Origin of the sequence: Leptolyngbya sp. Heron Island J, from assembly GCF_000482245.1 — a bacterium.
GTDB lineage: Bacteria > Cyanobacteriota > Cyanobacteriia > Phormidesmidales > Phormidesmidaceae > Leptothoe.
The window spans coordinates 1-54,700 of record NZ_AWNH01000030.1; the positions used below are offsets into that span (position 1 = coordinate 1).

At 45.1% G+C, this 54,700-nt stretch carries 39 protein-coding genes and 2 pseudogenes; 23 read left to right on the top strand and 18 right to left on the bottom strand.

From position 1 onward, the window contains the following. Positions 1 to 29 precede the first annotated feature (29 nt). From N836_RS48460 to N836_RS73110, 3 genes are all read right to left on the bottom strand, one after another. Entirely contained in the window at positions 30 to 1,007 is a 978-nt protein-coding gene (locus tag N836_RS48460; RefSeq protein WP_023070498.1) for an IS110 family transposase, read from the bottom strand. Between the two features lie 341 nt (positions 1,008 to 1,348). Next, positions 1,349 to 5,161, bottom strand: coding sequence for an nSTAND1 domain-containing NTPase (locus N836_RS75715; RefSeq protein WP_023071955.1), 3,813 nt, complete (start codon positions 5,159 to 5,161; stop codon positions 1,349 to 1,351). A gap of 285 nt (positions 5,162 to 5,446) precedes the next feature. Beyond that, positions 5,447 to 9,328: an NACHT domain-containing protein gene (locus N836_RS73110; protein WP_023071956.1), complete on the bottom strand. Its 3,882-nt coding sequence runs from the start codon at positions 9,326 to 9,328 to the stop codon at positions 5,447 to 5,449. Positions 9,329 to 10,531: 1,203 nt separating this feature from the next. Between N836_RS73110 and N836_RS48465 the strand changes: the two genes are divergently transcribed. Then, the gene (locus N836_RS48465; RefSeq protein ID WP_023071958.1) at positions 10,532 to 10,978 is read left to right on the top strand and encodes an ABC transporter permease subunit; all 447 of its coding nucleotides are present in this window, start codon (positions 10,532 to 10,534) and stop codon (positions 10,976 to 10,978) included. Continuing rightward, positions 10,971 to 11,354, top strand: a complete 384-nt coding sequence (locus N836_RS48470) for an allophanate hydrolase-related protein (RefSeq protein ID WP_023071959.1) — start codon at positions 10,971 to 10,973, stop codon at positions 11,352 to 11,354. Before N836_RS48465 ends, N836_RS48470 begins: the two co-directional genes overlap by 8 nt. Positions 11,355 to 11,405: 51 nt before the next feature. Here the strand turns inward: N836_RS48470 and N836_RS0137590 are convergent, their stop codons facing one another. Then, positions 11,406 to 13,490, bottom strand: coding sequence for a tetratricopeptide repeat protein (locus N836_RS0137590; RefSeq protein ID WP_023071960.1), 2,085 nt, complete (start codon positions 13,488 to 13,490; stop codon positions 11,406 to 11,408). A gap of 485 nt (positions 13,491 to 13,975) precedes the next feature. Here N836_RS0137590 and N836_RS48475 point away from each other — a divergent pair, with 485 nt between their 5' ends. Then, positions 13,976 to 14,368 carry a 2TM domain-containing protein gene (locus N836_RS48475; RefSeq protein ID WP_023071961.1) on the top strand — a complete coding sequence of 131 codons (393 nt, stop codon included), beginning with the start codon at positions 13,976 to 13,978 and terminating at the stop codon, positions 14,366 to 14,368. A gap of 88 nt (positions 14,369 to 14,456) precedes the next feature. Here the strand turns inward: N836_RS48475 and N836_RS48480 are convergent, their stop codons facing one another. The 4 genes from N836_RS48480 to N836_RS48500 form a co-directional block, all read right to left on the bottom strand. After that, a complete protein-coding gene (locus N836_RS48480) occupies positions 14,457 to 16,091 on the bottom strand; it encodes a BamA/TamA family outer membrane protein (RefSeq protein WP_023071962.1) in 1,635 nt (544 codons plus the stop codon). Between the two features lie 225 nt (positions 16,092 to 16,316). Continuing rightward, the gene (locus N836_RS75240) at positions 16,317 to 18,395 is read right to left on the bottom strand and encodes a glycoside hydrolase family protein (protein ID WP_023071963.1); all 2,079 of its coding nucleotides are present in this window, start codon (positions 18,393 to 18,395) and stop codon (positions 16,317 to 16,319) included. Between the two features lie 410 nt (positions 18,396 to 18,805). Further along, a complete protein-coding gene (locus N836_RS48495) occupies positions 18,806 to 19,897 on the bottom strand; it encodes an EAL domain-containing protein (protein ID WP_161634950.1) in 1,092 nt (363 codons plus the stop codon). A gap of 667 nt (positions 19,898 to 20,564) precedes the next feature. Beyond that, positions 20,565 to 20,921 carry a slr1659 superfamily regulator gene (locus N836_RS48500; protein ID WP_023071965.1) on the bottom strand — a complete coding sequence of 119 codons (357 nt, stop codon included), beginning with the start codon at positions 20,919 to 20,921 and terminating at the stop codon, positions 20,565 to 20,567. 258 nt (positions 20,922 to 21,179) lie between these two features. Here N836_RS48500 and N836_RS48505 point away from each other — a divergent pair, with 258 nt between their 5' ends. Then, complete coding sequence (locus N836_RS48505; protein ID WP_023071966.1) at positions 21,180 to 21,788, top strand: PAS domain-containing protein; 609 nt, start codon at positions 21,180 to 21,182, stop codon at positions 21,786 to 21,788. A gap of 102 nt (positions 21,789 to 21,890) precedes the next feature. Here N836_RS48505 and N836_RS48510 read toward each other — a convergent pair whose 3' ends face one another. After that, the gene (locus N836_RS48510) at positions 21,891 to 22,148 is read right to left on the bottom strand and encodes a hypothetical protein (RefSeq protein WP_023071967.1); all 258 of its coding nucleotides are present in this window, start codon (positions 22,146 to 22,148) and stop codon (positions 21,891 to 21,893) included. A 315-nt stretch (positions 22,149 to 22,463) separates the two neighbouring features. On the opposite strand from N836_RS48510, the gene N836_RS0137605 reads away from it, so the two are divergent. After that, a complete protein-coding gene (locus tag N836_RS0137605) occupies positions 22,464 to 23,351 on the top strand; it encodes a response regulator transcription factor (protein ID WP_023071968.1) in 888 nt (295 codons plus the stop codon). Positions 23,352 to 23,360: 9 nt separating this feature from the next. On the opposite strand, the gene N836_RS48515 is transcribed toward N836_RS0137605, so the two are convergent. Both N836_RS48515 and N836_RS73115 read right to left on the bottom strand, forming a co-directional pair. After that, positions 23,361 to 24,344, bottom strand: a complete 984-nt coding sequence (locus N836_RS48515; protein ID WP_023071969.1) for a histidine kinase — start codon at positions 24,342 to 24,344, stop codon at positions 23,361 to 23,363. A gap of 301 nt (positions 24,345 to 24,645) precedes the next feature. Then, positions 24,646 to 25,419 carry a pre-peptidase C-terminal domain-containing protein gene (locus N836_RS73115; RefSeq protein ID WP_023071970.1) on the bottom strand — a complete coding sequence of 258 codons (774 nt, stop codon included), beginning with the start codon at positions 25,417 to 25,419 and terminating at the stop codon, positions 24,646 to 24,648. Positions 25,420 to 25,497: 78 nt separating this feature from the next. Between N836_RS73115 and N836_RS77000 the strand changes: the two genes are divergently transcribed. After that, on the top strand, positions 25,498 to 25,908 hold the full coding sequence (locus N836_RS77000) for a hypothetical protein (RefSeq protein ID WP_152532102.1): 411 nt from the start codon (positions 25,498 to 25,500) through the stop codon (positions 25,906 to 25,908). A gap of 265 nt (positions 25,909 to 26,173) precedes the next feature. Then, the gene (gene glgB / locus N836_RS48520; protein ID WP_023071972.1) at positions 26,174 to 28,477 is read left to right on the top strand and encodes a 1,4-alpha-glucan branching enzyme; all 2,304 of its coding nucleotides are present in this window, start codon (positions 26,174 to 26,176) and stop codon (positions 28,475 to 28,477) included. A gap of 50 nt (positions 28,478 to 28,527) precedes the next feature. Here glgB and N836_RS48525 read toward each other — a convergent pair whose 3' ends face one another. Both N836_RS48525 and N836_RS48530 read right to left on the bottom strand, forming a co-directional pair. Beyond that, complete coding sequence (locus tag N836_RS48525; RefSeq protein ID WP_023071973.1) at positions 28,528 to 28,788, bottom strand: hypothetical protein; 261 nt, start codon at positions 28,786 to 28,788, stop codon at positions 28,528 to 28,530. 124 nt (positions 28,789 to 28,912) lie between these two features. Then, the gene (locus N836_RS48530; RefSeq protein ID WP_023071974.1) at positions 28,913 to 30,079 is read right to left on the bottom strand and encodes a metallophosphoesterase family protein; all 1,167 of its coding nucleotides are present in this window, start codon (positions 30,077 to 30,079) and stop codon (positions 28,913 to 28,915) included. A 105-nt stretch (positions 30,080 to 30,184) separates the two neighbouring features. On the opposite strand from N836_RS48530, the pseudogene N836_RS78020 reads away from it, so the two are divergent. The 13 genes and pseudogenes from N836_RS78020 to N836_RS48575 form a co-directional block, all read left to right on the top strand. After that, positions 30,185 to 30,418: pseudogene (locus tag N836_RS78020) on the top strand (hypothetical protein); the annotation flags it as partial. Beyond that, entirely contained in the window at positions 30,419 to 31,798 is a 1,380-nt protein-coding gene (locus tag N836_RS48535; RefSeq protein ID WP_023071975.1) for an IctB family putative bicarbonate transporter, read from the top strand. 145 nt (positions 31,799 to 31,943) lie between these two features. Further along, complete coding sequence (locus tag N836_RS77865; protein ID WP_268744305.1) at positions 31,944 to 32,072, top strand: hypothetical protein; 129 nt, start codon at positions 31,944 to 31,946, stop codon at positions 32,070 to 32,072. Between the two features lie 1,204 nt (positions 32,073 to 33,276). After that, a complete protein-coding gene (locus N836_RS0137620) occupies positions 33,277 to 34,401 on the top strand; it encodes a glycosyltransferase family 4 protein (RefSeq protein WP_063624665.1) in 1,125 nt (374 codons plus the stop codon). A 352-nt stretch (positions 34,402 to 34,753) separates the two neighbouring features. Then, positions 34,754 to 36,946: a GumC family protein gene (locus tag N836_RS48540; RefSeq protein WP_023071977.1), complete on the top strand. Its 2,193-nt coding sequence runs from the start codon at positions 34,754 to 34,756 to the stop codon at positions 36,944 to 36,946. Positions 36,947 to 37,111: 165 nt separating this feature from the next. Then, on the top strand, positions 37,112 to 38,035 hold the full coding sequence (locus tag N836_RS48545; RefSeq protein ID WP_023071978.1) for a glycosyltransferase: 924 nt from the start codon (positions 37,112 to 37,114) through the stop codon (positions 38,033 to 38,035). Between the two features lie 9 nt (positions 38,036 to 38,044). Further along, complete coding sequence (locus N836_RS0137625) at positions 38,045 to 39,442, top strand: O-antigen ligase family protein (RefSeq protein ID WP_081716826.1); 1,398 nt, start codon at positions 38,045 to 38,047, stop codon at positions 39,440 to 39,442. Positions 39,443 to 39,471: 29 nt separating this feature from the next. Next, positions 39,472 to 40,563 carry a glycosyltransferase gene (locus N836_RS48550; RefSeq protein ID WP_023071982.1) on the top strand — a complete coding sequence of 364 codons (1,092 nt, stop codon included), beginning with the start codon at positions 39,472 to 39,474 and terminating at the stop codon, positions 40,561 to 40,563. 97 nt (positions 40,564 to 40,660) lie between these two features. Continuing rightward, positions 40,661 to 41,986: a flippase gene (locus tag N836_RS48555; protein ID WP_023071983.1), complete on the top strand. Its 1,326-nt coding sequence runs from the start codon at positions 40,661 to 40,663 to the stop codon at positions 41,984 to 41,986. A gap of 83 nt (positions 41,987 to 42,069) precedes the next feature. Then, positions 42,070 to 42,696, top strand: coding sequence for a serine O-acetyltransferase (locus N836_RS48560; RefSeq protein WP_200867403.1), 627 nt, complete (start codon positions 42,070 to 42,072; stop codon positions 42,694 to 42,696). 112 nt (positions 42,697 to 42,808) lie between these two features. Beyond that, positions 42,809 to 43,858: a glycosyltransferase family 2 protein gene (locus N836_RS48565; RefSeq protein ID WP_023071985.1), complete on the top strand. Its 1,050-nt coding sequence runs from the start codon at positions 42,809 to 42,811 to the stop codon at positions 43,856 to 43,858. 202 nt (positions 43,859 to 44,060) lie between these two features. Next, a complete protein-coding gene (locus N836_RS48570) occupies positions 44,061 to 45,242 on the top strand; it encodes a glycosyltransferase family 61 protein (protein WP_023071986.1) in 1,182 nt (393 codons plus the stop codon). 108 nt (positions 45,243 to 45,350) lie between these two features. Beyond that, on the top strand, positions 45,351 to 46,052 hold the full coding sequence (locus N836_RS48575; RefSeq protein WP_023071987.1) for a hypothetical protein: 702 nt from the start codon (positions 45,351 to 45,353) through the stop codon (positions 46,050 to 46,052). A gap of 451 nt (positions 46,053 to 46,503) precedes the next feature. On the opposite strand, the gene N836_RS48585 is transcribed toward N836_RS48575, so the two are convergent. Then, positions 46,504 to 47,172, bottom strand: a complete 669-nt coding sequence (locus tag N836_RS48585; protein ID WP_023071989.1) for a pentapeptide repeat-containing protein — start codon at positions 47,170 to 47,172, stop codon at positions 46,504 to 46,506. A 256-nt stretch (positions 47,173 to 47,428) separates the two neighbouring features. Between N836_RS48585 and N836_RS76430 the strand changes: the two genes are divergently transcribed. Further along, positions 47,429 to 47,569 carry a hypothetical protein gene (locus N836_RS76430; RefSeq protein ID WP_023071990.1) on the top strand — a complete coding sequence of 47 codons (141 nt, stop codon included), beginning with the start codon at positions 47,429 to 47,431 and terminating at the stop codon, positions 47,567 to 47,569. Between the two features lie 269 nt (positions 47,570 to 47,838). Here N836_RS76430 and N836_RS48590 read toward each other — a convergent pair whose 3' ends face one another. The 3 genes from N836_RS48590 to N836_RS48600 all read right to left on the bottom strand — a co-directional run bounded on the left by N836_RS48590 (position 47,839) and on the right by N836_RS48600 (position 51,867). Then, on the bottom strand, positions 47,839 to 49,080 hold the full coding sequence (locus tag N836_RS48590) for a dihydrolipoamide acetyltransferase family protein (protein ID WP_023071991.1): 1,242 nt from the start codon (positions 49,078 to 49,080) through the stop codon (positions 47,839 to 47,841). A 239-nt stretch (positions 49,081 to 49,319) separates the two neighbouring features. Then, positions 49,320 to 49,760 carry a YlqD family protein gene (locus N836_RS48595; RefSeq protein WP_023071992.1) on the bottom strand — a complete coding sequence of 147 codons (441 nt, stop codon included), beginning with the start codon at positions 49,758 to 49,760 and terminating at the stop codon, positions 49,320 to 49,322. A gap of 181 nt (positions 49,761 to 49,941) precedes the next feature. Further along, on the bottom strand, positions 49,942 to 51,867 hold the full coding sequence (locus tag N836_RS48600) for an AMP-dependent synthetase/ligase (protein ID WP_023071993.1): 1,926 nt from the start codon (positions 51,865 to 51,867) through the stop codon (positions 49,942 to 49,944). Positions 51,868 to 52,335: 468 nt separating this feature from the next. Here N836_RS48600 and N836_RS48605 point away from each other — a divergent pair, with 468 nt between their 5' ends. Beyond that, a complete protein-coding gene (locus tag N836_RS48605; protein WP_023071994.1) occupies positions 52,336 to 53,163 on the top strand; it encodes a metallophosphoesterase in 828 nt (275 codons plus the stop codon). 111 nt (positions 53,164 to 53,274) lie between these two features. Next, positions 53,275 to 54,189, top strand: coding sequence for a branched-chain amino acid transaminase (locus N836_RS48610; protein ID WP_023071995.1), 915 nt, complete (start codon positions 53,275 to 53,277; stop codon positions 54,187 to 54,189). 94 nt (positions 54,190 to 54,283) lie between these two features. Here the strand turns inward: N836_RS48610 and N836_RS77500 are convergent. Beyond that, positions 54,284 to 54,700 (bottom strand): annotated as a pseudogene (locus tag N836_RS77500) (IS701 family transposase); the annotation flags it as partial.

Consider the following 54,700-nt stretch of genomic DNA (forward strand, 5'->3'; position numbering starts at 1 on the left):
CTCGGAGATACTGTGTGCTCTTGTGAATGTCAAGCCTGAGCAGCGAGTGCTTTGTTGGCATCAAAAGGGTGCCCCGAGTGTAATACCCCAAAGACCCATCGAATCAATTTATGCATAATTGCACCGACCACCTGCATTTTGAGCTTTCCGGCTGCCAGTAAACGGTCCCGAAACTGAGCAATCACAAGATTGTGATTAATGGACGCTAACGCTGGCATATATAAGGCTTTTCGCAATCGCGCATTACCCATTTTTGAGAGTCTAGGTTTCTTGTGGATAGAGCTACCAGAATCATGGTTTTTGGGCGTTAAACCAGCATGAGCCGCCAGTTGTCGAGCACTTTTGAAGAACCGGATATCGCCAACCTCAGCCAGAATAATCGCCGCTGTTTTGTCGCCAATTCCGGGAATCGAGGTAATCAGATCGCGTTGTTTTTTTAGATGGTCGTGACGGTCAATGTGGTGTTTAATTTCTTCCAACAGCAATTTGTACTCGCCCTTAAGAAATTCCAGATGTCGCTTGATAGCCTCCACCAGCTCCTCAGGGGTGGTTTCCAATCGATTTCGTTCTTGACTCATGATCTTCTCAAGCACATCCAAACGACGAACAAGCGCTTGCAATGCGTCCACCTCAGGAGCCGGTGGTGTCCATGCTCGCGGCTTGCGTTCGAAGCAGAACTGCGCAATAAGGCTCGCATCCACCCGGTCCGTTTTTGTCCGCACCAATAGGCTCTCGCCATAGGCTTTGATTTGTTTAGGATTAGCGATGGTGACCACATGCCCCTGCTCGTGGAGAGTGCGAGCCACCGGATGAGCATAGGTACTGGTCGCTTCCACGCAGGCGTGAACACGCTCCACTTGATGGTATGCCAGCCAGTTTACTAACGCTTGGTGCCCTGAGGCATCATTACTCACAGTCTTTCGTTTCGGCTTCTTATCAGCTCTCAGCAGTAAGGCCGCATACAGTTTATGCTTGCCAACATCGATTCCTAAGCACGGAAGAGACATGAGATAGAGGCTCCTATCGGACAATCGTCAACTCCATCCACTATCGACTCTGTCCTTGTTAATTCAGGTTGCGTTGCACCGATGGCAACACCTTTGATACTGTCGAGGCTAGTCGTTGGATGGGGCAGGTAGCTCATCAGGCGCAATCCGCTGTTCTCCGACCGAGCTTGGTTAGCTCTAGGGACCCCCCAGTTTGGATTGCATGAAATGATGGCTATTACTAGCATCCCTGATGCGCTACCCAACATACAAGGGACCCCACGCAACCGGTTTTGCATCAAAACCAGTATCCCCAATATCTGAAGATACACTGTGGATATGGATATAAACTATCTCAAATTTCAAGACTCCTGACATGCATCCGCTTCAGGCAAAGGCTCTTGAGTTTCTAAGTGTTTGGCAAAGTTCTCAGAAATACGGATCGTATGAAAGCCGTCGTTGATGCTGCCCCGCATTGCCTGATCCGTGTAGCCTGATTTCTGAATCCAGCTCATTTCATTGCTAAGTGGATCACGAACTGAGAGATAGATACCAGAGAAGTGTGCTCGAATAATAATTTCTTCATCCGGCTGGATGTTCAGCCCCTGTATTGTATCTGCGAGGGGTTCTTGGACATTGTCGTTAAACCCGGTGAGGATACGACGACCATTCTCTTTCAACTCTCCTTCAAGGTTAGTAACTTCCCACCAATCTGTGCGTTGCTCACAACTTTTATCCGGAGTCTGAATAGTTGTCTTCACAGAGTATTGACCGGGCTGTTTGCCAGGTTGAGTATCAACCTTTAAAACGATCGGCCCTTCAATCAATTTTGGATTTTTCTCTTCTGCCAGAACTGTTATTATTTGGGTCAAACCAAAAGCTTTTCCGGTAGGTTCAGCTTTTCGTAAGGCGTTTACTGCTTTCCCCCACTGTTCTCGCTTTGCATAATAAGTAGCAATCGTCACCATGGGGCGATTAGCGTTTTCCTCTCTAGCAAAACGCAAGAGCTCTTCTAGTAAAGCTGTATCTACTGTTTCACTGAGTCTTGCTACAATGGCATGTAATATATCTGATTTAGATCCATTCTCCTGCACGTTCTTAGCGACAGCAACAGCGTTGAGTAAAACTTGCTTAGCCGTCTGCTTATCTCCTAAACCGCTGTATATATCTGAGATCTCGATCAAGGCTATTGATTTAGACTCATTGTCCTGAATGTCTTGGGCAGCAGCAATGGCATCAAGCAAAACATTCTGGGCCATCTGCTTGTCTCCCAAACTACTGTAGGTATTTGAGATAGCACTTAACGCATACGTTCTAGACCAGTCGCCTTGAATGTTTTGTACAGTAGTAATGACATCGCGTAAGACCTCATTCGCTATTTGCTCGTTCGCTAGCTTACCAGTGACATTGATAATCTCACGCAGCGTCCTCGATTTATACCATTCGTTCTGAATGTTTTGTGCAGTATTAATAGCATTGCGTAGGACCTCCTCCGCCGTTTGCTCATTCCCTAAACTACTGTAAGTACTTGAGATTGCACTCAAGGCTATCGATTTGGACTCGTCGTCTTGAATGTCTTGAGCAGCAGCGATAACATCAAGCAGGGGTTCCTTTGCTGTCTGCTCATCTCCTAATCGGCTAATGGCGTTGGCAATCTCACTCAAGACCATTGATTTGGATACGTCACTTTGAATATCTTGAGCAGCAGTAATAGCATCGAACAAAACCTCCTTTGCCAATAGTTTATCCAGCAAGCTGCTAGTGGCATTGGCAATCTTACTCAAGCCCGTCGTTTTAGACCAGTCATCCTTAGAGGTTTCAATAACAGCAATGGCATCAAGCAAGACCTCCTTAGCTAACGGCTTGTCCACTAACCTGCTAGTGACGTTAGCGATCTCACTCAACACCTTTGATTTAGACACGTTGTTCTGAATGTCTCGAGTAACAGCGATAGCATCTTGTAAGAGCTCCTTAGCTAGCAGCTCGTCACCTAAGCTTCCATAAGCGTACGCAATCGCACTCAAAACTTCTGATTTAGATACATTGTTCTGAATGTCTCGAGTAGCTGCGATTGCATTGTACAAAAGCTCCTTAGCTAGTAACTTGTCGCCTAAGCTTCCATAAGCGTACGCAATCGCACTCAAAGCCTTTGATCTAGCTCCGTTGTCCTTAATTATCTTTGAAAATCCTCTTAGCCTGGAAAGTGTAACAGTAGAGTTATTTTCATCAGTCATGGGCAAGAAAGCTGCTATATCTCTGATGATGGCGGCTAACTCAGCATCTCTGGCTTTATTTTCTCCTTCATTCGATAATTTTTTAATGATTCTCTCTACCTTACGCCACTCATTGTTCTTGGCAAATGCCACTGCCGCTTCAGTCATCCGTGTCGTTGAAATATCATCCAACAGTCCCATCAGCTGTCGCTTGGCATTCCAAATCTGTCCCTGGGGCGTCCAATACACCCAACCGCTGCCGCTGACCCCAATCAACACCACCAGTGCCAGCGCCAAACTGCCACGGTAAAGCTGTTGCTGACTCAGCTGCATTAGCCGCTGCTTTTGCTGCCGCTTACTACCCCACACCAAATAAGGCCGCTGCCGCTCCAGCTGCCACAGCTCCCGCATCCCAAACAAATACCGCCGACTGCAGTCATTCCCTAACCACTCATTTACCCGCCGGTCCAGTAGCTGATTTGCCTTGTCAACGTCCGACAGTTCCTTCCCTGCCAACCGCATCAACGCCGGTATCAATCGCTCATGGGCCAGCTCATATCCCGTCTGCCCATCCTGCTCCTGGGGCGTAACCAGCCGCACATCCCCCCGCGCCAGCCAGGTCACCGCCTCGGTCACATCCTCCGCCTTAACCGTGGCCCTGAGCGTGTCTTTCAACATCGGCACCGTCAGCACCCCCGCCCGCACCTGACTATCCAGATCCGTCAGCGCCAGCAACACCTTGACCGCCGACTGCCGCTGACTAGGGATCACCCGTGCATCCAGAGTGCGCTCTAAAAAGCGGGTGAGCAGTCCTTCCACCCCACCAAACTTCTGAAACGCATTTTGGTTAAAGGCCCGCAGCTCGTCTGCTGTCTGCCGCTCAATCATCCAGGCCAGAATCTGCACATCCACGGGGGAAATCAGCCCGTCTTCCCGATTGGCCAGTTCCTCTTCCGCCAGCTCTGTAACAAACCGTTTGTTAAACTCCAGTCCCTCTGTCTGAGCAATCACCTCCAGCACATTGGCCGCTTCACGGGGGGTAAACTTCTCCAGCTGAAATACTTCCTGGGGTCCCAAGGCATAGCCCAATGCCTGGTGCAGTGCATTCAGCTGATGCAGCATATCCGACCGGATCGACACTAATATCTTGACCGGCAGCGGCTCTGGGTCGCGATACCAGGCGACAAGCTGATGGATAAACGGCTCTCGATCTTCCTGCCGCCGTTGATGGACAAAAAATTGCTCAAACTGATCAAATAGCAGCACCAGCGGCTTTTCCTGACTCGCTGATGCCTGTTGTAGTACGACTAGCAACGGCTCCTGTGCCCCCTCCAACAGCGTTCCCAGGGGCACGTTCAGCTGTTCCGATAGCGCCTTGGCAATGGTCCGTGTGGGTCTTTGGTCGTTAAACCGGATATACACGCCCAGACAGTTTGACGTTTCTGCCATCAGCCGAGGCAACACCCCCGCTTGCAAAAATGATGTCTTCCCACAGCCCGACTCTCCCATCAAAATGCCAAACCGGAAAAAGTTGCTGGTCAGTGAGTCCACACAGTCTCGCAGCTGTCGATGTCGCTGCAGCTGGGCATAGACTTCAGCATCCCCCAGACTAAAGGGTCGCAGTCCTTTAATCGCCTTCCGCTCAATCGTGTCTGGTTGAGCAAAAACCGTCGTTTTAGGGATTGACTGCACCGCTATCACCAGCGCTGTGGCAAACAGCCCCAGTTCCGTTGCCCAAAAGGCACCTTTATACCAGTCAGGCAAGGTTGCAACGTCTACGCTTAAAACCTTAAACGCAATCCCACTCCAGGGGTTAAACAGACAGGCAATCGTAAAGGCCACTAAGATACAGAGCTTCAGCCAGTTTTTACTCACGATTAGCTCAGCAATCCAGCGAATAAAACCGACAATCGCTTCGGTAGATTGCTTAAAAAAGTCACCGGAAAAGGGGGTGCCTGACATGACGATAGAAACGACCCGATTGCTGAGGAACACCTGCTGGATGCGTTACATCCTGAGTAAAGAATAATCGCATCAATCCTATTTGGTCAGTATCGTTTGATATTTCTCAAGCTTGTAGCTGACAGGCAGCCGCCAATGTTCGCCTGCTGCCAGCGGTTGGATCTATTCCCCTGTTTGGCTGCAGACGTTTAGGCGCTTGCGCTTAAATGATCCCTCATCACCCCATCACTCATCCACCCATCTACAGCTTCAAGCTGGGACTTCATTTTTGTGCAATCCCCTTATCTATGCGCTCTTGGCCTTTCGTAACATTTGGAACCACTGATGCAACAACAGTAGCCGAATTCGATAACAATCATAGCCATCTGGATGCTCTGTTTGCTCAACGATGCCAAAATTCTGTAGCACATGCACTGCGTCCAAACATTGAATCTCGGAAATATTTAATTTCTTGGTCAAGAATCCCAATAATGTCCTAGCCCGCAGCCAGCCGTCCATGTTGTTAGAGGCCGCTGTCATCATACTCAACGCATTGAGAACATGATGCACCTTGGGTTTTGAGTTATAGGCTCGCAGTTCGCCAATGATGCCATACTCAACATAGGTTTTGATGGCCTGGTCGCGGAAGACTTTTCGCAAGTGCAGCTGGGCAAACATATAGGAAATTTGACCGGCGGTGTCAGCCTCTGGCTGTGCGACTGCTTTTTTGATCAAAAATCCGGCTATCTTTCTGACCACAAAAGGATGCCCGCCGCTCAGTCGATAGATTGCTTGGATCGTCTGGCGATCAAATTCCCATTTCATCAGGCTACCCAAGCCGTTGATTAAGGATGCGGTTTCCTGGATGGAAAAAGGTTGCAAAAACGATTCTTTGAAAAATCGGTATATGGGATTTTTAGACACGTCCGAAAAATCCCATTGTTTAATGCGATTACACTGGGGATGCACGGCTGTTACCAATAAGGACACAATCTGTTCTTTTTGGTTTAAGGCGCGTAATGAACTAAATACAAAGTCAAATTCTTCTGCTTTCTCTTCAAATCGTTCATTAGAGCGAGGGAAAACCCTGTCTAGATTATCTAAACAACAAAAGATAGGTAACTCGTAGCCCACGCCTTCAAGATCCTTGGAGAGCTTTTTAAAGTGTTGGCCAAAGTCACGCGATGCTTCTTTGATCGGGGCACCGCTCTCCGACAACAGGGTTGGTTTCTCTAATAAAGGATTTCTGTTCTTGGCCAAGGTATAGAGGTTTTGCAAGATATCGTCTAACAGTTCAATGCCGTAACCAATGTCGCTGTAGGCTTGCAAATCTATGTAGATAATGGCATGGTCCTGGCACATTAGGGAGAGCTGATGGATGACGGATGTTTTGCCGGATTTACGTAGACCGAACAGTCCAACGCTCTGATTATTTTTTAAATCTGTTGCTAATTCTGTCAGTAACTCTGTACGACCAAAAAACAAGAGCTGGTCGCGAATCGGCTGCTTATCCCTAAAGAAGTCAATGGCACCAGTGTATTGATGTATATGGTTTAAGAAGACATCTTTACAATCATCGGCACTGGCCACAACGTTTTCTATCTCTGCTAGAGAAATGGGAATCACGTTGAAATCCTGATAGACCCTTAAGTCTGCGATTAGCTGTCTGGTGGCAACATCAGGTAGCTCCTTATAGAGCAGCACTCCGGCTAAATCAGGATTGTGGGCTCTAATTTCGTCAGATTTCTGGAATAATGTATTAATGTCCTCTTCTGTCGGTCGTTCTGAGACGACGGATACGAAAAAGGGTGGCTTGAGGCCAAATTCTTCTGGCAGTTCGGAAATGAGTAGATTTTGTTCGTCTTCTTGTTTGGCAACGGCACCGACTTGATCTAAAAAACTTTGGCCAATCAGCATCGCTGGTCTGGCCTCACCAATACTCAACGAGAGAATGTGTTCCTGAACCGATTGCCATAACTCGGGCGAAATGCGTTTGGCTTCTTGTCTGCATTTCAGCATCAGCAGGGTGACATACAGGCAGTCTTGGCAGGCCCTGGCTTCTTCTCGTGATAATAATAGCCACGATTCGTCTACTTTGAGAATGCCAAGGCATACTTGCTTGAGTTCATCTAAAAACTTTTTGTGGATATGGCTGGGAAACTGAGTGCCGGGTATATTGAGGCTTAATCGGTTCAGTTGTTCGAAGAGGGTGAGGAAGTCAGACCCAGAAAAGATTTCGTTTTGCTTTAAGTCCTGGTCGATGGAAGCGCGCTGTTCATGACTTTTCAGATATCGCATACTGCGAACACTGGCGCGCTTGCGGATTTTGTTGGCGAGGGGTTTAGCGAGCTGAACGGCTTTTTTAAGTTCGGTCTGAGCTCGTTTTTTAGCTGATGGCTCACTCAGCTTGCCTGTTTTTTTGACCTGGATGACAACACTTTGAAAGGCGTTGATTAGGTGGGTGGTCAGGGTTAAGTCGCTGGAGGCTCTGAGGTTGTAGATAAAGGGTTGCAGCAAGGCCTGAACGATTTCTAGCTCTCCTTTGAGTTTGGAACTCTGCGCTAGAATCCGGCTGTAGTGGAAGGCGCGATAGAGAGCATTGGCTCGCTTTTCGATCAGTTTTTCGGGGGTGGGTTCATCGGCGGTGACTTGTGCGGCCCACATCCATAATGAGCTGAGCTTTTCGGTATTGATGTATCCCTGGGCTACCTGGTGGAGATAGAGCAACAGGTTGATGACATTGCTTTCATCGTATTTGAGGCCAGCAATGAGTAAAAAGACTTCTTCCCAGCGTTTATCGTTGGCATATAGCCGCACCATCTCTGAAAGAGATTGGTTGCTGTAGTTTTCGTGGATGTACTTGGCGGCTAAAAATTCCTGGAAGGTGAGGTGAGAAAAGGAATATATGCCTTCGGATTGTTCTACTAGGATGCCTTGCTGAATTGCGATCGCATCCAAGATCGCCTCTCCACTTAAATTACTCGGCGCATTCAGCTCCTTTAGCAAAAAGTCTCGAATGTGCTCAACTAAACTAATCTTAGTCAGCAACAGCTTATCTTCCCTAAAAGCCTTATAGGCAATCTCAGCCAGCAGCTTCTCTTCTAGCTCAACATGCAGCCCTTCATAAATTCCCTCTTTAGAAACCCGTTTTTCATCAAACCACTTCTCTAGCAGAATCCGTAGACCCTCATGGTAGAGGATACTGCGATTCCCTGCGAACGTAAAAGAACGACTATAAACCAGACATAAGAAGGTCAGGAGTAACGGCGTCCGAGCCAGTTCCCTAACGGCCACATTATCTGAGCTGCGAATCGACTTCCAACACTTTTCAGCCGCTTCAACCCCCTCTTCTCCATCCGTCGCAAACCAGCTGTAAATAAAACTTTTAATCTGGTCTTGACCATTACCCGCCAACGTAATTTCGCGAAAACTAGACGATGGGCTACGATAGGCCGCCGCTCGACAGGATATAACGTAACGATTTTTCTTGTAGCGTTCAACAAAGGCTTCAATCTTATCCAGTACCCGATGACGAACACTGGATGAAACCTCATCTAAGCCATCAAATAAGATTAAAAACTGTCCTTTTTTGAGGATGTTTTCAGTAATTTTGACACTCTCTGGAAAGTCAAACGATTCTAACTCGCTGGCAATATAACTCTGAAACCCAATTGGCCCCTCAGTGAGTTTCTTTAAATCAATCCAAATGGGTAGACAGACATGATGAAATTCAGCTTCATTGGCATCTTTAAGTGCCTCTAAACCAATTTTGCGAAGCAGTGTAGTTTTACCCACCCCTGGAGCACCAATGATTGATAAATACTGTTGCTCATCGGCAATACTAATAGCCGTTCTCTGACGGGATGAACTTGACGATAGCCGACGCTCATTACGAGCCCGACAAACTCTTTCCATATCATCAATAGACATGGAATTATTGATTTCACTTTCTTCTAAAAAACGTACCGGAACATAAACCGCATCCAGGTTTACGGACTTACTCATTCCTAATACTTTCAGCGTGCCGTGGCGTTCTCGAAAGCGTTGCACATATGCCTGAGAAGCAGACAGAACCATCTGTCTCGTCTGTTGATTAGGACGCTTTTTGAATAGCCCGAAGAAAAACCCTCTTCTGGTACCCAATGCGTCAATAATTAAGTTAGCTAACGATTGGGCTTGTGCAGACATGGTAGGACGATCATCCCTTTTTAAGAACTCATTAGTGATGATTTTTACACGGACTCTGTCGTGAGTCTACCGTGAACTAGGCGGAAACGGCATCTGCTTTTTGCTGACAAATGGTTTGATGATCTGGCTGGATACAGATGTCTACACAGCTGCTTTCTACGAATACTAAACTATTTTAGAGCTTGACTTTATTTTGAGTCATGGGGTCACTATGATGACCCGACTTATGGCAGGTTTTTTGTTATGAAAACCCATAGGATTTATGAAATTGCTATAAAACCATCAATGCTGATGAGGGAGTTCTCAAAATAGTCTGCTAGGCCGGTTTTAACTAGGGCTGAGGAAGGTGGCGTCAGCTTGCCTGAGCCCCCAGAACATCAGACTAATCGCATCAGAGTCCCAGGCTGGTGCTAAGGACATCAGTACCCAGGCTATGACTGGTTTTGATGAGGCAGGCATACATAAACAAACGTGGAGCAATGCTGACAATTATTAAGCAATGCTTAAGCAGATGTAAAACAACGCCTACTTCCTAATTTTTGCTCGCTATCGTTACTCGTATCAAGTGATACAACTTGACGTTGTGTTGACTGGGTGTTGTACCGCTGTGTCCCATTATCAAACCTTGAAGGAGAGCGACGTCAAAGGTTTGAGCAACACACAACCGATAGACTAGGACGGTGGTGAGTTTTTGTCGCTTCCTCACCTTTATTGTTTCCCAAGAGGGCTTCAACTCCCTGACAGAGCGGTCGTAGGAAACAGACGTCCTTAGTCACTTCTTCAAGTGAAAGTACCCTCCGATACAACAGAGGGTAGGATTTTTTTCAATTCTATTAGTATAAATTTTCCGTCGTCGGGTCGATGGAGGCTAGAACACTCAGTCCCTGGTCTGATGGAACGTTTACTTGCCGACTAATAGTTAGGAATTATTCTATGGCTAAGTGCAAACCGCTATATTTCTCTCATCGCCAAATTATACGCGCCCGGCTGGCTATGACTGCCTTTGGTGCAGTCACTCAGCTAAGTTCCTGGGCCTCGGCACCGTCCGGTGAAACGGCAGGTGGGGCAGCGGGGGGGTGAGGTCGTTGTCGGCTTTATCTATGTTGGCCCTCAGGATGACTTTGGCTATAACCAGGCCGATGCTGAAGGGGCCTAGCCATGGTTGCCATTTCTGGGCACCGTGTGGCTTAGGGGGCAGCTAGTATGCCCCTGGGAGCTGTCCACGGCTGGCTGTCCCAGCAGCCTCGGGTAAATGAGCTGGCTATGGGCATTGCTATGACTATTTTGGGTAGCGGTCTGGCTTTTTTTCTGGGTAAGTCGTTTATTCAGCTCCAGGCCCCGCAGCTGCAGGCGGTGCTTAAGATCAGTCCGTTATTTTTAGGGGTTGCGATCGCGCTCCTGCTCCAATGGTTTTTTCGCGCCATCCACTGGGGGATATACGTGCGGGCCATAGGCGACAGTCCCGCAGCTGACCGAGCTATGGGCAGTTCCATTTTCAATGTGGGGATGTCCAGCAGTATGGCCGGTAGCGTTCTAGCAGGCCTGGGCGGAGCCTGTTTATCGCTGTACTATCCCAGCGTCTGGACCGAGCGCATCCTGTTTAATGCGATCCCGTATATTTTGACCTTGCTCATGATGATTGATGACTAACACGATTAAGCTTGCGGTGAATGGCACTCTGATGCGGGGGTTAGCGCTGAATCCTAATTTAATTAATGTGGATGCCACCTTTGAGCGGGAGACAAAAACAGTATCGACTTATCGGCTTTGGTCGATTGATGATCACTACCCGGCCATGATTAAGGTGCGAGAGGGTGGGGTTGCGATCGCGGTTGAAGTATGGCAGGTGCCATTGGCAGGGTTGGGTGTAATTCTCTCGCAGGAACCACCGGGGTTAGCGATTGGTAAGGTGATGCTACAGGATGGAGAAGAGGTGTTGGGAGTAATTGGTGAACCGTTGACGGTTGAGGGCAAACGGGAGATTAGCCAGTATGGCGGCTGGCGAGATTATTTGGAGGCAAAATAACTGGATAAAGTGGTCACCAGAGTTTAGAAAACAAAATGACTATCTCATCCTTTAGTTTGAACGCTTGTATTCGAAAGATGCCATGCCAAAGACACCGATTGCTAAAAATAGCAAATGATTTAATGATGCCGAGTAGGGTAAGTAGGTTGTTAAGGATAAAATAAACATTATCAGAAGACGACTAAACCCTAAGCAAACAAATAGCCCCCAAAGATTTCTGTTACTCAATAATATATGTGGATAAAATCTTGATATGAACGCAAAAGAAATTGCTGCCAACACTGCTGAATCAGAGAAAATTACAATAATTGTGCTTTCATCAGATAGATTGGGAACAAGATAGAAAAGACAAATAAATTCAAGAAAAGAGAATAGTGTTGTCAATGAAAAAGAGGTTAAAAAGAACGCTTTCCAGGGAATATACCTAAGTTTAAATAATAGATTGCCTTTTTCCTTTTTAAGGGTATTGGATGCTGCATTTTCAAGCACTTTATTTAAATATGCTTCGCAACGCTTAGCCTCAAGTGCTTCAATATGACGATTAAGGCTTCCTAGTAAAGTGCTACGAAGTTTCCATACAGTAGGATCATCGGGAGTAATTCTCTTAGCCTGGTCACAAGCTGCTAGCGCTTCCTCGTAACGGCCTAATATATTTAACAATTGGGATTTTTTCATCCAAGGAACAGCATCTCCAGAATTAAGCTCTGTAACACGCGTGGCAGCTTCGAGTGCTGCTTCGTAACGACCTGATCTTTTTAGTAGATCACACTTTACATAATACGGCAGCCAATCATCATTGTTATTGCAGTTATTTTCTATAGCTTGATTACACGCTTCAATTGCTTCTTCATATCGACCTAATTTGTTGAATGCGTAAACATAATTGACCCACGCCTGCTGATTTTCGGGATTAATTTCTAAGACACGCTTAAAGGATTCAAATGCCTTTGGTAGAAAATTAAGACTCTCTAACCCAATCCCTCGATTTACCCATGCAATCTCATTATCAGGCTTAAGTTCAATAGCCCGATCATAAGCTTTGATCGCTTCTTCATATTGTTCTAAGTGTCCTAGGGCAAGCCCTCGGTTCGTCCAGACTGCATAGTCATTGGGGTTAAGTTCAATAGCCCGGTCATAGGCTTTGATCGCTTCTTCATATTGTTCTAAGTGTCCTAGGGCAACTCCTCGAATACCTATGACTGCATCATCATTGGGGTTAAGTTCAATAGCTCGGTCATAAGCTTTGATCGCTTCTTTGTATTGTTCTAAGCCCTCTAGAGCAATCCCTCGGTTTGTCCAGACTGCATAACTATTTGGGTTAAGTTCAATAGCTCGGTCATAAGCTTTAATCGCTTCTTCGTATTGTTCTAGACGCCCCAGAGTGACCCCCCGGTTTGTCCAAACCGTATCACTCTTCGGGTTAAGTTCAATAGCGTAATCATAAGCTTTGATTGCTTCTTCGTACTGCTCTAATCTATGGAGGGCAATTCCTCGATTTATCCAAGACTTATAACTTTTTGGGTTAAGTTCAATAGCTCGATCATAAGCCTCGATCGCTTCTTCATATTGTTCTAAGTTATCTAGGGTGAACCCTCGGTTCGTCCAGACAGCAGCAGCATTGGGATTAAGTTCAATAGCCCGGTCATAGGCTTTGACCGCTTCTTTGTATCGTTTTAAGTTATTGAGAGCAAGCCCGCGATACGCCCAAGCCTTATCACTATTTGAGTTAATCTCAATAGCCTGCTCAAAGGAAAGAAGTGCTTTTTCAACACGGTTTAGCTTATATAAAGCTATGCCATTGCTACACCAAATATCGTCACTCTCGGGCACAATAGCTACAGCTTTTTCACAGACCGCTAACGCATCCTTGTAGCGTTCGAGACTCATTAACACATTTGCTTGTTCTCTCCAAGCTGAAGCATAATCTGGTTGAATATCTGTTGTTTGCTTGAAAGTATCGAAGGCTTCGCCATAAAGCTTCAAAGCTTTTAATGCGAGTCCTTTCTTATGTAAAACATTATGAGCTAAGGGATTCTTGTTAAGTAACTTTTGATAAGCAGCGATCGCATCTTCGTATTTCCCTGACTCATATAATTGCTCACCTCTTTTGACCTCATTCTCGAATTCTTGATTCATTTTCTGATTGTGGTTGTTAATTTTAGCCTTTTATAAAATGTTTGAACGTACCTTATAACGTGCTTCGTTCATTCTAGACATTCTTGCTGTAGTATACATAATGTTTATTCTTATCTGTTTGACTAGCCGCCATTGCTAATTTAGTCGAGCCGAGCAACTATACAAGACTTACCCTAAGCCGAATCTCTAGAACATGGAGAGAATTCAATGCAAACGATAAGTTGTTGCTGCGCAACAGTCGCATCGATTTACAACCAATCTTAAGCAAGAGCTGAGATAGCGCATTGTCCGGCTCCTGCGCTTAAATAATTTCCCCGTTCCCCCATCACTCATCCGCCCATTTACAGCCTCAACCTGGGACTTTATTTTGGTGCAATCCTCTAACCGTGGGAAATCGAATGTTGACAATGTCAACTTTGTCGATTACTGTTAAGTTAACGCTGTCAACATTCGTTGATGCACCTGCAGCTTAGGAGGGTTTAGTGATGGCAATGGGTTACTCCATTGAGGAAGTGCAGCAGATTTTGGCCCAAGCGATGGAGCAAAGTCAGCAAGAAGGGTTCTCGCGATCGCAACTGGAAGAAATGGCTGCCGATCTGGGCATCTCTCCTGAAGCATTGACTCTGGCAGAACAACACTGCCAAGAGACCTCTGTTCAAACTACCTCAACTCCAGCTTCCCAGCGACCAGCGTTCTCTCAGCAACTAAGAACCTATGTCGTGGTCAATGGCTTTTTACTCGCCCTGAATTTCAGCCTCTCTGGCACCATTACGTGGGCAATTTATCCACTTTTAGGTTGGGGCATGGGCCTACTGCTACCTAAGGAATTTTGGCACTGTGGCAAAGCCATTACTGATTTAGAGGATAAGCCGGTCTGAACGCAGTGCAATCAGCCCACCGTCTCAAAAAGACAGCAGGCTGATCATTTATGCATTTGGTAGAAAATAGGAGCTTAGCGTCGCACGGTTAAAACCGATCGCCAACGTTAAAGATAACTCTCGTATCCCCTTCATCATTGATACCAAACTCCAACCGGACCGGCCCAAACGACGTCAGCGCCCTCAAACCAAGACCATAGCCAAACCCATCACCCGGCTTATCTCGAACCTCCGCAGGCCGACCAATGACCTCATCACCTGTCCCTAAATCAGTTGCATAATCAAAAAAGAACGTGCCGCCCAGAGCCACGTCATCATCAAACGCATTGAAAGACAGAATCGGAAAACGATACTCAGCACTTGCCTGAACAAAACTCTCGCCAGTGCCCACTTCTCCCGAACCATAGCCCCGAACAGAACTCGAACCGCCTAAGCTAAACGCATCATAGGGAGGTGTATCGCCTAAAATGGTGCCCCCCTGAAGATTCAGCACTAACGTGCGTGGCCCCTCGGTAAAGCCAAACAGATTCAGCGGTAAAAACTGAGTATAGTTGGCGCTGAGGCGAGTAAATAAGATATCAGCATCGCCAATGGGAATCGACTGGTCCACACCAAACAGTAGCTTAGACCCCTTGGTCGGATTGCGAGTGCTATCCCGAGAATCAAAAATACCGGCCAAGTTAATAGTCAGCAGATCGTCTTCGCCATCATCACTCACGGTGAGAGCATTGCCCAACTCATCCGTAGGGGCAATATCGTCCGAAAACACATCCTCTCGCACCGAAATCTGCTGATAGGAAACGCCCAAGGCCGCTTCTAAATTGGTGGCCAGGGGCCGGAAATATTCAACACCGCCGCCGATGCGATGGACCCAGGGTTCATCACCGCTGGGGGTTTCTAACTCAGTATCACCCCCTGTAAATTCGGGCTCTACAGCACGCTGATTGGCAAAGTTGATGCCGTAGCCGGACTCATCGTCAAAAACTTCTCTAAAGTCTAAATCCACCCCCAGAATGTTCTCACCCCCCTCAATGCCCAGGGATAGAGTGCGATCGCTGCCGCCAAGGTTGGCGATTCCCACCCGTACACCTGCCGATATGCCTCTGGCACTATTGGATAAAGCGGGCACTGTTGAGGGGTGTGAAGGTCCCTGCAGCGCCGTTGGTCGGGATACCGTCAGGTCAAAGGTAAAGAAAAAGTCGTTGGGCTTGTCTACGTTGACAGCCATCAGCACCTGGTCAGGGTCAGCGGCAGGCTCCAGGGTCAGGGTTGCTTGCTGGTCTGTGGCAAATAAACTCGCAACTCGCGTTAGCCCTGCTAAGGCCAGTTCTGGATCGTAAACATCACCTGGCTGTAGTGCAAATTCCTGGGCAATTCTCTGAGACCGGGCTGTTTCTTCAACTAAATTGCCATCCGGGTCGATATAGCGAATTTGAATATCGGCAATCACCTCTCCATTGCCTGAGGGCACCGTCAGTTCGGGGCGTTCAGCAGCTGACAAGGTTGAGGTAGCTGGACTGTGGTCTTGAGCACCTTGGAGTGCCACCAAATCTAAGACGGTTAGCTCTGCCGCCTCAGTTGACGAAGATAGAACTGAAGTATTGGTTTGCGCCCATCCCGGCAGTGCGAATAGCAAAGGACTAGCGATAATGCTTAATGGTAGTGATAAGGTCCACCCACGCTGCCGTAAAAGATGTAGTAATAACAACAGTTTTATCTTCATATTTTTAGGAGATAACTTTGCTTCGCTTAATTTTGACAGCTTTGAGGCAATCTTAGCCAATCTTAATGGAATATCTGGCGCAGTTGGCAAAAGATGTCAGATGCCTCACCATAAAAATCTAAAAAACCTCCCAATGCTTTATTGAGTAATGGATAGCAATACACCCCTAGCCTCTGTAGCAGATACATGCGATCGCACCAACCTTGGTAACAAATGCTACACACCTTATAAAAAGACGATCTGCTTACGACCTGTATCTAAATGCAAGTGAGAACTATAAATGAGAATTCCCCCTGGCCAGGAGGACCTCAGGGCGTTAGCGACCTGACGTACGCTAACGCCTGGCACATACATATCCACAGCACGTCCCGATAGGTGTTGGCTATTAGTAGCCCCTCCCACTGCTTCATTAGACTGGGGATCGCGATACCAGGAATTGATCACAAAAGGCTGGCCGATAATATTCCGCGCATTCTGCAGTGCCCTGGCAAACGTGATAATGTTGTCAACAATTTCAGGTGTTGTGGGAATGCGTGTACCATTCTTGGTGGCTTCTCCCCAGGTAAAGTTACTGTCAGTAAAGATCGGCTGTTGCGTATAAAATAGGCCCTCCTTGCCAGGCAGCCTAAAGGATTTGCCAGCAAAAGGAGGATACAGAACCTTACCATTCCAAGTGACCTGAGCATGCTGGTCATAAACATACCAGGTACTAAATGACGAAATAAAGTCTGACTCTAGCTTTAAGGCAAACTTAATATGACCATTAAAAGACTTTCCTTGCTCGTCTTTATAAGCCCAGGAATCAAGGATAAAAGAATTGCCTGATGGGATTGAGGCTTTTTCCTCAGTCGGGAGTTCTGATGACTGTAAAGGACGTCGTTTAATAATTGTGTTTTGGGTAAAGTTGAGGATAGGCGTAGGGGGATAAACAATGTTTTCGTCATATTCGACATAGGAGTGTCTATCGTAGACATACCACTGGCTTAGGCCCTTAAGAAAGTCTTTTGGGTCTTTGATGGAGATTTTAATATGGCTGCTAAAGTCTCCATGGGAATCCTGATAGGCATAGGAATGTAAGATAAAGTTGGTTTCTTTTTTAACTTCAACTTTTTCTGTGTCAGGCAGCTCGCTAGATGGCATCGGTCGCTGTTTAAAGATGGTATCGCGATACACCCTAAGCTGGAAAACAGTTTGTTGCTCTTCCCAAGGATAAACAACTTCATCATCAATCTCAACTTGCACATACTGGCCTTCTATAAACCAGGTGTTGAGTCCACGGATGGTCGTTTCCTTTAAGGCCACTTTAATATGACCGTTAAAATCGCCAGCGATGGGGTCAGCATAGGCATAGGAGTGCAAACTATAGGAGTCTCCTGCCTGCACAGGTTCTTTCTCGGCGTCACTCAGCTGAAGGGTTTCTTCTGGCCTGAGCTTCAAGACGGTATCTTGCTTGATCATCAAGCGGGTAACTGGACCGGGGGGCTCAGCGTCAGGGTCAGTGTTATCGGGAGGCTCTGGTGTATCGAGCAGGCTCTTCCAGGTGCCTGGACCCACTACTCCGTCAGCTTGTAACTCATTAGCCTTTTGAAAGTCTTTGACAATTCCTTCCGTAATCGTGCCAAAGAAACCATCGGCTGTTAACTTAAAACCCTTATCCACCATGGACTGCTGCATGACTTTAATGTCATCCCCAAACATAAATGGTTGGGTTAATGAGACTGTCCTCTGACCAGGGGAAAACGGACCTTTGAGACCAGTAAAATAGGATTGAGGTTTGCTTAAAACCCCCTTAAGAAACTGTTGCCCCGGTGATGACACATACAGATTGCTCTCACTGGTTAAAAATACCTCGGCTTCTGCCAGACGGCGCTTGAGTAAACCGGCTTCGACGTTGGTATTGGGGTTACGATAGAGCACCAGTGCGGCTTCTATTTCGTCCCAGGCGGCGTCTTTCAGGACGCGGGTAATGGTTTGAAAGCCGCTATTGCCATAAAAGGCAGCGCCCAGATTATAGGCAAAACTTAAAATGGCTCCCCGCTGGTCATCGTCCATGGTGTCCCAGGTGGGGATCTTGGTCTGCGGTGGTAGAAAACGGTTTTCTAAATCCCAACTCAGGAGGGCTTCCGCCTCTGCTTGGGTGAGGCTTTCCCCCAGTTTGAAGGGGCTGCCATTTTGCTTACGGGTACTGCCGTAGCCAATGGTGATGGGTAAACCGTCCGCTGAACCAGGGTCTGGATAGGCGTCTAGTCGCAGTCCTTCAAATTTTTTGATCAGATCGATCGCAGCATCGGGAATAGCAGCCATGGGGGGTGACCTGAAGATAGGGTGCTGATAATAATGATGCGGTCATTCTAGTGCGAAAGGAGTCATTACACTATCGTCAACTATCAAATTTTAAATTCTGAAGACTGGCCTACATAGCGTCTTAGCTAAGTGGTCTGACTGGATGGTCCATTGGCTGGCTGAGCATGCTGCGATCTCATCTAATACCGCTACGGTCACCAGAGGAGTGCAGGCTGGTTTGCAACATTGAATATTGGGAGTATTGCCCTGATTCTGAACATAGTATAAAGATAACAATGGGCTAAAGTCAGGTCAATAAACTCTCTCACAGACGCAGATTTAGTCTAACAACAATTGATTGTTTGGGTTGAGATCTGACGACTCAAACACTATTTTGTCATGTCAATGATTGCTCTACTGCACGGTTCTCTCTAAACCCTGAGTAGTTTTTTTTGAATATGACTAAAATTCGCCTCAGGCAACAACTGAGAAAAACCACGAATAATCTGATTACAGCGTTGTATAAATTCATGGGTCCAGTGCTGCAAATCTTTCTGTTGCCAGGTATTTAGCTGCTTATACAAGAGCGGCATTGTCTGATTTTTGTAGGGTTCAATTGAGGTTAACCAAGGTTTAGTCGGTTTGGTTTCCTGCCAGTATTTTGTGACTAGCATCTTGCCTAAAAGCTCTTGTGCAAACTGACTCAGATGATGCATTGCGGTCAGATAAAGGACAAGGTGTTTGTCCTGAAATGAAATTAACGATGTTACCTCGCGAGGACTGACCGGTTGGGAGACAAGATGACCTTGACCATAGGTGCAGCCAAGGGAGTTAACAGCTGCAAGTTGCTTATCGGTATCAATACCTTTAGCAATGACCTTGGTGTTAGCGTTTTGGGCGATATCTAGGGTCAGATCATAGGACTTTCTAATCTGACGGTTTGTGGATAGTTGATGGATACATGGAGTTTTCAACTTTACAGTGTCTACCGATAGACGTTGCAACCACTGAAGCCATGAAAAGGACGGGGCAAAGTCATCGATGCAAATTGAGATTTGATGCTGATCGAGCTGTCTAATAATTGACTGTGCTGCTGACCAGTTTTGGATAATTGAGCTGCTAGGAATCTTTACCTTTAAATGGTGGGGGGCTAATCCCGTCCTTGCTAAGATTTGTTGAATCGAGGTTATTAAATATGGCCATGATAGCTGGCATTTGGATAGACTGACACTCACATATAGAGGTTTGTCAATTATGCAATGGGTTTGCCATTGCTTCATCTGACGGCAAGCTTCGTAAAATATCCACTGATAAAAGAGATGATCCAGCTGAGAGTGTGATACTAGCTCGGCTATATTCTCTGTATAAAGCTGTGCGCGGTTTGGTTGCCAAAAAACCAGGGCTTCAAACCCATAGAGTTCTTTGTTTTGTAGTGAAATAACAGGTTGATAACACAGTTGTAACTCCTGCCTAAAGTGAAACGATAGCTCTGAGCACCGTTCGACAACATCTATATGTGACATAGATAAAACTTGGAATAACGCTGAGGTAGAAGGAAAGGCTTGAAACTGCATCAGTCAAGACATAAGGAAAGACTTGAAGCTGCGTCAGTCAAGACATCATAACCATAGTGAGTTCTTTAATTAAAGATCTAATGAAATGAACATTAAAAATTACTCATCTTACCTATTAAATAATGATAAAAATTAGCCATAAAATAATTCTGTTTTTTGCGCTAAGCCGTGCCCATGATCTCAGGATTAGTCAGTGGTGTTTTATCTTTAGATACTTGCGCTAAGCTGTATGTTGGGTAGCATCTGAAAATTCTAAGGCCAGTGATATTGGCATCTGAGAGATAACAATATCCTCGTGAGTTCAAGGGAAGATTGCTCTGAGGTTACACTTGGATGTTAGCAAATGGATCCAACAAGTCTTGAAATGTTCAAGTCTGGTCCAGTAAGGAGATTGCACAAAAATAAAGGCTCAGGTTGAGGCTGTGGATGGGTGGATGAGTGATGGGGTAACGGGGGAATTATTTAAGCGTGAGAGCCTAAAATAAGGGTGAGCCTTGGATGAAATGAAGACTATTCTCCTGTTGCAGAGCGACAGGCATAGAATGAGACTTTTGGGTAAACGGTAAGATTTTGTCAAGATTTTACCTTCTCTTCAAAAGTCTTTTCATGGCCAGTTTTAGCCCAGTTCTACAACCATTTCAGGGAGCAATCGTTTGAGATTTACTAGAGACCTAGACTGCCAGGGAATTGAGTTAGACCCCCGAATTTTCATGGCAACGTTTGTCGCTCGACGTGCTTTGATGACAAACTTGGAAATAACGTTAATGCCAGAGCTATTTAGAAATTTAAGATCTCGTAAATCAAGGGTCAACTGACCCACCTCTTGGCTGGCTGCATACTCCAGGGACTGCTCTAAGAGCGCAGCAATTGGTGGATATTCTCCCATGCCCATCAGCGCCAGTTCGCCTTTAAATGTCACGGTTGACACCGCTTGATCATAAACGACCTCATACTCTTTGCCTTTGATTTCCATGTACAATCTCCAACATGCTTACTTTTGGGCAGGTAGCCAACCAGTCAACCAATCATAACTGAGCCATTAAGCAATGGTATCAGGCAATTTCTATCGCTAATGAGTGCTCCAAATATAGGGGAACCCAGACCGCCGTTTTAGGACTGGATGGCTGTGCAAGTTTTTTGAAGTAGCCAGCGCGGTAGGTGATTTTCCATTTTTGGAACGGATCTGAGGATCAGGTCCTCTAAAGTACCAGCAGTTATTCTTATCCAAGCCATGTCAGATAGTGATCCAGTTCATCCCGCTGCTAATGCTAATGGCGTAAATTCTGCCGCCAGTCTCAGACATCGATTACTAGAATTGGAACAGGAAAAGGCTGATCTGCAACTGATGCTCGATATGGCCCTTGAGCATTCAGATATGCTTTTGGACAGTCTACATCAGCAAAATCGCGATCTGATCCTGCAGCTAGAACAGACTTCAAACTTAATCACTTTTAGGGGAGAGCAGCAGGCTGGGGAGATTAAACCTTTGGCAGAACAATTTAAGCTTGTGACTGAAGCGCTTCCTATGGGTTTAATCATTGCTCGGATTGAGGATGGCCAGATTGTCTATGGGAATCCGGCTATCTGTCAGTTGTTGCGGGTATCTGCTGATCAATTAGAAAAGCAGAAGATAACAGATTTTTGTTATGGCTCAGTTGCTTGTGAACAGCTGGTTACGGCTATGCTTAACCGACAACCTTTTAATGGACAATTACGTTGGTCTCAGTCTGGCGGTAGGGTCTTTGATGCTACGGTATCGCTACAGCCAATTGTGTTTAGAACGAAGCCTGCCCTGCTGAGTGTGATTCAAACAGCAGGACAGGCTGATGCAGGTTTCTAGGGGTTTCTAATTTACGAGACTGTCAGGTGGGTCGTCATGTGTTGGTGACCAAGGCCCAAACGTGATAGTGCTCGATGCCAGGAGCGGGGAGTTGAACAAGGTTTAGTTGGCTTCATTCAAAAGCAGTCCAGCACGCCAGAGGTTGGCGCGGCAGACAAAGGCGCTGTAGTGAGAAATGAGCTGCTTTTGGATATCCTGGGGCTGGCATTGGGCGATGTCGTATTTGGCGATCGCAACTGCAATTGACCGAGCATCTTGTTTTGGAATTCCCGTATGCATCAACTGTTGCCAGTAGCTAGAGCCTACCTGCTTAATCTCAAGTACTTGCTTGCACTGCTCTATGGTCTGTGGCACTGGCATTGTTGATTTTCCCCGTAAAAAACACACGTAGTTGAGTTAACAGTTAACTGGCTAACGAATCAGTGACTTGGTTATCTCAGAAGAGAAAATCCCCCAGTGTAAATACACCAAGCCTAGCAGCGTCAACCAGTCTAGCCATTGGGAGACTCTAGTTTCTAATGGTGCCAACAATGTTGTTGCCTTTGTCGGGAACCATCCAGAAAAATATCCGCTGATTCAGTCCTATAACGGTGAGTGAAGCACAAGTTCACCAGCCATCTGTTGAATTGCTCAGCCACAGTTTGTCATACAGTTAGCAATCGGTTCTTTCCTGATATGGCAACTAGAAAAGTAGTTTTTGCCAACTTTGGAACGCTGTTTAATAGCATTCTCGGTGGCGGCTGCCCCCCCTCTGACATCATTCAGTCCAACAAACGGCAAGGTTTTCGACAGTTCGATGAGCGTAAAATTTACTTTCAGATTTGTAGCTGTCGCAACGCTAACCAGTATGGTGATGCAAAAGCACCAGGCGCAATATTGCAGAAGACCATGATGGATTTAGCCCAGGACGTTTCGAGCAAACAGTGTTTTTTGGTGGTCGATGATCATGAAGCCGTATTGCAAGGTACGGTCCCTGCTTTGCAGAAGGCTTATCCATGGGCAGATATTTTTACAGCCCAGGACTATGGGTCAGCCATGGAAAGGATGGAGCAAGTTCAACCGGAGCTAATGGTGGTGGATCTAAGTATTCCTGAGCGGGCTGGGGCGGTGGCCACACCTGATGTGGGGTTAAAGCTAGTGGAGCAATTGCTGACTAGTCAGCTGGCTCCCAATATTGCCGTGTTGAGTACTGATGTTAATCCGTTGGTACGGCTCAAGGCCATTATCAAAGGCTATGAAGGGGGCTTTGCGGCGATGGATAAGTCCCTGCCGCTCCAGGAAATGCTGAACTATATTGATTTTGCCATGCGTGGGTCGGTGTACTTGCCGCAAAAGGTAAAGTCTCGACCTGAGTTTCATCCTAAATGGTTAGAGCTGCTGCAGCTGCGGTTTCAAGAAGGGCTCACCGATAAGGCGGTGGCTAAACGGATGGGTACGAGCGATCGCACCATTCGCAACTACTGGGTACGAATTCAGGATGCGTTGCTAATTGGGGATGAACCGGACAAAGACTTAAAGGTGCAAATCGAAATTGAAGCTCGAAAAATTGGGCTGATCCACTAGCCCAGGGCCTTATGCCAGAGACATGGGCCACACTAATTCACATCGCACTCCCCGAGGGCGATTAGCCAGCCGCTGGAACTGTCCAGTCAGGGTTTTAGCCAGTCGCTGGGCCTGATGGGTGCCCTGCTGATCGGACAGGGTTGTACTGGTCGGACTGTCTGGGTTCAGGCCAGGTCCATTATCGACAATACCCAGGTAGTAGCTATGCTGGCGCTGTTCACACAGTACCTCTAAGCGGGTGGTACCTAGGGCATGTTTACCCACATTGCAAAGGGCCTCTTGCAAATAAAGACAAAGACCACGTTTATGATCTAACGATAGTGTCGTCGTTACCAGGGGGCTAAAGTCGGGGGTGATCTGAAACAGAATTGTCTTAAATCCAGGAAAGTCCCTTTCTAGGGTGTGTTCAAAGGTTTGCAATAGTAAACCCGGCAGGTCTTCATTGAGATCCAACGTTAAACCGCCTTCTAAACACAGCACTTCATAGTGATTATTAACCGCGCCGCGCATGGATTGATAGATGCCCCGCAGGTCAGTGTTGATTTTTTGTAGTTGCGATCGCAGCTGTTGCGTTGAAAACGAACAAATATCCGTCCGCAATAGCACCGCCAGTTCCTGCAATGGCCCATTGTGCACTGCCTCATAGGTGCGCTCAATCGTCAAAGAACGTTGCTCCAAAACCTGTTGAGTCAACGCCAGCGCCTCCTCCTGTGCCTGCTTCCGCTCAGCAATTTCTCTAGCCAAATTCCGATTGGCCGCTTCCAACTCAGCGGTACGCTGTCTAACTCGCTCTTCCAACACACCATTCAATTCCCTCACATGGCGTTCAGCTAGCTGCAGCTCATGTTCCAAAATCGTAGAATGCTCTACAACCGTATCCAGCATGATCTCCGCATCATGCTTTTGCGCCGCCAAAACCTCCAGCTTCTGCGTTAGATCTTTAACCAGCGCTACCAGGTTGTCTCGGCTAGCATGCTCGAACGATGAAGACATAAACACAGCCTCTCAACGGACCGATGGCACCCAACACCAATGCCCACGATACCAGCATCGCCTAACAGACCGCCCTAGCCTCAACCCCCAAAATATTAAAAGCAAAAAAAATCCCCCAGCATTATCTGTGAGGGATATGTCAAGGTTCATCTACTCATTCACACCTTCTTAAAGACTCACCAACATCCGGAAAGTTTTGATTATTGTGTAAAGAAATCGCCAATTTCCCATAAATCTAAAAACATTAATGCGTTTTAATGTTAGAGATTGGTACTGACTGTCCTTACTAACCAACCATTAACTAGCGTTCAGGCGCTTGACCCGACCGCACAAATTCCGCCTGTTCTCGAATCAGTTGGGCAAACTCCTCTTCACCAGTAGCCGTATAAAGCTGAGCCGCTTTTTCGTAATTCACTACAATTTCTGACCGAATCTCTGCAGGCAAATCATTCGGCCCCCTAAAGGTCTCTCCTAGGATCAATGCCTGCTGGCGCAGCAGTGCATCAGCTTTGCCTAAATACGCATTGGGATCATCAGCTCTAAGTACAATCGCGGCTGTGTAAGCCTCAGCTGCCTCGCCATAGTCCTCAGACTGCATCAGCTCTAAAGCCCGGTCATACACCAGCTGATAGTCCGTAGCCGGTTTTACAGTCACCTGATAAGTGCCCCCCAGCTGTCCATAGAATGAACCGGCCAGCAACGTATACTCACCCGTCTCCGGCAATTCCATCACAATAGTCGCTTGAGGAGTCCCGTTATAGTCATCGTTTTGCTCTAGAATCTCCCCAGCCGGGTTCATCAGGGTGATAAACGTGTCAAACTCTTCGCTCACCATTTCAATGATGACCGCATCGCCTGCTTCCCCTGTGAAGGTATACGTATCCTGCTGAGGTTGAAACTCAACCTGTTCCTCAAGCAGGGCCTGAGCTGCAGCCGGAGCTGCCATAGGACTCCACAGCCCTAAGACCGTTCCCATGAAGGTAAGCTGAGCAACGATAGCAAACTTGGCGAAGCCGCTATTTGGTCGATAATGCATCTGACGACCCATTAAACTGAGTAAAGAAAAGCTAGGCATAAAACTCCTTAGCGCTGCCTACAGCAGCAATCATTAACAGCAATGGCTCAAAATAGCGGAAAACTTCCATCTAAACCCATGGTGTCTTGGCCACAAGTCTCCTGGCCGAAACTCTTAAGCGTTAGCGTTGGCTGTATCGGATTGTGGTTCAGCAGCAGCAGCTGGGGACTGGCCCAACCCATTAGCGATCCACCTGTTCCATCTAGCCATCAGCCCTTAGCTCCCGTTGCGACCCCAGCAGTCAATATAGATCAAATTTTGCTGCCTCCCGCTGATGATGTGCCAGAAGAAATACTGAGGACTGAAATCATCTTTGAGGCCCGTTCCCCCCTAGATGGCACTACCTTATCACCTGCTGATTATGCCCAGCTCCAGGCAGACCTAGCCGCGTCTCAAACTACACCTACCCTAAATCTAAGTCCTGAATACGACTTCATTCTGCTTCTATTACAGCTGCGTCGTGCATTTAAGCCAGTGATTCCGTTTTAGCCAGACAACAGCAGCACTCTCAATTGCTAATGATCTGAGCAAGTTCTTCACCCGCCATATCCTCCCAGCCAGCCTTCAAATTTTCACACCAAGGCTGCAATTATCCGTATTCTCAAAGCGCTGATGACGGATGCCTGTTACCTTCCATGTTAAGGAACGTTCTGTTAACCTAAACTTCATGGTCTTTGCTCATTTAAAGACAGCGATTTAGCGCACCACCCTTTTTAACAGCACTTTTATATACGGTTACTAGGTTTACACTTCTATGGCACTAACAACGGCCCCAGAGCAAATTGACCGGATTGTCGGTAACTATCACCACAATCCCTTTGACGTTCTCGGCCCCCATCGCATTCAGATAGAGGGTAAAGATGTTTGGACGGTGCGTGCCTATCTACCTAAAGCTCAATCTGCTTGGGTGATTTTGCCCGATAGCCGCCAGGAAGTCCCGATGAGCAACGAACATCACGGTGACTTCTTTGAATGTGTGCTTGAGGTGAATGATCTAGCCAGCTATCAGCTGCGGTACGAAGCAGAAGATGGACATGAGCATGTTGTCTACGATCCCTATGCCTTCCGATCTCCACTAGTTACCGAATATGATGCGCACCTGTTTGGTGAAGGTAACCACCATCGTATTTATGAAAAACTCGGGGCTCATCCCACCACGATTGACGGTGTAGCAGGGGTTTATTTCGCCGTATGGGCACCCAATGCCCGTAATGTATCGGTTCTGGGTGATTTTAATAGCTGGGACGGTCGCCAGCACCAGATGAATATCGGTTTCGGCGGTATTTGGGGATTATTTATTCCTGAGCTAAGCGTCGGCACCCATTACAAGTACGAAATCAAAAACCACGCAGGCCACATTTACGAAAAGTCTGACCCTTACGGTTTTCAGCAAGAGGTACGTCCCAAGACAGCCTCAATTGTGACAGACCTCGATAGCTATCAGTGGCAAGATGATGCTTGGATGGAGCAACGTCGCCATCAGGACCCGATGACTCAGCCCGTCTCAGTGTATGAGTTACATCTGGGCTCCTGGATGCATGAAGCTTCGGTCAAACCCGCTAAGCAACTAGACGGTACCGATGCTCCGGTGGTGACTGTGGCTGACCTTAAGCCCGGTGCACGTTTTCTCACCTACCGGGAACTTGCCGAGAAGCTGATTCCCTATGTCAAAGAACTAGGCTTTACCCACATCGAGCTACTACCCGTGGCCGAGCATCCATTTGATGGCTCTTGGGGGTATCAAGTCACAGGCTACTATGCCGCCACATCTCGCTACGGCTCTCCTGAAGACTTGATGTACTTCATTGATCAGTGTCACCAAAATGGCATTGGTGTTCTAGTGGACTGGGTGCCGGGTCACTTTCCTAAGGATGGCCATGGTCTTGCCTTTTTTGATGGGACTCATCTCTATGAGCACGCTGACCCTCGCAAAGGTGAACACAAGGAGTGGGGCACCCTGGTCTTTAACTATGGCCGCAATGAAGTGCGTAATTTCTTAGTGGCCAACGCCCTCTTTTGGTTTGACAAGTATCACATTGATGGCATTCGTGTAGACGCTGTGGCCTCGATGCTCTACCTGGACTACAACCGTAAAGCTGGCGAGTGGGTAGCCAATGACTATGGCGGTCGTGAAAACATTGAAGCGGCTGACTGCTTACGTCAGGTAAACCATCTGATCTTTAGCTACTATCCTGGCGTTCTTTCAATTGCAGAAGAATCCACTTCCTGGCCCATGGTATCTTGGCCCACCTATGTCGGCGGTCTTGGTTTTAACCTCAAGTGGAATATGGGGTGGATGCATGACATGCTGGACTACTTCAGCATGGACCCCTGGTTCCGTCAGTTTCATCAAAACAACGTCACCTTTAGTATTTGGTACGCCTTCAGCGAGAACTTTATGCTGGCGCTGTCCCACGATGAAGTGGTGCATGGCAAGAGCAACATGATCGGCAAAATGCCCGGTGATGAGTGGCAGAAATGTGCCAATATGCGCTGTCTCTACACCTATATGTTCATGCATCCAGGCAAGAAAACCTTGTTTATGGGCATGGAGTTTGGTCAGTGGAGCGAATGGAACGTCTGGGGCGATCTGGAATGGCATCTACTGCAATATCAGTCCCATCATCAGCTTAAGACCTTTATGGAGCAGCTCAACGCCACCTATCGGAGTGAGCCAGCTTTGTATACTCAAGATTTTGATCAGCAGGGGTTTGAGTGGATTGACTGCAGTGATAACAGGCACAGCGTTGTTGCCTTTATTCGTCGGGCTAAAGACAGCGATGAATTTATCGTCGCTGTTTGTAACTTCACCCCACAGCCCCACAGCCACTATCGTGTGGGTGTGCCCGCTAAGGGGTATTACCGGGAGATCTTTAACAGTGACTCCCGCGAATTTGGCGGCAGCAATATGGGTAATCTCGGCGGCAAATGGTCCGATGACTGGGCTTATCACAATCGGCCCTATTCGCTAGATTTAACCCTGCCACCATTGGCAACGGTGGTATTTAAGCTCGAACCGGCTCGAACAGCATCGGCGGCGCTATCTGGGTTTGCCTAAAATCAATCTGGTAGGAGCGTTCTATAGAACGCTCCTACAAAGAAGTTTTTTTATTGCATTCCCATGGTCTCCCAGTCCCTCGACCTTGGACCAAACCTCTCAGCAGCGCTTTGTTCGGCAGCTTTTAGGGATGGGTGCCATTCACTTAGGGTATAGTCCCCATCAATTTCTGTAGCAAAAAAACAGTAGCCATGGCCGTCAAATTCTATGGCTAAGCGGACCGTTGCTCCAGGCACTAACTCAGTTGGTCGGCTTGGTAAGTTCTGGGGAACTTGCCAAGCACGAATTTGCTTAACCACCACAGAAGGCATGAATTATGAATAATTCGTCTTTAGATACAAATTATTGACACAACTTACCCTTATACGGGATTTAGCGGTTGATTCCGCAGCAATTTAGTTGGCAGCCCCTGACAACACTCAGCGACTAATTGGGTCAGTTTTCGCTGCGAATGTACGTCTGATTCTGCTCTGCAGGTGTCAAGTCAGCTAAAGCAATGTCGTTTCTTAGTACACGACCGGTGGGTCCAACGATCTGGCGAGGCAGTGTGTTTGTGTCTACTAAGTCCATGCGATTCATGTTGTAAGTGGTGTAGACGGTGTTTCCTGTATCAAAGAAAAAGTCTAGTACGGTCATCGTTTGCATGGCGGCGTCATTACGGTTAAGCCAGGTGCGGGGACCGCTTCCTAGTGCGCCACAGTGTAATAGTTCTAATTTGCCAGCATAGCCAGGATAGTAGGCATGGTGGTGACCGCTCATGTAGGTATGGACTTTGTGGCGTTCTAATACGGTCTGGAGTTGGTCGGAGTTATTGAGAAATTCACCGTTGCGATCGCGCCCCTGAGAAATCGCATACAGCGGCAAATGCCCCAACGCAATCCGGAACTTTGCCGTCTGCGCCATCTCACTGCCAAGCTGCTGATCGGCCCAAGCCACCTGATCAGTCGCAACATTAGCCGATGACGCATCCCACACGATATAGAAAATATCGTTTTGCTTAAAGCTGTAGTAGTAAGGAAAATTGCCAGTATCCACATACTGCAGATCCAAATCATTTTGATGGGTCTGCCAGTAGCGCGTGGTCACCTCGCGATCAATCGGATAAACATAGCCGCCTCGATCCTGCAGACTAGACGCATCATGATTGCCAATAGTCAGCGCAAAGGGAATATCCGCTGCTCGAATGGGGCTGAGAACAAGATTATCAAACCCATTCCACATCGCTTCCACTTCAGCCCTATCTAGGGAGAGACTCTGACCGGCCACCATATCACCTACACAGAGCACAATATCCGGCTCCCACTGGGGCAGTATAGAGACCCCTTTCATCACCTCCTGGCGATAATCCACGGCTCCATAGCGGGCATTGAGGTCGCTGATGACTACCGCCCGCACATCGCCGCGTTTGGGGGCGAAGAGTTCGGCTGGGCCAATGGGTTGGCCGAGGTTGGGGTGGTGGCTAGGTGCAAGGGTGGCCGAGGGAACAGGAGATTCGCTGGCTGTGAAGTTTGGAGCGTTGGCGATGGATTGGGCAATGGGACGGGCGGAGCAGGCTCCGATGGTTAGGCTGCTGAGCAGGAGAAAGCGACGCCGATTGAACATGGAAAACGGAGGGTTAAGTTAGGTGTCTATGGGCAAGGTAGCGCAGGCAATGAAAGGAGTAAAGTCATGTAGATGTTGAGTCGTTAGCATTGGCAGCTAGTAAATTGGGCTGACAAGGATGGTTCTGGCCTGGACTTTGATTCATCTACGGAGTTTCGGTTACCCAATGGGGCGGTCAGATCGCCCGATGTTGCCTGGGTACGACGAGAGCGCATTGAAGCACCGAATCTAGATCCAAGTCAATTTTTACCTCTCTGTTTAAGTAAAACGTGCTCCGTCTTGAGACAACGACCACTAACCCGCTACTATACAGGCGCATATTTTGGTCGGCTGTTCTAAATGATTGACACAGTGCTACGTACCCTGACCTTTGGTCAGTTTTCGCTACATCAGTGGCGGCAGGTAAGCCTTATTCATCGGTTGCTATCGCCGCTGCGGCAGTGGCGTCAGGGGAGTAGCTTACTGGCCTATGGCGACCTGATAGCCGCAGCCATTATGGCGATTCTGTTGGTGCTTTCGCCCTACACCTCAACTACCCTGATTGGTATTTTACTGCTGGCTTGTGCAGCGCTATGGTTTTTGCTGACGGTCAGTGATGAGGCGAATGGCTGGCTGACGCCGATTCATCTGGGGGTGACGCTCTATTGGGGCACCATGGTATTGGCGACGGCATTATCGCCGGTCAAGGCTGCAGCGGTTTCTGGTTTGATCAAGCTGACCTTAAATCTGTTGTTGTTTATGTTGATGGCTCGGGTGCTGCGACAGCCCAAGCTGCGCACAGGCATTGTGTCGGTCTATGTGCTGGCTACCTTACCGGTGGCTGCCTATGGGATGCGTCAGTACTTTTTTGGTGCTGAGGCGCTGGCCACCTGGGTGGACCCAACAACGAATCTATCTGGGGCGACCCGAGTTTATAGCTATCTGGGAAATCCTAACCTGCTGGCGGCCTACTTGATGCCTGCTGTGGCCATGAGTGTCAGTGCGTTTTTGGTGTGGCCGCGTTGGACACCAAAGCTGCTGGCAGCGATCGCATTTTTCTTAAATCTTGCCTGTTTGGTATTGAGCTATAGTCGCGGTGGCTGGATTGGGCTTTTGGGCTTATTTTTTGTACTGACGATACTGCTGGTGTACTGGTGGAGTGAGTTGTTTCCACCGTTCTGGAAACGCTGGGCATTGCCGCTACTGTTGGGAGTAATGGCAGGGCTGGTAGTCTTTTCGGCATTATTTGTTAGTCCTGTCCGCGAGCGAGTAATGACGATGTTTGCCTGGCGGGGAGATAGTAGCAACAACTTCCGGATCAATGTCTGGGAAGGGGCTATGGATATGGTGCGGGCCAGACCTGTGCTTGGGATTGGACCGGGCAATGAAGCGTTTAATAAAATCTATCCGCTCTACCAGCGTCCTAATTACACGGCGTTGAGTGCCTATTCAATTTTCTTAGAAACCCTGGTTGAGGCAGGCGTAATTGGGTTTACAGCTTTTTTGTGGATGTTAGGCACGACCTTTTATCAAGGATGGCAGCAGCTATGTCGTCTGCGGATGGATATGGATAGCCAGGGATATTGGTTGATTGGCGCGATCGCAACCTGTTCTGGCATGCTGGTCCACGGTCTGGTGGATACCGTTTGGTATCGCCCCCAGGTCAGCACCCTCTGGTGGCTATGCATGGCGATTATTGCCAGCTTCTATATCCCTCGCCGGGATTACAGCCAGGAATAGAACGGTGTAATTCAGCATTACGCATACTAGGGCAGGTACAAGGCCTGTATGTGTTTAGCGTACAGGTGCGGTAATCAACCAACACGTCTTTAGGATGGTGCTTCTAAGGTAAGGAACATAGTGTAATATTTGTTCTCGCTTAACCTTGGATCGCCCAGCATCTGGTCAACTCAGCGATAGCTCAACGGCGATAGAGGTCGCCGTCAACCGTGCGGTTGGGCGTGAGCTGTTAGAGGACTCTGTTGAGACAACGGGTATCTCGATTGGTTCGTAAGACGTTATCGTTCTCCAAAAAGCTCGATAATCACATACCGATAATCCGAAAACTTACCAGGATTAGCGTGTTGTAGCTGTGTTTCTTCTATATCACTGGTGGGGTGAAAGTCTATCCTAACTGCATTTCTAAGAGAACACTTAATATTTAGCAAGACCTACGTGATGCGACTAGATGGAGGAAATATCCGGTTACGACATTACCTCGCCCGGCTCCATAACAAATCCATTGCTGTTCGAAATCCCTGGGTATGTTGAACATTCCATCCAACTACTAACCCACTATCCCAAGTTTGATGACCTGCCTTTGCGTTACAGGGGTATCCGCTAACTGAGCGATATTATATGGATAAATTACTGAAAGGTTAAATTCAGGTTAACAGAACATTAAAGAAGGAAGCTTCTTGTAAGAGAAACATGTGAAGTTTCTCATTTTTGCTCTACATGAAAATTTCACCTATGTATACTGAACCACAGGACATCAACCATGCGTCTTCTCACCTTTTTGCAACAGATTTTAGAGATATTCACATGTCGTTTTTTCCATATCGAATTAAGTACAAAATATGGCGACCATTCATGACATATTTTTTTGTGCTCAATCGGCATTTCAAAGCAAACGATATGGTCTAATTTTCTGATCGTAAATAGGTAAGCCTTCGCAATGAACAACAAACTAGCTGAACATAATAGTCATTACTGGATTTGTCGAAAAATCTTTCCAGGCGCTGTATGAAGATTTTCGCAGACATTTTCTCAAGAAGAAAGATCTCAATCAAGAACAAAGACATCTCTCTTGCCAAAAAGAGTTTATTTCCCTTAAGCTCCGGAGATAAAAACTATTTCTGGCAGATGTCTTTAAAGTATTGCCTTCTACATTTAGAGATCGAGTAGTTCTCTTTAGGAACATAGAACAATAATATTCTACCATCAAAAGATTTTAATTATCTGAAGGCAGAGTGTTTTTCACACATTTTAGAGCTGTTGCGAAATAGATAGACAAAATAGCTCAAGTCCTTTCGTGTCAATGGATTTGGGTTTTGTAACGCAAAATAGCCTGAAACCTTTATCTGACAAAGGTTTCAGGCCTATCAGATCCTTATATCGCAACAAGTCTTTTACTTGTGTTACTCTGGCCAACACTTTATTAGTGCAACTCCACCCTCAATGGCTTTTCATAAGGCATCCTGTTATACACAATAAAAATGAAGATCTTAATAGCTGGCCCTAGTCTAAACGAACAGGGCGGAATAGGTTCTGTTCAGCAACATATTATTAAAGGTCTGTCTCCTCACGCACATTTAAAGCATATTGCTACCTGGGACGGCTCTTCAGGCAAGCCGTCTTTATGGTACACAATTATATTTTTCACAAAATCTGTTGTTCTCTTTATAAGAGAGTTATTAAAAACTAATATTGATCTAGTTCATCTTCACGTTTCTGAAAGAGGAAGCGTTGTGCGCAATTTAATCCTCATGACCATAGCTCTAGTTTTTCAAAAACCTGTGCTATTGCATACCCATGGCAGCGAATTCCACTTGTTTTACAATCAATTACCTTGCTTTTTAAAGTCAATCATTAATTGGGGAATTCACAAGAGTTTTCTCATTAGTTTATCGGACAGTTGGGAGGCATGGTACATAGAACACTGTGGCCTAGATCCTCAGAAAAGTTTCGTACTCAAAAATCCTGTCAATTTTCCAGCTGAGATTCTACAACGAACAAATGCAGATGAAGTAAAAATCATATTTCTAGGAAAGATAAATCTACGCAAGGGAGTTTTCGATCTATTACATGCCTTTAGCCAATTGAAACCGCAATTACAAGCGCAGACAAGTTTGATTTTTGCAGGTTCAGGTGACAATGAGGAGCTTCTAGAATTGGCTCGTAGTCTCGATATTCATAGTCATATCAAATTACTTGGTTGGATCAATGCGGTTCAACGAGACCAACTGTTAGCTGATGCTAGTATTTTCATCCTTCCATCTTACAATGAAGGACTTCCTATGGCTTTATTAGAAGCCATGGCCTTTGGTGTGCCTCCAGTAACTACACCTGTTGGTGGAATTCCTGAAGTTGTCATTGATGGTATCAATGGCATCATAGTTAATCCAGGAGATATTAAGGGTCTTACAGAAGCAATGGCAACTTTAATTAGTAAAGCAGATCTCCGAAATAAAATGGGCTATCAGGCTCGAGAGTCTGTACGTCCCTTAAGTACGCAGAACTATGCGCAGTCTTTATTTGAAGTTTATTGCAAAATTACAAATTCGAAAACCACTGTTGATCAACATAAACCAAGCGTAGAAAATGAATCTATCAACATCTAAAAAACTTCTAAAATGCAAAAAAATATATAAAGGGCATGTAATAGATAACGTATCTAATCTAAATAGTAAAGCAAAAAAACAGTTTCTACTCTTTCTATAGAGCTTTAAAAACTCTCAAATAACAACAATATAGGCTTAAATGTCTGGTGAATAAGATTGCCTGAAAAACTTTCACTTCAATATATCCGAAACATTTTCTCCATAAAAAACGTCTCACTAGATAGTTGTTTTATATTATTTAAAATTCCTTATATTCTAAGATCAGAAATTATTTGTTTTTGCCAAATAGGCAAAAACACTGACTATTTAATCAAACAGAAATATGATTTTTATATGTATTAAATGATTTGCCATGGAAACAAAAATGCATCCGGAAGATATAGATTTTCAGAAATACTTTCGAATCTTGAAGCAGTATTGGTTGCCAGGCATTTTAGTTTGGAATATCCCAATCATACTATCAATCATTACATTAGCTAATAGTGAAGATGTTTATCAAGCTTCTGGTAAACTCTTGCTTAAAAAGAGAGATCCAACACCTAGTTTAATCTCTTCTGGAAACACTAGTGAGCTGGGGACTTTAGAATCTCTTTCTAACACAACAACTCCATTAGATACTGAAAAAGAGATTCTACTCTCAAATCCTATTGTTGAAAAAACCATTCAAGCGTCCAATCTAAATGATGAAGAGGGCCAACCGCTAACTTATGAAGATTTCATAGAAAACTTAAGTGTAAAAAATGAACCTGGCACAGATGTCTTGAGAATTCGTTATGAAAGTACTGATCCCCAGGAAGCTGAATCCGTTGTCAATAATCTCATGAGAAATTATATTGACAATAATATAACTACTAATCGAGCAGGCGCTGCAGCTGCTCGAGATTTCATCAACCAACAGCTTCCTATTGCTGAAGCTGAACTTCGTGGGGCTGAAAATGCCATTCGTCTCTTCAAAGAGGCCTATCTTATACTTGACCCTAATACAGAATCTACAGAAGTTACAAGGCAGATTAACAGCGTAAACAGTAGGGTAGACACTATCAAGGCAGAGCTGGTTAGGATAACAGGTCAAGTTTCAGCACTTCAAGGTACTGTTGATATTGATATCAATGAAGCACTGACTCTAAATATTTTAAATCAGGAAGATAGTGGAGTTCAGAAAGTGCTTACTGAACTCCAGTTGGTTGAAGATCAGTTGATTGTCACACGTGCCGAGTTCACCGATCAAAGTCCTGTTGTTATTGACTTAGAAAATAAGAGATTAGCACTAGAAACTCAGCTAAACAATCGAATCTTTGAGGTCATAGGACGCTCGGAGGATGTACCTAGCCAAATTCTTCAAGCAGGCGATCTACAAAAAGAATTATCAGCTAATTTAATTAGATCAGAGATCAATCGTCAGGGTTTACTTGATGAATTAGCATTTCTAGAGAAGCAATTAGCGTTTCTAAATCTAAGAACTAGAGAAATTCCAAGATTAGAACAAGAGTATACAGAATTAGTTCGACAATTAGAAAGTGCTCAGATAGCTTACAACACTCTAGCCACAAGCCTTCAAAGAACTAGAATTATCGAAAGTCAGAGTATTGGGAATGTAGAAATTATCAGCCCAGCTGTAATATCCCCTGACCCAATTTCCAGTGGAAGTAAAAAAATAGTCATAACTGGTTTTCTTATCGGTGGATTTCTCTATGTCATTACAGCTTTTGTCTGTAATCTCCTAGATCCAAGATTAAGAACTGATAAAGAGCTCAGTCAGCTTTTTAATTATCCATTATTAGGCGAAATACCACTTGGTTCTAGAGGACTATATCCTTATAACTTAGATTCCGATTCAGATACAGATATATCAGATATTTTACGAATATCAACGATATCTTATTTAGATGCGGTATCCGTGGCAGCTTACAGAGAAATTAGAGATAGAATAAAAGACTTAATAGCAGACAAAAATATCAAAACTTTTGCAGTTACAAGTTTCTTAAATGATGAGGGAAAATCTACTATTTCGGCAAACTTAGCTGCAGCAATTTCAGAACTTGGAAGTCGAGTTTTGCTAATTGATGGGAATCTTCATAATCCTTCTCAAAATAAGATCTGGAGGCAGCCCGTTTTAGAAGGTTTAGGAAATTTGCTTTTGGGAAATATTCAATGGCAACATACAAAACAAAAGATTAATCCAAATCTAGACTTACTTCTGGCAGGGCATTGCAGTCTCGATACATCTTTATTAATTGGATCTGAGCGAATGAATAAATTGATTCAGCATTTAAAGGGGGAATATGATTTGATTATCATTGATACTCCTCCAATTCATCAATATCCTGAATCTTTAAGTTTGGGCCGTATGACAGATGGAACATTGCTAGTGTCAAGACTGGGAATGATCAATAACTCACAAGTAATAGCTGCAAAAGAGCTTCTTAAAAAAAGCAATCAGAACATTTTAGGCTTAATTATTAATTCTCAGAAAACCCTCAATGAAGTTGATGAGGATTCTCAATCAGCCGATCAAAATAGGCAAAAAATACTTGAATTTCATTAAAAACTATGGGTGGCAAATGGCTTAACGAAAAAATATCTGAAAAACAATATTTTCAACCTGATTAGGACATGAGATAAATGTATATTCAACTTCTCAAAGCGCTAGAATATGTTCCAATTATTTAGATGACAATTAATTATATTTTTATTTCATATTTTCATTATCATGATTAAACCTTTAGTTAGCGTTCTAATTAACAACTATAATTATGGGAGATTCTTACCAGATGCTATTAAAAGTGTTTTTGCTCAAACTTACTCTAATATAGAAATTATTGTTGTAGACGACGGTTCTAGTGATGATTCTAGAGACATTATCAAACAATACGATGGCAAAGTAATTTCTGTACTCAAAGAGAATGGAGGGCAAGCGTCCGCATTCAATGAGGGTTTTTTAAAGAGTAAAGGAGAAATTATATTATTTTTAGACTCAGATGATGTGTTTTTAGCCAATAAAGTTGAGAAGATAGTTCAAGTATTTAGCGATAATAACGAGATTGACTGGTGTTTTCATGCACTTAAGTTTGTAGACAAAGATCTAGAAAACTTGGATTCATACGCTTCTAATGTATCCAGTTCTGATAGGTCGGGTGTTTATGATGTTAGGTCTCACATTAATAAAGGCAATCTGAGAGGGAAAATGCCGCTGGATGGTACTGCTACCTCTGGTCTTTGTTTTAGAAGAGTCTTATTATCTAAAATGCTGCCAATGCCAGAAGAAATTAGGATTACCAGTGATGACTATCTAAAATATGCCTCATTTTCTTCCGCACCGGGCTATATCCTCCTGGCGGAATTAGCCCTACAACGAATTCATGGCAACAATTTATATACCCTGAAAAAAGATGACCGAAAACAATTTCTCAAAAACAAGATTGAGATTTTGACTGCCTATTGGTTAAGGAAAAACTTTCCATCTATCCGCAAATATGCAAATAATCTTTTTGCCATATCAATCAATAATCATAAGCTCTTAGGAGAACAAGATAAGCAGCTAGGTGAGAGAATCGAGGGATATCAGTCTATGCTGAATATCTTCGAAAAGTTGGAACTACACCTGAGGTCTTTCTATTATCATCTCACACGATAGTCTTTCAAAATGCGATCTTTATCAACTACTTTTCGCCAGCAAATATTGGGTTCCAGTCTGCTAATCTGGTGCAGATTTGTAACATTTTTTACGTACATATCATCATTCAGTATCGTAAAAAATATTTCCAACCTTAAAGAGCATATATTTTCAGGTTTTGCACTAATATTCTTTACCACCCTATTAGAATTCCAGAGCTTATTTAATGCATCAGAGGGAGAGCTTGGTTCGTCCTTATCTGTTTCCAGCCCTTTGGCTTCCATCTCCTCTCTTTTACAACATGGCATTTTCCTCATAGCATTGATGCTGCTGGTAATGCAATGGCGAAATATCTTGCGTGTACTTGTAAGAAATATATTTCTTTGGGGATTGGTGGGACTAGTAATGCTTTCATTCCTATGGTCACCTTTTCCAGATATGACTCAGCGCCGATCATTAGCTTTTCTTGAGACTTGCGTATTCGGCATATATTTTGCATCCAGATTTCCTCTAAAGGAGCAGTTAAGAATCTTACTATATGCACTAGCTGCTGTAGGTCTCTTTAGTCTCTTATTTAGTTTGACCTTACCTGGAAGCGCTATAGAGGCTGGAGTTCATGCGGGTGCGTGGCGTGGCCCGTTTCTTCAAAAAAATCTCTTTGCCCGAGTCATGGTTCTTGGTGCAACAGTCTGCTTGGCTATTACCCCAGAAAATAAGAAGGAGCGTTATGTGATTTGGGGCGCTTCCGCACTTTTTATTACTTTAGTATTTTTATCAACCTCTAAAACTGCTTTGGGCTTAGCTATCTTTTTTATGCTTTTAAAGCAACTCTATAAAGTTTGTTGGTGGAGAGGCACAAAAGCAATCCCTTTTTTACTTACATTTGTCTTAATCGTAGGTTGTCTGATGACATTTGTAGTTGGAAATTATGAAAGTCTTATAATATCTGCCGGACGAGACCCAACCTTATCAGGTCGAACGCTCATTTGGTCTGCGTTGATAGATAAAATTCAGGAACGGCCTTGGTTAGGTTATGGCTATGTTGGATTTTGGGCTGGCTTGGATGGAGAGTCTGCTTATATTGCTAAAGCATATGGTACAACCTACGTTCCTCCTCACTCTCACAATGGTTTTTTTGAGTTAATTCTGGCGTTTGGTTTATGGGGGGTGTTCTTTTTTGGTCTCAGCTTTCTAAGCATTGCAAGACGAGCAATTATCTCAGCACGGTTAAATCAAAGATTAGAAGGATTGTGGCCATTAATATACCTATCATTTATTGTCTTTTACAATCAGACTGAATCTACGTTGGTAGAGCATAATTCTATTTTCTGGGTTATTTACGTGAGTTTAGCTTTATCAAGATTCATCCCAAATAGAAATTTAACTACTCAGCCAATAAATCCAACACACCGATTTTCAACCAATTAGTCACTATATTTATTTTTTAGAACAATGTTATGGATAAATTAGCTGTATTTCTATCTTCTCTTGATGGTGGTGGTGCCGAAAGAGTAATGCTTAATTTGGCCTACGGATTTGCGGAAAGAGGCATCCATGTGGATTTACTACTTGTAAAAGCAGAAGGCCCCTATCTTTCTCAAATACCATCGAATATTAACTTGATCAACTTCAACAAATCAAAGCTTTTTCAGAGTTTACCAACTCTAATTCGATACATTCGAAAAGAATCTCCGACAGCTTTAATATCTGCACTAGAAGATACTAACCTAGTTATGTTATGGGCTTGTCGTTTAGCGGGAGAAAATACCCAATCAGTTGTGACAGTCCATAACCATTTATCTATTGAAGCCAAACATGCAACCCAACTGAAACGTAAACTAACTCCTACTTTAGTAGGTTATTTTTATCCATGGGCAGATAAGGTAGTTTCTGTTTCCAAGGGAGTTGCCGATGATCTAGTACAGCTTGGTATTCCTAAAGATAAAATTGATGTTATCTATAACCCAATTCTTACCCAAGACTTAATTACTAAACTACGACAGCCGGTTAAGCACCCTTGGTTAGAACCTGGAGAGCCCCCCGTCATTCTTGCAGTTGGTCGATTAACGGAACAAAAAGACTATCCATCTTTGCTAAGAGCCTTTGCTCGTGTTCGAAAATCACACAATATTAAATTGATTATTTTGGGGGAGGGTGAGGACAGATCTACCTTAGAAGCTCTTGCACAAACTCTTAACATCGCTAATGATATTGACTTTCCAGGGTTTGTTGCTAATCCCTATGCTTATATGGCAAAAGCAAAGACATTAGTGCTTACTTCTGCTTGGGAGGGATTTGGAAATGTTTTAGTGGAAGCAATGGCGGCGGGAACCTCTGTAATCGCTACCAATTGTAAAAGTGGTCCTGCAGAAATACTGGCCCATGGTGAGTATGGAAGCCTTGTCCAAGTGGCTGATGTTGAGGGAATTGCAGCAGCTATCACAAATGTTATTCATTATCCCTCTGAATCTCTCAAGCTCAAAAAACGTGCATCCGATTTTTCTTTAGAAGTAGCGCTAGAGAAGTACCAAAAGGCCTTATCTCTTTAATGGTTTGAAAACTTTCGAGAAATAATGAATAGAATTTACAACTTTAATATCAGGTGCGCAAAAGCCATAATGAATACTCTGTAGGTGCTGAAAGTTTATGTTAGATAAACTGAACAAGATCATCTCAGGTCAACTTGGAAGTGACCAGCGGAAGATTTTAATTAATATCGGTTGGCTAGCATCTGAGAGAGTATTTCGGATGGGAGTTGGGTTTATCACCTTATCTTGGACCGCCCGCTTTCTGGGTGTTGAACAGTTTGGAACCCTTAATTTTGCGCTTGCCTTTGTAGGCTTATTCTCTCCTTTATCAAAGCTTGCCTCTGATCAAATTACTTTTCGGGATCTAGTTACTGACCCTGGAAATAAAGAGAAGATTTTAGGGACAGCTGCTACAATTAAATTTATTTCCGGCATAGTCATTTTTTTTGTTGCCATATGCTCAATTCTGTTCCTGAAGCAAAATGAGTTTCTGATCTGTAAACTAGTTATTATTATTTCAGGAGCATCGCTTTTTAGTGGATTTAATGTTATTGAGACCTGGTTTCAATCTCAAGTTGAAGTCAAATATACAATTTGGGCAAAGAACTGCATATTTATCCTAATTACCATATTACGTATAATATTTCTCCAGTTAGAAGCTCCTGTTGAGTTTTTTGCATGGCTAGTTGTTACGGAAAGCTTATTCAATATTATTGGCTTCATATTTGTCTTTAAGATAACGGGGAATAATATTTTTGCCTGGCGATATGATTGGCATCTAGCTAAAGAGCTACTGCGAATAAGTTTTCCCCTAGTATTTTCAACACTAGCAATTGTTATTTATATGAAAATTGATCAAGTCATGCTTGGCCAGCTTTCAAATCAGAAATCTGTTGGCATATATTCAGCAGCTGTAAGACTCTCAGAGATCTGGCCCTTTGCTTCAACAATGATTGTACGCTCCTTGGCACCATCAATCATCTCTGCAAAGAAATTGAGTGAAGAAAACTACTACAGTAAGCTGCAAGGCCTTTGTAATTTGCAAGCCTTGCTAGTTTACTGTATTGCAATTCCCATGACGTTTTTAGCCACACCCTTCGTAGTTTTAATATTTGGTCAGGAATATAGCGCTGCCGGTATTGTTTTATCTATCCATATTTGGTCTTCTATGTTTCTTTTTTTAGGCTACGTCAAAGAGATTTGGATTACTACAGAAGAACTCACTTGGTTTGCTTTTAGCTTTACAGCATTTGGTGCATTGATGAACATAGCGCTTAATGCTTTATTAATTCCTATTTATCAAGAAGTTGGAGCTGCACTAGCAACAGTGATTTCATATGGGTTAGCAGATTATATTATATGTTTTGTGTATCCTTCTGCACGTCGATTTGGGTTGATAATGACGCAAGCTATGACTCTAGGTTTAATCAGGTGTGGCTCTTGAACATAAATTATTTGGGACTCTTATCTACTCAGAGGTAATAATATTTGAAAAAGTATTAGCTTTAATGATTAATGATAACCATAATGAAATCTTCTAATGTCATAAAAGCTTTGCATGCCTGGAAAGTAATGGCCAGTGAATTACAGAGTGATATTGACAGATTTAGCTCTAATCACTGGTTTCTAATTTTCTTAGGAACAAAAGGTATATGGGTTTGTACTCAATATCGGGTAAGCCGATGGATTCATTACTATGCCCATGCTCCTATTATTCGCCAAATACTCAAGATACTTTGTTTCTTTTGGCAGAAATTAATTGAATCGATTACTGGAGCTGAAGTGCCTAATCGAGCAAAAATTGGTAAGGGGCTTTTAATCAATCACACCAATGGAGTCGTAATTCATGTTGACGCCATAATAGGAGAATACTGCAACATAGGTCACCAGGTGACCATCGGTATTGGCGGCAGAGGTGAAAAGTGTGGCGTCCCAAAGATTGGTAATAGGGTATTTATCGGACCAGGCGCAAAGATTTTTGGTGCAATTTCAATTGGCAATGATGTAGCAATTGGTGCTAATTCAGTTGTAACTAAAGATATACCAGATAATGCTATTGCTGTGGGTATTCCTGCAAAAGTAATTAGTTATCGGGGCTCTAGAGAAATCATTAATCTTCGAGAAAAAATCGAACATCAAGAACATGAATTCTAGAATTACCTAAGATAAAGGCTCATGTTTTTATTTAAGTCACTGCTTATATAAGTAAAAGCATCAGCTCCATTCTCTATAAGGATGAACGATAAAAAATATTGGAGTAGCAAGTATGAAGTTGACTATTAGCATCGGCATCTTAGCCTATAATGAAGCTGATTCTATTAATAAAACTCTGCAATCATTGTCCAATCAATCAATCTTTAACGAAACAAATTTAGATTGGGATATTGAAATTATTATAGTTCCTAATGGATGTACGGACAGTACTGCAGAAGTTGCAAAAAAAACTCTGAATCAGATTACATCTAATCAAATTAAAAGAAAGCGATTTTCCTGGAAAGTGTGTGAACTCGCACAAGCAGGTAAAGCAAGGGCCTGGAATTCCTATGTTCATGATTTTTCTAATGCTGCTGCTGATTATTTAATTTTGATGGATGCTGATATCCAATTTATTGAAGAAACAACTCTTCAAAATTTGATATTAGCCCTAGAAACCAATTCTAATGCGAGTATCTCCACAGATAAGCCTGTAAAGGATGTACTCTTAAAACCAAATAAAAACTTGATTGAGCGTTTATCAGCTTTAGCTTCAGGCGTATCTGGAGCTTCAGTTGATGAAGTCTGGATCTGCGGTCAACTTTACTGTGCTCGGACACTCGTGCTCCGCCGTATCACAATACCTTTAGGTGTTGAAATGGATGATGGTTATCTTTGGGAGATGACTGTTACTGATATGTTAACAACTTCTAGAAACCTCAAACGCGTTGTCCGTGCTAAAGATGCTTCGCACAGTTTCCAAGCATATACAGACTTAACAACTTTGTTAAGTCATGAGAAATGGTTAATTGTTTCTGACACAATTAATTCATTCATCTTTGATTACTTAAAAGCCAGTAATCGTATTGGCGAAGACTTGAGTTTGGTAATACAGAAAAACAATGATTCTAATCCAGATTGGGTAGCAAATCTAGTGCGAACTAGAGTATCTTCAATGGGTAGATGGGTGATTCCAAACTGGTTTCTATATCGAAGATTTAAAAGCCTGAAGAATTATAGCCTATTCAAACTTTTTTGGATGCTTCCAATTGCTCTAATGGCTTTTCTTGTTGATATGTTTATCTCTACGCTAGCAAACTCAGCGCTGCATCGAAAGGCATAGTCCTAACTCAAAAATAAAATGGAAGTTTAAATGCTCCATTCTATTTTAGAAAAGTGGACGTTGCTGATCCTCGGGGTAAGTTTATCTGGGTAACACGAGTATATGAAATATCTTATAAATTGGTTTATTGCAAAAATAAGCAACGATATAGAGCACCTTTATCGAAGTCCATTAATCACTTAGCTCTTCATTAAGTAGATATATGAAAACGTTAATTACAAGACTAAGAATCATACTTTCAAAAATTAAGACTTTATCCTTTAAGGCCTCAATTTTGATGCTTAGCTTGTTTTGGAGAAAAGCCCTAAATAGAGATCAAAGCATCGATGCCCTTAAAGAGGATGTTGTATATAAAAAAGAAAACAAGCATATTAATATAGCCGATATAAGTTCCAATAATGGATCAAAAATATTGAACTTAGATGATTTTAAAGAGCCTCATATGCTCAACACAAGCAATATATATTTTGAACCTAGTTATGTTTGGAAAATAACAGAAGACAGTACGATCAAAAATCTTAGTTTAACCAGTTCAGGAATTGCAATTCTAAATCAAAAACTTCTCCTTGATTTGGATTATGGAAATATTTCTGGATATAAAGAGCTGCCATGGAAGTTTAATACTATTGAATATCCATTAGTTATAGCACCTTGGTCACACCCTACATCATTTAGTTATTTTGGATTTGTTGGATTAATACTTAGTAAGTTATGTCGAATAGAGCATGCGTTGAGTAAAAACATATGGAAAGACGCTAAACTTTGTTACCCACTATATAATACTCAGTACGAAAGAGATTACTTAAGTTACTTGGATATTCCAACAAGTTCAATAATTGATACGCGAAATAAAAACATCCAAATAAAAGCAAAGTCTCTAATACTTGCAAATAATCAATCTAGGATAAATAGAATAAGTCCACAAGATATTAGCTTACTTCGTCAAAGATTTCTTCCACAGATTTCTATAAAAAGATCTGGTCGGCGACTATTTCTACCTAGGCGAGGAAAACGAGTTATTAAAAATGAATTAGAGGTTCGCAATTTACTTGAGAATGTTTTTGAATTTGAAACTGTAGAAGATGAGCATCGCAGTATTGAAGAACAAATTGCTTTATACCAAGGAGCATCAGTAATTGTAGCGCCCCATGGTGCCGGCTTAACTAATCTAATCTGGTGCCATCCTGGCACACAGGTTGTTGAATTATTCTATGGAGGCTACAGAAAAGCTGGTTTTTATTACCTAAGTCAGGTGCTAGATCTAAACTACTCTTGTGTAATAGATGATGACTTTAGTGTTGAAAGCTTTGTTAATCAATATCATGATATGCAAGTTGACTTACGCATTCTTAGGAATACTCTAGATAAGATTTTCAACCACTAGCAATATGAGCAATAGAGTATTCTTAAAATTACAGATCTCTATCTTTTCTCTAATGGTTGATGTTTGATCGTTTCTCATCTAGCCAACAACATTCAAGAAATAGTCCCTATGTTAAAAATTCCTCAATCTTTTTCGTCAAGAAAAGCAAGTTTTATTCTAGCAGGAATATATCTACTCGTTATAGCTTTAATAGTCTTAATATGGCTGCAACCACTAATCTCACCAGAAATATTATTGAGAGATGTCTTTACGCTTGCAGACGTCCCTCCATACTACGGTTTACTTTCAAATTGTGGTGTATTTCTGTGGTGCATAACAGCATCAGTTAATTTATTTAGCGCAGTTATCTTGTCTTATGCTAAAAGAGAGCGAGAATTTTCTCTGTTGCTACTATTTTTTGGCCTAATTAGCTTAATACTCATGCTAGATGATGGCCTTTTACTGCATGAGAGTGTTGTTCCAAAAATATTAGAGAATATTCTTTCTTATGACACAGCTGAGACGCTTTTACCTTTGGCTTATGGAAGTGCAATGATATATTCCTTGCTTAGATTCCATAAAACGATTCGAAATACTGACTATAAATTTCTTTTTCTGGCTCTACTGTTCTTGTTTTCTTCGTTGGTTGTCGATCACCTCATACCCTTACCAGATGGGAGAAAGTATTGGTTAAGAGACGGAGAAAATTTTTTGATAGAAGATGGACTTAAACTGTTGGGAATTGTGACCTGGGCATTCTACTTTATTCAAACTAGTTTTAGTCGTATCGTGTCTCTGACAGGGCATATGAAAGCTGATAGCCTAAAATGAACTGTATCAAGAATAAGTAAAGAGAAGCTTAGCTAAATCGTCCCAACACCACCATGGCTAACCCCCACCCCCACTCCTCACTCACGAACGCCTGCAGCAGATGATCGACACCAGCATCCAAAAGGCGATCGCACGGCATGAGTTACAGTTTTCACTCTATGGACGGGTATGACTAGATGTTGATGTGCACAAACAGCCCGTAAACTTTCCCTCATTGAATGTGATATCATTGGCGCTCAGCCAAAAAGTCACACGAAAAGCGAGCTGCATTTGAGCCAAATCGCTAGATGGGCGATTGTGAGGAAGCACAAAAACTCTCAGTAGCCCTTGGCGAGTTTGACTGACCTCAAACGATTTTGCAAGCATGCCTACAGAAGGCTGATGAAGCATAAAGCATAGAAATTTTAAGGTCAAGATCATGCTGCCTCTAGATGGGCAGACTTGCTTATTCCTATGCCTGTTGCAAAATCGTTATAAACTCATTCGCGTCGAAGAGTCCTTGTTTGGGATAACGTCCTTGTTTGTGGGATTTAAGGTAAACGTATTTACAACAGATTTCCTGAAAGAGCGTTATATCATCGATCTTCCAGCCCTGTAGACAAGCACCTGTCAGCTCAGATTTTGAGAAATTGCTTCTCAGTGCTTTTGCATGGCTGAGGTTAGCGTTTCTGAGATTGGCTCCCGTCAAATCGGTGTCACTCAAATTCGCAGACTGTAGGTTGGCCTCAATTAAATAGGCCCTTTGTAAGTTGGCGTCACTCAGATTAGCCTGACTTAGGTTAGCCCCGCTCAGGTTGGCAGCGTAAAAATTAGCTCTACTTAGATCGGCTCTACTGAGGCAAGTACCACTCAGATTAGCGTCACTGAAGACAGTGTCCTTGAGATTGGCTCTGCGCAGATCCCCGTGACTTAGGTTTGCGGCATGTAAATGGGCTTGACTCAGATTAGCTCGACACAGGCTAGCCCGAAATAAGTTGGCTCCAGATAAATTAGCTTGACTGAGATGAGCGTCAGCGAGATTGGCTCCGCAAAGGTCTGGAGTCACATTGGGATGATTTGCCCGCCATTGATTCCAGGTTGATATGCCTTGCCGGAGTATTTGTATATGTCCTAATGCCACGGTTCTACTCCTCAGACCTACAATTCTTCTTTTTGAAACTTAGCAAAAACGCCCGGAAGCATTTCTTTCTTACGGCTAGTATCAACGAAATTTAATGTGCAGGTCTATTACATGTAAGCACCATAAATTGGTGTTACTCATCTACCATATCTGAGCATTCTTAGCTCTTAGGTTGTTTTTTCTCCCATTCTTTAGGAGCAAGTGTAGGGTAGAAAAGGAGGACTCTCTATTTGAAACCCGAGTTGACCAGCTTCTAATGTCTCCTAGACTGGCCCATGATGCCCAGTCTCAACAAGCAGAAAAAATCCGAAAACGCTTACGAAAACAGCAGGACCATCTATTCACCTCTTTAAACTATCCCGATATTGAGGCGACCAATAACCAGGCAAAGCGATAATTGCGACCGGCTGTAATTAGTCGAAAACTGTCCTGTGGCAATAAGACACTTCACGGGGCAGATACTTGGGCGAACCTTGACTCCTTGGCCGCTCTACCTGTACACAACGGGGCGACTCGTTTATTGAACAGGTAGCTCATGCCATGGTGCTTAAAAAAAGCGGCTTAGGCCACGCTAAACATATACCAAGGCCTGCCCTTACAGCTGGTTACATTCAGAACATGCTCAGAGGTGATTTTAAGCCAGGTTAACTCTCTGCCTGGCTCGCTTTAAAGGGTCAAAGATTGAGGATTGTTCTCAATCAGATCTGCTAGATCCTTGAGGAAGGCAGCCCCATCCGCACCGTAGATGATGCGATGGTCACAGGTGATATTGACAGTCATCTGCTTTTTGATCCCAAACATGCCGTTCGCGTCAGCGACAACAGTAGGTTTAGCCCCGCCGATGGCCAAAATAGAACCAGTGCCGGGGGGCAGAATCGCATCAAAGCTTTCCACACCAAACATACCCAGATTAGACAGGGTAAAGGTACCGGTGGTGTACTCCTCGGGCTGTAGCTGCTTGCTGCGGGCACGGGCAACCAGATCCTTCCAGCTGCGGGATAGAGAATAGATATCCATTTGATCGGCACCGCGTAGGACTGGGGTAATCAACCCCCCGTCGGGCATGGCCACAGCCACAGCCACATTGATGCTGCCGTTATACTGGGTACCGGCGTCGGTGTAGCTGGCATTGACGATGGGGTGCTTAGTCAGGGTAACGGCTACAGCCTTGGCTAGCAGACCGGTCATGGTAACGCCCTTGGGTTTGATTTGCTTATACAGAGCATCCAGGGCATCAGTGGTAATCCTATAGCTGGCGCGGAAGACAGGCACATTGAGGCTAGCGTTCATGTTACGCACAACGGCCTGCTGCATAGTGTTGAAAGGAGTCACCTGACCAGGAACCGGCGGTGGGGCGGTGGGGGCGGCAGGGATCGCAGCGGCGGCAGCGGCTGGAGCTGGGGTAGGTGCCGCTACAGGAGCGGGAGCAGTGGGTGTAGGTGTTTGACCGGCGGCTTTTTCAACGTCCTGGGCCACAATACGACCGTGGGGACCGGAACCGACCAGGGTCTTGATGTCGATTTTGAGCTGTTTGGCGAGCTTTTTGGCGCGGGGGGAGGCGATTAGACGACCGCTGGTGCTGCCATTTTGTGAGGCGACGGGAGCAGCGGCAGCGGCGACGGGTTCAGGGGCAGGGGCGGCAGCGGGAGCAGGGGCAGCAGCAGGAGCAGCGGCGGCAGCCTGCTGTTTAGCGGCTTCGATTTCGGCTTCGGTTTCGGCTAGAAGTCCGATGGCGCTGCCCACAGGAGCCACATCCCCAGCTTCAACAACGATAATAGCCAGATACCCCTCATAGAACGATTCGACGTCCATGTCGGCCTTGTCAGACTCAACGACGACAACGGTTTCACCTTTTTCTACCTTGTCACCAGGGGCTTTTGTCCAAGAAACGATTTTTCCCTCAGTCATAGTTGAGCTAAGGGCGGGCATGAACACTTCGCGAATCATTGGGAAATTCCGGGACGGGTGGACAACAAAATATGTTAACGAACCGTAGAGGCACGCCAGCATCTTATTCTAAAAGACTTTGGGTCATTAGATTAAATGGGAACTGAAATAAAAAGCCCGTCGTTAATTAACGACGGGCTTTTTAAAATTGTGGAGGGTACAAATCTAAAATATTGATGATTTACCCAGTTGCTGCTGGTCTACAGCTCGCCGCGAATTTCTTCAATGACGCCATCACGAAGCAGGATTTCTACCTGCATTTTTTTGACCAGGTTATCGCCAGTGGACACCTTAAAAAAGCCATCGATTTGACCCTGGCTAACTTCCTTATTAAGTTCTAGAGTTTGAACTTGCTGCAGCTGCTGCAGTACCTGATTTTTTTGCTGCAGTAGCTTATTTTTATCTTCGTTAATCTTATTTTGGACAGCCGACATTTGCTTCTGGACCGATTCGTTAGCTTCTTGCTTTTGTAGTTCGCTTACCATTCGCTGGCCTTGCATTTCGAGCTGCTGCAAGCGGCTGTCAATATTGTTAATCTGCTTTTGTAGCTGGTTCTGGGCTTCTTCTTTCCAGAGGGGCGTAACGACAGCCTTAACGTTGATGACTCGTTTGAGGAGAAGTTGGGATTGCGAAGCGTCCATAGAACTACAAATAGGAGGTTTTAGAAATCAATTTCAATAGGAATATACCCCTTTCCGGTCGAAAAAAATCGATTGCAAGATTTTCTGTACTTTTAAGGAGTACTGGCGGGGGTAGGCACGCAGCGCTACCCCTAGGAAGGCTTGCCCATTGTGAATGAGGTTTTCTGGATACGGCTGGTGGTTATTCAAACAATCCGTCAATCACATTTTGATAATTGCGGGTGACTACCGGACGCTTGATTTTTAGGGTTTGGGTGAGCATGCCGTTCTCGATGGAAAAGGGTTCGCTCAGCAAAGTAAAGGGTCCGATACGTTCGTCGGGGCGGTGGCCAGGTCGGGCTTTGACTTCGCGGGTGAGTTCTTGTTTGAACAGGGTTTGGACTTTGGGATTGCTGAGGGATTCAGCGGGGTTGGTTTCGTTGATGGTGATGCCCTGGGTGGCGGCCCACTGACTGAGGGCTTCGAGGTTGGGGACAATCAGGGCTCCGAGCACTTTTTGGTCCTGGCCGACAAGCATAATCTGGTCGACATATTTGCTGCGGGCGCAGGCGTTTTCGACCGGTTGGGGTTCGATGTTTTCGCCGTTGGTAAGGACGATGGTGTCTTTGGCACGACCAGTAATAATCAGATCGCCGTTGGCGGTGATTTTGCCCAGGTCGCCGGTATCAAACCAGCCGTCGGGGTCAATGGCTTTGGTGGTGGCTTCCGGGTTTTTGTAGTAGCCCTGCATTACCTGGGGACCGCGAATCAGGACGAGACCCTGCTGGCCTTGGGGAACGTCTTGCCGGGTTTCTAAATCAACGATACGGGTTTGGGTGCCAGGCAGGGGCTGGCCGTCAGCACCACGTAGGTTTTGCCAGGGGCGACGGACATGGGTGATGGGGGACGTTTCAGTGAGGCCGTAGCCGCCGAGGATGTCGACGCCGATAATTTCGTAAAAGTCTTCGAGGTGGTCGGCAATGGAGCCGCCGCCGCTAACAACAAAGTTAATGTTGCCGCCAGTGGCTTCACGCACTTTTTTGTAGACGATGGTATCCCCCAGCTTATGGAAAGGTTTGAGCACGGCACATTGGGTGCTGGCCATGGCGCGGTCAAATCCGCCAGGTGTGTCGTTCAAACTCAGGTTATCGGCAATGCGCTTGGCGGTAATGTAGCGCTGGCTCTGATGTAGGAAAAAGTTGATTAGCTTTTGTTTGCTATCGGGCTGTTCGCGAAACTGTTTTTGGACGCCCTCATAAATGGATTCCCACAGTCTGGGAACGCCCACCATATAGTTGGGTTTGTAGCTTTTTAGATCGCTTTTGACGTGGCGAATGCTGGTGTAGATCTGATGAACGCCCTGGGAGAGGGTGAAGTATTCAAAGGTGCGCTCGTAGCAGTGCCAGATGGGCAAGATGCTCATTACCTTGGAGCCTGGTTTAGGATGGACAACGCTACAAGCTCCCGCAATTTGCGAAAGTAGGTTGGCCTGGCTGAGCATCACCCCCTTGGGTCTGCCGGAGGTGCCGGAGGTGTACATCAGGGTGGCCAGCTGGCCACGGCTATACTCCACCGTTTGTACCTCAACCCCAGCCCCCAGCTCCATCAGCTGCTTAAAGTTGAGCAGTTTAGTGGCTGTGTCTAGCTGAGGCGTTTCATCGGATAGCAAGGCAATAAAGCGCAGATCTTTATCAGCCAAGTGGTCCGCTAGCTTAGTCAGGGTAGCTTGATCCTGCACAATGATAGCTACAGAATCGCTGTGCTCCAGGATATAACCCAGCTCATCTTTGTCTGCTTGGGAACCGCGCACGGCATCCACGGCACCGGCAGTCATGATTCCCTGATCGGCCACTAGCCACCGGGGTTGGTTATCGGAAAATAGGGCAATTTTGTCCTGGGGTTGGATACCCAGGGTTTGAAGACCCGCTGCAAACTGTTGGATCTGCTGCGCCAGTTGGCCATAGGTCAGAGTGATCTCAGGTGTCCCGTGGGGTTCTTCCACGGCGGTCTGGTTGGGAAACCTATCGGCTACGATGGGCCAGATCTCAGCAATTGACTGGATGTGGCTGTAGTCAATTGCTTGGGCAAGGTTGCTTTGTTCCTGGGGTGTGAGTGTGGCAGCAGTCATAAAAACGTCCTAAAAACGGTGTCTTCTGAAGAGGCGTTCCGGGGAACACCTGTGCGTCCAAAATAGAACCCAATTAAATCCTTATTTTTGAAGCTGGAGCTAATTGCTGCAGATAGGTATCAATGTAATTTTGGCCTAAACCGTCGGCAACATATCCAGCGGCTGAATTCATCACTTAGAACTCAAGACTAAAACTTGCTTGGCGTTACTGATCATCGGGATGGTTCCATTCATCAAGTCAGGGCGAATTGCCCTAAATGTCAGATCGATTCATTCTCTTAATCAACAACGGTATGAATTCATTAATTTATGTGGATTTTATAGTCTTGTCGGTAAACTCTGCACCTGGGGATTTCCCTGGACCAGTCTGATAACTGTCAAATTAGACGATTAACGGCAGTAGACAGCCGTGGCAGGGCTTCAGCATCAGAGTTAAGTTAAGTAACGAACTTTTTGTTCCTGAAAACTATGCGTCCATTGTTTGTCGGTCCGCTGACGGTTGATTCCCTGAAAGTTCCAATTCGAGATTTACCCGCCCGGCTCCGGGGTACGGTGATTGTGCAGCTATCGGATTTTCATTACGATGGCGAACGGCTATCGGAAACCTTGCTGGCGGATGCGATCGCAACCATCCCCACCCTTAACCCAGACCTGGTCGTCTTTACCGGCGATTTTATTACCGACGAGCCCGAACCAATCTACGACCTGGCCGCCCGGCTCAGCCCCATCGCTAAATCCTTTCCCACCTACGCCATCCTGGGCAACCACGACAACTACTGGCCCATGGCTCGGGGTATCGTCACCGCCGCCCTTACCGATAGCAACATCAACGTCCTCTGGAACCAAATCGCCTATCCCCTAGGTGATGACCTAGCTTTAGTCGGTTTAGCAGACTATTACACCGCAGACTATACCCCCACGGTATTAGACCAGCTGCCCAAGAGCCTGCCACGGATCGTCCTTTCCCACAATCCTTATACCGCCAAGCAAATGCTTCCCTGGCGTGTCGACCTGCAGCTTTCCGGCCATACCCACGGCGGCCAGATTGTCCTACCCGGCATTGGCAGTGTCGCCCAGCACTGGTTTCGTTTTCGCAAACGGCTGCCCGCCATTATTCGCAAAAGCGGCATTCCCTATGTCAGCGATCAATGTGCCAGCGTCTTTGACCAATGGCAATGGGCCTTAGGCCTACATCAGGTGGGTCAGAATTTGCTCTACGTCAATCGAGGTCTGGGCACTTATGCCCCAGGACGGCTTTTCTGCAATCCAGAAATTACAGTGATTACCTTGGTGTAAGCAGGGTCATAAGCAAACCTTAAAGAACCCCTACATTCCCCAAACCGATTGTCCGTTTACCCAGGAACTCCTCTATCCTAGGTAAAACGATTTCGTGAAGCCGCCGGTCCAATGCATAATTTTCTGCCGATTTCTTATTTTGAGGGTCAGTTTTGTCCGTTTGAGGATGCCAAAATTTCCATCGCTACCCATGCGTTGCACTACGGTACGGGTGCCTTTGGCGGGTTGCGTGGCATTCCCGATCCTCAGAACGAAAATCGAGCCTTGCTCTTTCGGTTAGACCGTCACTGTGCTCGCTTGAGTGCCAGCGCGCGGCTGCTGAATTTTGATTTGCCGGCAGACAAGATTCAGCATGTGATTACGGAATTTGTTAAAAAGAACAGCCCCAGGACATCCTTTTATATTCGACCGTTTGTCTACACCTCCGATCTGGGCATTGCCCCTCGACTACACAATGTAAAAAAAGACTTTTTTGTCTATGGTCTAGAGCTCGGGGATTATCTCTCACCAGAGGGTGTTAGCTGTCGGGTCAGTTCTTGGTATCGCCAGGAAGATCGTAGTCTACCGCTGCGAGGCAAAATCAGCGGTGCTTACATCACCTCTTCTCTAGCTAAAACAGAAGCCGTCGAAGCAGGCTTTGATGAAGCCATTTTGATGAACTCCCAGGGCAAGGTGAGCGAAGCCTCTGGGATGAATATCTTTATTGTCCGCAATGGCAAACTGATCGCTCCAGGATTTGAGCAAGATATCTTAGAAGGCATTACCCGCGATAGCGTACTACAGGTTGCAAAGGATTTAGGCATTGATGTGGTTGAGCGTCCGGTGGATAAGTCGGAACTGTTGATTGCCGATGAGGTATTTTTGAGCGGTACGGCGGCCAAGGTAACACCAGTACGTCAGGTAGAAAACTATACGCTATCGACGGTGCGGCCCATCACCGACCAGATTCGCGAGAAGCTGTCAGCGATTACGGAAGGGCGAGAGCCTCATTATAAGGATTGGGTCTTTGGTATTGATCTAACCTAAGCCCTAGGCTGAAATGCTGCTAAGCACCCGAGAGCGTGTCATGATTAGATAATTAAGTTCCTAGCGCTCTTTAATGACTCTGGCGAGATGATTTTCAAGGAGGACTCTCTTGTATGGGAACAGCTATCCCTGGAAACTGGTTCATCCATGCAATCAAACAATCAAACCCTTCTGTTAATTGGGGAATGGAAAAAATCTCTAACCAAGGCTTGAGTAAGTTAAAGCTAACCCAAGGAAGAAGAATTAAGCGTAGGTTGTTCAGCCAACTCTTCCAACCCTCTCCATCCTCCCAATAACGGTGTTTGAGAAACGATGAGAACACTGTTGAATCAGCCTGTTCTGGAGGAATGATCCCGTCGGGGCGGAGGGGCGGAGTGTATAGCGTTACCATTAAGTAGGCACTCATAACCAGTTCCCACCACTTTTCAATTTGGGCATAGTTCGTTACTCGAAAATCTGCCCATCCCAGTTCATTCTTGCTTTGTTTCAAACCATATTCGACCCAATTCCG

What these genes read in the sequence shown, in the direction of transcription:
- N836_RS48460 (WP_023070498.1), bottom strand. Translation starts at nt 1,007, where the DNA reads ATGTCTCTTCCGTGCTTAGGAATCGATGTTGGCAAGCATAAACTGTAT.
- N836_RS75715 (WP_023071955.1), bottom strand. Translation starts at nt 5,161, where the DNA reads ATGTCAGGCACCCCCTTTTCCGGTGACTTTTTTAAGCAATCTACCGAA.
- N836_RS73110 (WP_023071956.1), bottom strand. Translation starts at nt 9,328, where the DNA reads ATGTCTGCACAAGCCCAATCGTTAGCTAACTTAATTATTGACGCATTG.
- N836_RS48465 (WP_023071958.1), top strand. Translation starts at nt 10,532, where the DNA reads ATGCCCCTGGGAGCTGTCCACGGCTGGCTGTCCCAGCAGCCTCGGGTA.
- N836_RS48470 (WP_023071959.1), top strand. Translation starts at nt 10,971, where the DNA reads ATGACTAACACGATTAAGCTTGCGGTGAATGGCACTCTGATGCGGGGG.
- N836_RS0137590 (WP_023071960.1), bottom strand. Translation starts at nt 13,490, where the DNA reads ATGAATCAAGAATTCGAGAATGAGGTCAAAAGAGGTGAGCAATTATAT.
- N836_RS48475 (WP_023071961.1), top strand. Translation starts at nt 13,976, where the DNA reads ATGGCAATGGGTTACTCCATTGAGGAAGTGCAGCAGATTTTGGCCCAA.
- N836_RS48480 (WP_023071962.1), bottom strand. Translation starts at nt 16,091, where the DNA reads ATGAAGATAAAACTGTTGTTATTACTACATCTTTTACGGCAGCGTGGG.
- N836_RS75240 (WP_023071963.1), bottom strand. Translation starts at nt 18,395, where the DNA reads ATGGCTGCTATTCCCGATGCTGCGATCGATCTGATCAAAAAATTTGAA.
- N836_RS48495 (WP_161634950.1), bottom strand. Translation starts at nt 19,897, where the DNA reads ATGTCACATATAGATGTTGTCGAACGGTGCTCAGAGCTATCGTTTCAC.
- N836_RS48500 (WP_023071965.1), bottom strand. Translation starts at nt 20,921, where the DNA reads ATGGAAATCAAAGGCAAAGAGTATGAGGTCGTTTATGATCAAGCGGTG.
- N836_RS48505 (WP_023071966.1), top strand. Translation starts at nt 21,180, where the DNA reads ATGTCAGATAGTGATCCAGTTCATCCCGCTGCTAATGCTAATGGCGTA.
- N836_RS48510 (WP_023071967.1), bottom strand. Translation starts at nt 22,148, where the DNA reads ATGCCAGTGCCACAGACCATAGAGCAGTGCAAGCAAGTACTTGAGATT.
- N836_RS0137605 (WP_023071968.1), top strand. Translation starts at nt 22,464, where the DNA reads ATGGCAACTAGAAAAGTAGTTTTTGCCAACTTTGGAACGCTGTTTAAT.
- N836_RS48515 (WP_023071969.1), bottom strand. Translation starts at nt 24,344, where the DNA reads ATGTCTTCATCGTTCGAGCATGCTAGCCGAGACAACCTGGTAGCGCTG.
- N836_RS73115 (WP_023071970.1), bottom strand. Translation starts at nt 25,419, where the DNA reads ATGCCTAGCTTTTCTTTACTCAGTTTAATGGGTCGTCAGATGCATTAT.
- N836_RS77000 (WP_152532102.1), top strand. Translation starts at nt 25,498, where the DNA reads ATGGTGTCTTGGCCACAAGTCTCCTGGCCGAAACTCTTAAGCGTTAGC.
- glgB (WP_023071972.1), top strand. Translation starts at nt 26,174, where the DNA reads ATGGCACTAACAACGGCCCCAGAGCAAATTGACCGGATTGTCGGTAAC.
- N836_RS48525 (WP_023071973.1), bottom strand. Translation starts at nt 28,788, where the DNA reads ATGCCTTCTGTGGTGGTTAAGCAAATTCGTGCTTGGCAAGTTCCCCAG.
- N836_RS48530 (WP_023071974.1), bottom strand. Translation starts at nt 30,079, where the DNA reads ATGTTCAATCGGCGTCGCTTTCTCCTGCTCAGCAGCCTAACCATCGGA.
- N836_RS48535 (WP_023071975.1), top strand. Translation starts at nt 30,419, where the DNA reads ATGATTGACACAGTGCTACGTACCCTGACCTTTGGTCAGTTTTCGCTA.
- N836_RS0137620 (WP_063624665.1), top strand. Translation starts at nt 33,277, where the DNA reads ATGAAGATCTTAATAGCTGGCCCTAGTCTAAACGAACAGGGCGGAATA.
- N836_RS48540 (WP_023071977.1), top strand. Translation starts at nt 34,754, where the DNA reads ATGGAAACAAAAATGCATCCGGAAGATATAGATTTTCAGAAATACTTT.
- N836_RS48545 (WP_023071978.1), top strand. Translation starts at nt 37,112, where the DNA reads ATGATTAAACCTTTAGTTAGCGTTCTAATTAACAACTATAATTATGGG.
- N836_RS0137625 (WP_081716826.1), top strand. Translation starts at nt 38,045, where the DNA reads ATGCGATCTTTATCAACTACTTTTCGCCAGCAAATATTGGGTTCCAGT.
- N836_RS48550 (WP_023071982.1), top strand. Translation starts at nt 39,472, where the DNA reads ATGGATAAATTAGCTGTATTTCTATCTTCTCTTGATGGTGGTGGTGCC.
- N836_RS48555 (WP_023071983.1), top strand. Translation starts at nt 40,661, where the DNA reads ATGTTAGATAAACTGAACAAGATCATCTCAGGTCAACTTGGAAGTGAC.
- N836_RS48560 (WP_200867403.1), top strand. Translation starts at nt 42,070, where the DNA reads ATGAAATCTTCTAATGTCATAAAAGCTTTGCATGCCTGGAAAGTAATG.
- N836_RS48565 (WP_023071985.1), top strand. Translation starts at nt 42,809, where the DNA reads ATGAAGTTGACTATTAGCATCGGCATCTTAGCCTATAATGAAGCTGAT.
- N836_RS48570 (WP_023071986.1), top strand. Translation starts at nt 44,061, where the DNA reads ATGAAAACGTTAATTACAAGACTAAGAATCATACTTTCAAAAATTAAG.
- N836_RS48575 (WP_023071987.1), top strand. Translation starts at nt 45,351, where the DNA reads ATGTTAAAAATTCCTCAATCTTTTTCGTCAAGAAAAGCAAGTTTTATT.
- N836_RS76430 (WP_023071990.1), top strand. Translation starts at nt 47,429, where the DNA reads ATGTCTCCTAGACTGGCCCATGATGCCCAGTCTCAACAAGCAGAAAAA.
- N836_RS48590 (WP_023071991.1), bottom strand. Translation starts at nt 49,080, where the DNA reads ATGACTGAGGGAAAAATCGTTTCTTGGACAAAAGCCCCTGGTGACAAG.
- N836_RS48595 (WP_023071992.1), bottom strand. Translation starts at nt 49,760, where the DNA reads ATGGACGCTTCGCAATCCCAACTTCTCCTCAAACGAGTCATCAACGTT.
- N836_RS48600 (WP_023071993.1), bottom strand. Translation starts at nt 51,867, where the DNA reads ATGACTGCTGCCACACTCACACCCCAGGAACAAAGCAACCTTGCCCAA.
- N836_RS48605 (WP_023071994.1), top strand. Translation starts at nt 52,336, where the DNA reads ATGCGTCCATTGTTTGTCGGTCCGCTGACGGTTGATTCCCTGAAAGTT.
- N836_RS48610 (WP_023071995.1), top strand. Translation starts at nt 53,275, where the DNA reads ATGCATAATTTTCTGCCGATTTCTTATTTTGAGGGTCAGTTTTGTCCG.